Origin of the sequence: Streptomyces aureocirculatus (genome assembly GCF_000720475.1) — a bacterium.
Taxonomy (GTDB): domain Bacteria; phylum Actinomycetota; class Actinomycetes; order Streptomycetales; family Streptomycetaceae; genus Streptomyces; species Streptomyces aureocirculatus.
Genome location: NZ_JOAP01000043.1, coordinates 1 through 52,069, shown reverse-complemented (window position 1 = coordinate 52,069; position 52,069 = coordinate 1). Strand labels below are relative to the sequence as shown.

The window sequence follows — 52,069 nt, the reverse complement described above, 5'->3', positions numbered from 1 at the left end:
TGTCTGCGCATGGGCGAGGTGGAGCGCGCGGAGGACGAGCTGCGCCGCGCCCTGGATCTGTACGTCACCACGCGTGACGCCCGCGGTGAGGCCTGGGCCCTCACCCAGCTCGCCCGGGCCCGCCTGGTCGCGGGCGATCCCGCGCCCGCCGTGGACGGCCTGCGCCAGGCCGTCTCCCGGCACCGCGACAACGAGGACGCCCGCGGGGAGGCCTGGTCCCTGTACTACCTGGGCCAGGCCCTGGAGGAGACCGGCGACCTCGCGCAGGCCGTCCGCGATCTGGAACGGGCCCGCACGATGTTCTCGCGCATGCGCGACGTGTACGGCCTGGCCTGCGCCCGCCACCACTCGGCCCGCGTCACCCGCGACCAGCGCGCCGCCCAGACCGGCTCCCTGCGCAACTCCGGTTTCGCCCGCCAGCTCCTGGTGGACGCGCGCGCCGACTTCCAGCGCATCGGGGTGGCGCACGGCGAGGCGTGGACGTGCCTGGAACTTGCGGTCGTCGACGCGGGGAACGCCCGCACGCAGGCGGCCCTCTCCCTCTGCGACGAGGCCATCGCCCTGTTCGCCTCCTACGGCGACCGCCGCGGCGAGGACTGGGCCCACTTCCTGCGCGCCACCCTCCTGCCCTACGCGTCCCCCGGCGGCTGGGAGATCGGCACAGCGGTCGCCCAGGAGGAACTCGCCCAGCTCTCCCGCGCCGCCCACCCCCTGCGCGACGGCAAGCTCGACGAGTACGTGGAGGCGTATCTGCTGTTGCTCGACCGGGGGGCCGAGCTGGATGCCGGGTGGCAGGGGTGGCGGCTCGGGATGACGCCGAGCAGGCATGCTCGGGAGGTCATGGGGGTGCCGGTGAGCGCCACTCCGTGAGAACGCTGGCCTGTCGTCAACTCAAGCGCGATAGTTGGGGGTTGACGCGCGGGCGGGGGGGTGATGCGGTGATCGGCCGGATGCCGGAAGAGTCCGTGCCGGGTCTCGGTCCACGTCCGGCACGCCCCCGGTACCGCGACGTGCGATGGCTGACCGGGGGCCGCGTCCGGCGCCCGGTCCTGGAGCTGTACGGGGCGCCCGGGGCCGGGACGTACGCGGCGGCGTCGCGCCTCCTCCGGCACGCCGAGATACGCGCGTTCGACGTCCTCCGCGTCCCGGTCCTGCGTTCCGACGTCGCGCCCGAGCTCACGCTGCTGCGGCTCCTCGAGGCGCTCGGCGAGGCGCCGGAGCCGTTGATCGGCACGGTGTCCGCGGCGCCCGACGTCCTGGTGCCCATGCTGACCGCCCTGTGCCGCGAGCAGCTCCGGGCGGGGCGCTGCCATGTCGTCGTGCTCCACGGCGTGCCCGCCGGTGAGCCCGGCGCCACCCTGCTGCGGTTGATCGCGCGGACCCTGCACGGCACGGACACCCGGGTCCTCGCGACGACCGCCTCCCGCCACACCGGCACGGGCCTGCGCCTGATCAGCCGCAGGGTGCACCCGTTCGGTGAGGACGCCGTACGCCCGGTTCCGGCCAGGGACCGCCTCCGTGCCCCGGCCGCCGCACTGCTCGATGTCCTCACGCGGTGGGCGGGCGAGGAGTTCACCGTCCCGGTGGCATCGGCACTGCGCGGGACCGGCTGCCGTACGGCGGTGGGAGAGCTGTACACCGGCGGGCTGCTCCAGCAGACCCGGGCAGGCCGGTACCGGCTGCACCCCGCGGCGGTGGCGGAGGCGCGCCCGGCGGAACGTACGGACGCGGGTGCCGCGCTGGACAGGGAGCTCGCGGCGGCCGTCCTCGAAGGGCGCGCGGACCTGCGGGACGGCCCCGACGCGTACGCGGACCTCGCCGTCCGGCTGCTGTGTGCGCACGAACCGCAGGCCACGGCGCTCCTGCGGGAACTCGAACCCCATCTGGCCGGCAGGCACGGGATGTTCCGGCTGCTGCGGATGAAGCAGTCGCTGTGGCACCTGACGGGCGACTACGAACCGGTACGGCTCCTGGCCGCCGTGTCCACCCGCGAGACGGGGAACCCCACGACGGCGTCCCGGGTCCTGAAGCCGTCCCCGTCCCCCCGGGCCGCCCTCGAAGAGGCCGTCACCCGGCGCCACCTGGGCCGCCTCGCAGCCGCCGCCATCACGCTCGACGGCATCCCCGCCCGCACACCCGACGGCTGGGTCCTGCACACACAGGCCGCGCTCCAGTGCGACATGGGCACGCTCACCGGCGTCGACCGGCTGCTGCGCCGCGCCGTCGAGGCCCACCAGGTCCGGGGCGACCGGCGCGGCGAGGCCTGGGCCGTACACCACTACGGGCGGCTCAGGCTGCTGCGCGGTGACACGGAGGAGGCCCGCAAGCGCCTCGAAGCCGCCCGGCACACGTTCGCCGGCCTCGGCGACCTGCACGGTGTGGCGTGGAGCAGCACCGAGCTGGCCCGGGTCGCGCTGTTCGACGGCGCCCACGAGGAGGCGATCGAGGCACTCACCCGGGCGCGCGACCTGCACCGGCGGAACCATGACGTGCGGGGCGCGACCTGGGCTCTGCTGTACACCGGGTTCGCGGAGGCGGAGGCGCTCGACTTCGAGTCGGCCAGGGAACACGTCGCCCAGGCGTTCATGGAGTTCTGGGGCATCCCCGACCGGCTCGGCGCCGCCTGGGCGCAGCACTGCCTCGGTCTGCTCCCGGGGCTCGCCCGGACCGCGTCGCCCGACGCCGCGTTCTTCCTGCGCCGGGCGCACACGGACTTCGTCGCCACCGGCTGCCCGCACGGCCAGGCGTGGAGCGCCCTGGAACTCGCGGAGCTCGGGCGGCGGCGAGACCCGGCCGGGGACCGCCGCGACCGCCGGTACCTCGACGCCTCGCGGCTGTTCGCGGCCATGGACGACGCGGCCGGTGAGCGGTGGGCCCGGACGTCGTACGACAGGGGCGGGCCGACCGGCCTCGCCTTCGCCCGCCGCAGGTCCCTCGGCCTGAAGGGCGACCTGGAGAGGTTCTATCCTCCTCACGTCCTGCGCGCCTACGTGGAGTGGCCCGACGGCCCCATTCCCCTCGCCGCCCGCTACACCGTCCCGGAACCCGGAGCGCACCCCGACAGCGGCGCCCCGCCGTCGCTGTCCCGCGTCCGCCTCGTCCTGCTCGACGACGAGGCCACCACCAGCGCGGCCGCCCGTATCGCCCTGCGCGTGGACCCCGGCCCCGACCACCCCTGGTCGACCCGCGCCGCCGACCTCCCCTGGCTCACCGCCCGGGCCACTCCCCTCACCGCCGCCGACGTCGAACCCACCCACGCCGTCACCCTCAAACCGTCCCCCCGCGACCCGGACGGCGCCGAGTTCCTGTTCACGCCGCGCCGGGCGGGGCGGCACCGGCTGCTGTTCACCATCGAGCACTCGGCGACGGCCACCGTCCTCCAGCAGGTCGAGACGTACATCGACGTGACCGACGGCGGAGGCGGCTCCCCAACTGCCACGCTGTCGCCGGAAGCGCTGCGGAGGGCCTAGGGGACATGGCCCACGAGCTTCCCACCCGCATCACGCACGACCCCAGTCTCGGCTTCACCCGGCTCCCGCGGCATGTGATCCGCCATCCCGACCTGGTCGTCGGCCTCGACGCCCGGCGTGACGACGAGAACGTACGGGCCCGGATGTACGGGCCCGCCGTCCCCTCGCTCAGCGGTTCCGAGCACACCGTCACGCTCAAGGTGCGCCCGCGCGAGGTCCGCAGGGTCGCCGCGCGGCTGCGGCAGGTGTGGCGGGACGAGTTCGTGGCCCTGACGCCCCTGGACCCGGCGGGGCGCCCGGCCCCCGGCCGCACCCCGCTCCCGTACGCCTCCCTGGTCGACCTCACCGCCGAGCCGGAGGCCGAACTGCGCGCCGCGCTCTCCCGCCTCGCCCTCTACGGGACACAGCTTCTGTACGACGTGCTCCTCGGCGGCGAGGACGAGGAACTCAAGCTCTTCCGCGGCTTCCTGACGGACGCCCTGAGCAGTGACCGGGCCCTGCGCATCCGCTTCCACTCGGACCTGTTCCTGCCCTGGCCGATGCTGTGCCTGCCGGCCGCGGCGGACGAGGGGGGTGCCGGGGGTGCCCGGGGTGCCGGGGGTGCCGGGGGTGCCGGGGGTGCCGAAGGCCCCGGGGGTGTCGAGGGCCCCGGGGGTGCCGAAGGCCCCGGGGGTGTCGAGGGCCCCGGGGGTGTCGAGGGCGACGGGGGTGGTCCCGCCCCGGACCGGGTGTTCGCCCGTTTCCTCGGCTACCGGCACCAGTTGGAGCACACCGGCGGCAACGCCTACGCCCGCGTCGCCGACGACCGCGACCCGCCGCCCCGCAGCGCCCCCGCCGTCAGCCTCAACCACGACACCGGCGTGGACGCGCAGGGCCTGACCCTGGCCGCCGAGGTCGCCGCCGTCCTCGCCGATGGCACCGACTTCGTGGAACGCACCACCCGCGCCGAACTGGAGCACGCCCTGCGTGACAGCCTCCTCGACGAGCAGCTCATGTACTTCTGGTGCCACGGCCACTTCACCGCGTCGGGCGACGAACCCCCGTACCTCGTACTGAAGCTGACCGACCAGCAGGCCATCGACGCCTACACCCTGCGCGCCCACCGCCCGCCCCTGGACGCCTGCGTGCCCTTCCGGCCTTTCGTGCTGCTCAACGCCTGTTACGCGGGGCTCCCCGGCAACGCCGACCTGGCGTATCTGGGCCGGGCCCTGTTCGACGCGGGGGCCAGCGGGATCCTGGGGCCGCAGATCGAGATGCCGCAGCGCTTCGCCGCCGAGTACGCGCTCGCCTTCGTCACCCGCTATCTCGCGGGGCGGGAGACGGCGGGCGGCATCGCCCACTCCCTGGCCCGGCACTTCGCCGACACCTGCCGCAACCCGCTGGGCTTCGCCTACGCCCTGCACAGCGGCATGGACAGCCGCCTGGAGCACACCGCGTGAGCGGGACCGCCGACCGGTTCGCCGCTGGGGGTGCCGCTACGGGGGGTGCCGCCGCCGCTGGGGGCGCCGCCGGGGGCGTCGCCGTCGTCGACCTCGATGAGAGCGGCTGGCCGCTGCGGCCCTCGCGCGAGGGGCCGCGCCCCGTCCCCGCGCCCGGCCTCACCGCGCACCTCGCGGAGCGTCTTACGCCACCGCCGTGGGCGACGGACATCGTCGTATACGTACACGGCTGGCAGACGTCGCAGGAGTCGGCGCTCGGTGCACTGCGCACGCTCCTCGCCCTCGTGGAGCGACAGCGCTCCGAGCGCCCGGAACTGTATCCGGCGCTCGCGCCCTGCGGACGGGGCGCGGCCGCGCGGGTCGCGGATGTTCGGGGCGCGGATGTGCGGGGCGCGTATGGGCGGGACGCAGACGCGCGGGACCCGTACGGGCGAGGCGCAGACGCGCGGGACGCGTACGGGCGGGACGCGCACGTGCCGGGCGCAGACGCGCGGGACGCGCACGGGCGAGGCGCAGACGCGCGGGACGCGTACGTGCCGGGCGCGGAGGCGAGGGACGCGCACGTGCCGGGTGCAGGCATGGCGGGGACCCGGCACGTGCCGGGCGCAGGCATGGCGGGGGCCGGGCGGGGGTTCGTGCCGTGGGCCGTCCTGGTTCGCTGGCCCTCACGCTCGCTGCCCTCCCTGGGCGGGTACCGCCGCATCCGCGACCGTGCGCACGCCATGGGCACCCACGGGCACGCCGCCCGCGTCATCGGGCAGTTGCTCGGTTACCTGGACGAGCAGCGGGGCGACCCGCGCACGCCTCCGGTCCTCGCCAACCGCGGCGGTCAGTATCTGCGTCTCGTCGGGCACTCGTTCGGGTGCCGGTTCCTGTGCGAGGCGGTGCAGTGGGCGGCGGCGCCGCCGGGCGGGACACTGGGGTGGAGCACGCCGGTGCCGCCGGGGCGGCCGTTCACCGTCGACTCGATGCTGCTGCTTCAGATGGCGGCGCCCAGGGACGCCTTCGCGGCCACGTTCACCGCGCTGGCGGGGGCGCCGCTGCGCGGGCCTGTCGTGGCGACGTACTCCCAGCACGACCGCGCCACCGGCTTCTGGCACCTGCGGGCGGAGCGACGTGCGGGCATCGGGTACGCGGGGATCGGCACGGCGCCCGCACCCGTGTCGGGCATCCGGATGCGGGGCACCGGCGAGGCGTACCCGCACGATGCCCTTGACCACCGCTTCGTCAGCGTCGACGCGGGCGAGGTCTTCGTCCGCGGCCGCGGGCCTGCGGGCGCGCACTCCGATCACCTGCGTCTGGAGTCCGCACACCTGCTCCTGTCACTGGCCGAACACGCCCGGTGACGACTTCAGCCCGGCGGGTTCAGCCCGCCCGTTTCAGCCCGTCCGTTTCAGCCCGTCCGGCGTTTGAGGACGAGGCCGTCCAGGCCGATACGGGGGTCCGGGGGCGGAGCCCCCGAGCGGGGTGAGGGGGGGAGCCCCCAGCGGGGCGCGCCCGGACGTAGCTGCCCACGGCGCCCCCGCCAGAAGCCTCAGGCTTCCTTGGACCCCTTGTCGCCCCCGGCGCGGGCCGCCCCCGACGCGGACACGGCAGGCTCGGTGCCCTCAGCGGCGCCCGAGGCGCCCGCCGCGGCCGAGGAGTCCGGCGACTCCGGGGAGCCCGAGGAGTCCCGGGAGTCCGAGGAGTCCGGGGACTCCTTGAAGTCGACCTTCCCCATGTGCCGGTTCATGGACTTCATCAACTCTCGTCCAAAACCGGATAGCCGCTGAACAGGGATGGAACACTTTTCGCGTGATCATCTGGGAGAGGAATGGGAAAAGGCGGCAGCCACGGGCCGCTCGCGAGGAACTTCTCCCAGACCTCCTGGAGGTACTCGACGATACGCAGCTCCATCGCCAGCGTCACGTTGCTGTAGACCCCCTCCACGCCCGGCAGCTCGTGCCCCATGCGGGCCTCCTTCGCCACCCGCGCAATGTCCGCGCCCGGCTCGTCCAGGAGCTCCCGGTGCCAGTGCCGCAGCCGGTACAGGTCTTGGCCGGCCAGTTCCTCCACCGGCAGCAGCTTGGGCCGGGTGAAGCGCTCGTAGCCCTTGCGGGGCTTCCGCTCCTCCGCACCGTCCCGGATCGGGTGCCAGTAGTCCCGTTCGAAACGGACCCCCAGCAGAGGCTTCCCCATCAGGGACAGAAACGTGAACGGCTGATCATGCGAGGCCAGCAGGGCGCACTGCATCTCATGCAGGAAGGGCGGGATCACTACGGTGCGGTAGGACTCGTACTTGGGCCCGGCCAGAGTCGGCTTGCCTTCCACCTTGTACAACTGGTGCTGCACGCGGATGGCGTGCAGGCCGTTCGCGGTGTACCTCTTCACCCCCTCTTCCCGGCGCTTCGGGTCGGGATCGGAGGCCGGCCAGTGCGGCGAGGAGTAGCCGCGCTGCAGCCCGTACATCTCGCCCGGCGGCCGCATGGCCGTGAAAGCGATGGTCCACATATAGACCCACCCCGTGAAGCCCCAGACGTGGTGCGCGTTCACGGCCGCCTTGTGGATGGCGGTGATGGGCAGGTCCATCTTCTCGCGGCGCGTCTTCTTCTTGATGTACTTGCCTCGCCTGCGCTGCTCGATGATCGGCGAGTCCGTGCGCAGCTTGTACTTCAGGACCGCATCGTTCATCAGCATGCGGAACAGACCGAGCAGTTGGCTGGTGTAGTTGTCGGAGTACTTGCCTGCCACCTGCGTCTTCCAGAGGTCGTACTCCAGTGGCGTGATGGCACCGACTGGCCGACTGCCCCAGTACGGCACTATCACCGCGTTGAGCATCGACCGGTAGGTGGTCTCTGAGTTCGGCCGCAGAGAGGCCGCCTTGTACCAGAGCCAGACGTACGTCTCCATGAGCGTCTGAGAGTCGGCCCGCGATATGTGCTTGCCGTGCCGAACGTCGTACTCGCGATCCAGCCCGAAGGTGTACGCCTCTTCCTCGTCCCGGAATGGCACGCCAGGCTCAGGGCCGGAGGCACTGTCGTAGATTTTCGTCTTGGTGGGCACGCCATCGTCGTCGCACTTGTACTGGCCGTTCCACCACTTCACGCGGATCGATTGGCCGCGCGTTTCCACGTAGGGCATGCGCTATCCCCTGAGTGAGCCTGAACGGGGCCCGCGGATGTGCCGGCAGGCACCCCTACCGCCGGCCTCCGCGTGCTGACTGCTTAGGGCAGTTGGCTGACTGGACAGCCGCCGCACTCCCTGCAGTCGATCCCTTGGCCCTGGAGCAGTCGCCGGACACGGGCCTGGATTCCCTTGTCCGTGGCCACCGCTGGGGCCAGGAAACAAACGATCTTTCCTTCGATCTCCAGAACATGCGCCGTGAAGCCCGGCCGATCGTAGGTCATGACCGTTCCCATAGGTCCCCCCTAATCTTTCGGAAGAACCCCCCAGGTGGACCGACAGAGTTGCATGCGGAACGCCTGGGCGCGAAGGGGTCGTTGAGGTTTCATCGGCTTCACTGCGTCACGATTCGGTTACACAGAAAAGGTTGTACGGGGAAGCCTTGCAGATCAGCCTTCTGCAGGAAGGACTCCCTTTCTTCGCAGCTCTTCCATGAACCCCCTGTGGATGTTCTCGATCTGACCTAGCGTTAGCTCCGGCGCATACAAGCCTGCAGACTTTGTCAGCGCACCCGGCGACGCCTCCGCGAACCGCTCCGGGTCCACGAAGTCACGAATCTGACCACCCTCGATGAGCTCGGTGCCGTCTTCGAGGGTGATCGAGTCCGCCCCCTGCAGGACGGCCGCGCACGATCCGGCCCGCATGCCGAACCCGACCTCGATCTTTCCGTATGACGTACCGGTGACCGTCTGCCCTGCCTCGACCTTGCTGTACGTGGTCACGGACAGGCCGCAGCGCGCAGCGGCGACGCGCTTGTCGCGGATGTCGAGCGCTACGCGTCGCTGCGTCACGAGGGCGGCGAGTTTCCGCAGGTGGCGGGAACTGTGATCGCTGGGGGGCGCCATGCGCCCAATGATGGCAGCTACCTCTAGCTACCGCCAGAAACGCCTAGGTGATGACTGGTTCTTGGCGTGTCCTTGACGCTCAAACACCCTGCCTGATCGACAGAACTAGAGATTTCTAGAGATTACTGATGAGTATCTCTGGAAATCCCTAGAGGTGGTCGCTAGCGTCGTCGCATGCACAGACCCCCAGCCACCTACCTGGTGGACGGGACGGCTATCCGCACCCGTCGCATGGACCTCGGCATGAGCCAGGTCGATTGCGCCGCCCGCGTCGGCATCAGCAGGCCGTATCTCAGCCAGCTCGAGACCGGGCACCGCGACAGCGTGCGACCCCCCACGTACAAGCGCCTGCGCACCGTCCTTGACGTGCCCGACGACGATGACCGTCTCCTCGCCGAGGAGGCGGCACGAGAGGAAGCCCATGGCCGCCGACACGGCTCCCCGTAACAGGCGGAAGCCTGCCGAGCCCGTTCTGGAGCACTTCTACACCTTGAAGAAGGCCGCCGAACGCCTCGGCCTGAACGACCCGGACGACCCCGAGGACAAGACGGGCGTGGACTGGCTGCGACGGGGCGTGAACCGCAAGGACGGCACGCCTTTCCCTCATCACCGCATGGCCAACCAACTGATGTTCAGCGACTCCGACCTCGCGGTGATCGCGGAGATGCAGCGGAACAAGGTCGACGGGCGCAGCAAGCCCCGACGCTCGCGCCGCCGTCCGAACAGCACGACGCGCTCCGTAACCACGACCCACTGAACCGCTGCGCCCAGGGGCCGCCCGACTGGCAGGCCCGGCGACCCCTGACACGGCGCCTCACCGACACGAGAGGTCACCGATGACCCAACACGCTACCGTCCCGCCGCCCCTGCAGCGGCTCACCAGACTCCCGCTGCCCCCGCTCGCTGCGGTCTACCGGAAGGCCGCCCGTCTCCTGGCGCAGGCCGGCCACCGCCAGACCGAGATACGCACCGCGTTCTCCTGCCCGCCCGCCCCGGGCGCAATCACGATCATGGACGCGCTGCGCGCCGCCGCGGCTGCGGTCTGCGCCGCCGGAACCCTGACCTGCCAGGAGCAGGCGGTGTCCCGGCTCGGCGACCACGCGGTGTACCGGCTCGCGCTGCGCCTGGAGGTCCGCGGTCAGGGCCCGTTCTGGATCGACATCGCCTCCCTCGAGGAGCACATCACCGCCTGGGGCGACATGCCGCGCCGTACGACCGAGTCGGTCGTCGCGCAGCTCGAGCGCGCCGCCGACGCCAGCGAGAGGTCAGTATGAGCACCCACTCCAGCGACGCCCGGGCGGCCGCCGTCGAGCAACTCGGCGCCCTGCCGCTTCCGGTGGGCCCGACGTTCGAAGGGCATCAGCCCGCAGCGCAGGCACTGGTCGGCCTAACCGAGATGTTCGGCCACCTCCCCATGTCCGACGTGATACTCCGCGCAGCCCCGCGCGAAATCGTCTTGCGCCCCCCGTCCCCGGACGCGTTCGAGCAGTGGCGTGCGGCGCTGCAGATCACACCGGACTCGGTGTCGCTCCGTGCCTTCGGCGGCTGCGCGTGGCTGCAGGCAGACGGGGTGTTCCAGGGCGTGGCCGTGCACATGTCCGTGCACGACCTGCCGCTGACAGAGGAGCAAGCCGAGACACCCCCTGCCCCTCCTGTTCCCGGGGCGGGCCTGTCGCAGGGCCCTGCGGGTGCCGAAGAGGGAGCCGCACTGTGAACGCCCCCGACGAGATGAATGCGCGTGAGCGTGAGTCGTTCGCGGCAGCGCAGGCGGTGGCCGCCGAGCTGATCCAGACCCTGACGGTGCTGCCGCGTGAGGTGTCCGCCCGCCAGGAGCTCGGCCTCGACGACGAAGCGGCCTGCTCGGTGCGGATCTTCTGCGCGGCCGGTGACCGCCGCCCCGTCGACGAGCTCGCCGCCAGGCTGGGACAGCCCGCCCAGCGTGAGCTCACCTGGTCAGGCAGCAGCGTGTACTACGAGGTCCACGGGCAGATCGACGGGATCACCGTGCAGGCCTGCACCCTCCTGCACCCCGACGTCGACGATGCGGTCCTGCGCCTGGGCACCGGGCCCGTCGACACCACCGCAGCGGTCGACGCCGTGGTAGTCGCGGGGGCCGACGCGTGAGCCGGGACCTGCAGCACCTGCTGCACACCCGCCTCAAGCTGGCCACGGAAATGCTGGACCTGCCGCTGACCAACGAGCACCTCGAGCACCTGGCCGTGCAGCTCACCCCCGCCATCATCGCCTTCCTCGCGGAACGGCGAGACGCGGCGGCCGAGACCGCGCCTGTCCCCTATACCCTCGCCGACCACGCGCCGGACGACGGCGCACTGATGGAGGTAAGCCTGGAAGGCGGCTGCATCGCCCGCGTCGGCCTGGACGTCGACCTGGACTCCCCGGCCGCCATCCTCGCGCAGAGGTTGCACAGGCAGCCCGATGTGGTCGGCACCGTGCTCCCGGACGCCACCACCCTCGAGCTGACCGTGCGTCCGCGGACCCTGGACGCCTGGCGCTGGTGGCTGGGCAAGTGCGGCGCCGACCAGAAGCACGTGCAGGACGACGCCGTCCAAGCCTGCGGGCAGTGGTCCGGCGCCACCGTGCACCTGCGCGGCGAGGGCGTGCCCGCGCTGCAGCAGACGCGCGGCGTCGAGATGCTCCAGTACGTCCTGGGGCCCACCACCCCGAGGGCCGAGCGGTGATCGCGCTGGTCAACGAAGACGCCGGGACCGTGGCGGCCCTCCTCGCCGGAGCGATCGCGGGCAGCGCGGTGACGCTGGCGGCCCTCAAGTGGTGCGTCGACCTCGCCTCCAAGCCCGGCCCGCCCCGCGAGGACGGCGAAGCCGTCACCTGGCCGCCAGCGCACCCGGCGCCCTGCCTGCCGGTGCGCCCCGCCCGTACCCAGGAGCCCGGTGCGGACCAGGAGACGCAGCCGCTCACCGTGGCGCGCGTCCCGCACGCCCGACACCGCCGCCCCGCCCCGACCACCGCACCTCGCGCAGGCCGCACGCTGCAGGCGGGTGATCACCAATGAGCGTGTCGAAGACCTCAACGGCGTGGAACGGCGGCCAGTACACCGGCACCCGCCAGACCACGCCCCGGCCTCGCAGGTGGGACCCGGTCGTGGACACCTGCAGCCTCCAGGAGTGCGGCACGCCTGGCAGCGGGCCAAGTCCCCGTCCGGACATGGTCCGTGTGCCGGGTGCAGGCGAGGACGGCGCAGCCGCCTGGTACTGCCCCGGCCGGTGCACGTCGATCGCCCGCGCTCGCACCGACCTGCGCACCGGCGGCCACGACGAGGCGGTGAACCACGGTGAGCTGTGATCAGCCGCGCACCGCGGCCGCCGGGGACGGGAAGAAGGACACCCGGGACAGCAGCCATCTGTCCCGGGCGGCGTCCACTGCCCACACCCCCAGCCCAGCCCCCGCCGCCCCCGCCCGGGGGCAGCGCACCCGAGCCGACCACCAGGCCGTCGCCGACCGGCTGCGTCTGCAGCCGGACGAGTGGGGTGTGGTGGGCATCTACTCCTACCTCCACAGCGCCAACACCATCGCGAGCGGCATCCGCCGCGCGGGACACCGCTTTTGGATGTACGGGCCAGCCCGGTCCTTCCAGACCCGCACCACGCCAACGGATGACGGCTACGTGCGCGTCGAGGCGCGCTTCGTGAGCTCGTCCCCCGAGCCGCCCACGGACAGCGACACCCCCCCTGAAGCAGCCGCACACCACACCAGAACGGGGGCCGGGATCGGTCACGTGGGCCAGGCCCCGGTCCTCGGCGGATGCGGCTCGCGCCATCGCCGCACGACATGAGCAGGCCTACGGGGACGTGTTCCTGCGTCCCCTCACCCCACCCGGGAATGGCGGCCCTGTGCCCAATCAGGAACAGGGTGAACAGGGCCGCAAGGGCGGTGACAACCGTGGCTGAACCGCGTAACCGCAAAGTCCGCGCCCAGCAGGCCGCGCTGCTGAAGGCCGTGCGGGACCTGCCCGGCCCGGGCCCGGTGCGCACCGGCCAGATGCTGCCCGCGCAAGCGGCGGCCGGGTTCGGATGCAGCCGCACCACCATCCGCCAGGACCTGCACGCCCTGGCCCACCGGGGGCTGCTGATCGAACACGGTCCCGACAACAACCGCTCCTACACCCTCAACCACGCCTGGGAGCACGGCCATGCCCACGCCGACCGTACGCGGGCGCCTGCAGCGCCTCCTGCAACTCCTCAACACCGCTCTGACCGGCCCGGCCCGTGACGCCCCCGACGACGGGTGGCTGGAGCAACTCCTCACCGACGGCGAGATCGAGGGCGCCGACCGCGCCTACTGCCCGGTCCACCAGCGCGTGACCGCGCACGCTCAGCACCCCGACGGCACCGAGACCTGCGTGGACTGCCGTATCCGGCTGACGGGCCCGCAATGAAACGGCCGTCGTGCGAGGTCTTGGCCCTGCCCCACGCCTACACCTACGCCCGCCTGTACGTCTCGGGCTGGCGGTGCGCGGCCCACACCCCGTCCGCGATGCGGGGTCTCCCCGAGGCCCCGCCGGGACCGGGCTGGCCCGTCCACCGCCAGCTCCCGCCCGGCCCCACCGCCGAACCACCCGCCCACGCACCCGAACACCTCGAGCCTGGAGAGGACTTGGCCTCATGAGCTCACCCGCCCCGCCCCGCAGACCGTCCCCGGCCGACATGCCCCGCCACCCCGCGCCCCCGGCCGCCAAACCCACCACTGCCACGGCGCGTACGCCCGCACCGGCTCCGGCCCGCTCGCCGCAGCACTCCGGGCTGCAGACGGCGATCGCCCCCGGCAAGCTCCGCGACGACGAGGTCTTCAAGTCGCTGTTCCGGCGCGGGCTGTTCCTGAGCGGCCTGCCTCCGCAGGCCCGGCTGGTGGCCCACACCCTGGCCTGGTACGCCCACCACCGCACCGGTCAGATCACCCCGAATGGGCAGCCCAGCGTCGAGCGGCTCGCCCGCGAGACCGGCCTGGACCCCAACCGTGTCCGGGTGGCGATCGAGGTGCTGTGGCAGCGCGGCTGGCTGCGCCGCCGACCGATCCTCTCCGGCCCGCGCCAGGGCCGCCCCCGCATGGACCTGGTCGTGCCCGCCGTCTACCTCGACCAGGTCCGCGCCCTGCGCAGCAGGCACCGCACCGGCGGCTGACCAGCCCCGTGACCTGCACTCCCACCTCCTCCCGTAAGGATCGTGATGACCGACTTCACCAAGATCGAAAAGAAGGCGCCCGGCCTGGTCGACCTGGCCAAGACCGCCGCACACTCCCTGCACACCCAGGGCCTCGACGGACTGCGGGCCGCGGTCTACCTGGTCCTCGACCGCTCGATGTCGATGGCCAAGTACTACCGCGACGGCTCCGTGCAGCACCTGGCCGACCAGGCGCTCGGACTGTCGGTGAACGTCGACGACGACGGTGTGGTGCCGCTTGTCTTCTTCGACTCCCGCTCCTACCCGGTCGTCGACATCCGCCTGTCCTCCTACACCGGGGTCGTGGCTGCCCAGCACCGGCTGCACGGCGGAGAGCTGACCATGGGCGGCACCCGCTACGGGGGCCCCATGCGCCTGGTCACCGAGCACTACCTGAACTCCGGCACCACCGACCCGGCTCTGGTCATCTTCCAGACCGACGGCCAGCCGCAGGACCAAGCCGCCGCCCGCGCCGAACTCATCAGCGCCTCCCAACTGCCGATCTTCTGGAGCTTCATCGGCTACGGCAATGCCCCGGTGCCGTTCCTAGAGCAGCTCGACGACCTACCCGGCCGCGACGTCGACAACGCCTCCTACCTGCACGTCGGTCCCCACCCGCAGGCACTGCCCGCCCGCGATCTCTACGACGGAATCACCGCCCAGTTCGCGCCCTGGCTGACCGCCGCCCGCGCCGCCGGAATCACCACCTGACCCACCCCGCCCGCGCAGACAGTTCCGGCGCACACCCCACACATGCCGCACCCGCCAGCACCCACTCCGCCCCTCGCCTCGTCTCCCGAAAGAGGAAATTCATGACCGCCCGCCCGCCGTGCGACGCGCACCAGGAGCCGCAGCCCGCGGCCCCGGCAGCGCGTGCGCGCGGCGGGTTGTCCGTTCGGATCCCCCTGCGCCTGGTCGCAGGCGCTCAGTACGCCGACACGGCCCTGAGCGTCTACGTCAAGATCGCAGCGCTGTCCCAGCGGTCCGAAGGCTGCACCGCCCGGGTCGACACCCTGGCCGCCTACCTCGGCATGTCCAAGTCGCAGGTCGAGCGCGGCCTGGCCGACCTCCGCAACCCCGACGCCGTCGACGGCGTGGTGGAGGTGCCGACGACGCGGCGCACCCTGCCCGGCGGCCGCGGGCAGTCCGCCCACCGCACCACCCGCCCCCTCGCCCCGGGCGAGCTGTGGGTACGCATCCCTGTCCGCGCTGCCGAGGCCCTTTCACCGCGACTGCTGCGCCTGTACGCGCTCCTCGCCTACGCCACCGCCCGCCGCTTCCCTGTCACGTGCGCGGAGCTCGGCGAGCAGATGTTCCATCACACCGGGCGGCGCGCCGGTGAGCACCTTGGCGAGCGGCAGGCCCGCCGCCTGGTCGACGAGCTCGAGGCCACCGGCTGGCTGACCGTGCACCGCCGCGAAGGCCAGCACGGCCGCCACGCCTACGAGACTCACCGCCGCCCACTGCACCCCGTCCCGGCCCCGGCCACCGAGGCACCGGCTGCCGAGCAACTGGCGCTGTGGGGGGCGCAGTCACCGGACATCCATGACGGTTCCGGTGCGGATCTTGGTGACGGATCGCTCGCGTCTAAGGAAGACCTGCAGACTGACCGACCGGCGAGCAGGGATGTGGTGGGTATCCGCCGTAGGCGAGGTACCGGTAGTAGGCCGCGCGCTGAGCTCGCCTCGCACGTGCCGCCCGCCTTCGGGCCCGGTCATCGCGTGCTGCGCACGGATCGCACACCCGGCGCGAGCGCCGCCGCCGGGCGCGCCCCTTACACCGGCCCCGCCCTCCAACTCTCCCCCCGCGTCTGGCGGGTGCTGGAGCCCCTACGCCACCACCTCCCCGAACTGCGCCCGTTCGTGCTGCGGAAGATCGCCCGGGAGATCGGTGCGCAGCTCGGCGCGGGCACCGGTGAGGAGCGGGTGCGTGAGCGTCTCGAGCACCGTTACGCCCGCACGGACACCATCCGCGACATCGGCCGGTGGATCCTCGGCGCGGGCCTGCCCCGCCACGGCTGCGGCATCGCCGCCTGCGAGTCCGGGACGGTGTGGGACGCCGGGCAGGACTGCGAACTGTGCGCCGTCAACCGGCAGGTGGCTGCCGCTCGGCGCGCGGCCGCACAAACCGCACCCCCGCCCGCCCCCGCCCCGGTCGGGAAGCCGCCGACGTCGCCCGGGCTGCTGCTCGTGCACGACGGCCCGCCGCCCCCGCCACCCGCGCCGCTGCCCCCGCCCGCCGATGCGGCGCGGCGCGCGGCCGCCACCGCCGACGACATCACCACGGCGCTGGCCCGCCACGGGCCCGCCGACGCCATCCGTATCTGGGGCTACCTCCTGGTCGCCCCCCACCTGACCCCCGCCGCTACCGGTAGTTGAGCCGGAGGACCTCATGCCCCTGAGCGATCACACCACCGACCAGTGCCGCGAGTGCCTGGCCACGATCCGGTGGGCCATCACCGTGCACGGCCGCCGCCAGGCCCTCGACGCCGAACCCGATGCCAAGGGCAACCTCGCGGCGTACGTGGACGGCACCGGGACCCTGCGGGTGCGGGTTCTGACCGCGGAGCGGGACCGCCTCGAGGGCGCGGAGTGGCAGGCCATGCCCCACGCCGCGACCTGCACCCGCCCGCCCGTACGCCGCACTGCCCGGCCCGGGCGGCGTGCGGTCGTCCGCCGCGGTGCCTGGACCCGGTGGCCCCGATGACCGCCCCCGCCCCGGCCGCCGGCCACGGCGAGTCCACGCTCCGGCCGCCGGAGGACTGCCCCGACGGCACGTTCGGCCACTCCCGGATGCCCGCAGGCGAGCACGCCCGCCGCTGGACGCCCGATGCACAGACCGAACACCGCGCGCAACTCCTCGCCGCGCTGGAGGGGTTCTGCGTCGGCGTGGCCCTGCACCGCGCCCGGCCCCGCGACGCGCCGTGACTATCGCCGCGCTCGGCGCGCTGCTGAACGAGATCGACCGTCAGGGCGGGCCCGAGGCCGCCCGGCAAGGCCGCCTCCACCTCGACGACACGGAGCCCCGCATGCACAGCGCCCCCGCCCCGGCAACCGCCACCGTCCCGGGCGAAGACCTGCCCGTCGGCGCCCTCCTGAAGTGGGCCGACGACCATGACGACCCCGACGTGCAGGACCAGGCCGCACGTACCCGCGCGGACCTGGCCGGTCTGCGCCGCCGCTACGCCACCGACCACGACCTCGCCCGAATCACCAGCGAAACCGAGCAGCTCGAGCAGCGCCTGGCCGAACTGCGGGCCCGCCAGCACGAACTCGCACCCCCGCCCCGCACCGAGCGCAAAGCACCCGCCTACCGGGCCGCCGAGGTCCGCACCTGGGCGCGCGAGAACAACCTCGAGTGCGCCACCCAGGGGCGCGTGCCCAAGCCCATCGTCGAGGCCTGGCGCGCAGCCCACGCACCGGCCGGTACACCGTGACCTCCCCCGCCCCGCAGCCCGCCGCCTGCGTCCTGTGCGGCAGGCCCTTACGCACGGCTGCTTCCCGCTCCCGGGGTATCGGCCCGCACTGCCTGCGCAAGCTCACCCGCACACCGCCCGCATCCACCAGCGACGACCAGCTCACCCTCGACGACCTGTGATTACCGACCCGACACCACGAAGGATCACCATGCCCGACCGCGCCCTGCCCCACGACCCGTACATCACCGCCATCTGCGACGCCCTCACCGCCGCCGGACTGGAACCCGACGACTACTGGACCTCGGACGCCGAGGTCGACCGCTACGACACCGGCCCCGACGCGGGCTGCACGACGATGCTCGACGCCCACCTCGTCTGGACCGAGAGCCGCAACCGTCACCGGCACGGCATCCACCTCGTGTGGGAGCACCCGGCTGAGCAGTGGCAGTGGGCGCCGCGCGCAGCCGACGGGGTCCTGGAGCACGACCCGGAGTTCCTGCCCACGCTCGGCCGCTACGCCGATCCGGCCGCGGTCGTCGCCGTGGTCCGCGCTCTGCTGGCAGGCGAGGAGCCGGCGGTGGGTCACGCCCCGTACTGGCATGAGGCCGACGCGGTGAAGCGCGCGTTGGCGGCGTGGGAGGCCGCGCCGCAGTGAGCAGCACGACCACCGACCCGACACCACGAAGGAGCACCTGATGCCCACCCGCCACTTCACCCGCGAGCAGCTCGCCGCCCTCAGCGTCCCACCCGCCTCGCCCAAGGACGTCGAGTACGACCCCGACCTCCTCGCCGACGAGCACGTCACCGTCCTGAAGTACACGCAGCAGCGGCGCGTGATCTTCCGTGCCGACGACGACCGGACGTACGCCGTCGAGTACGAAGCCCCTCTGGACATCTGGGACTTCGAGGTCGGCGACGGCGGCCCGGACGACCACGGATGGCTTGGGCCGACCGTCGAGGCCGTCGAGGTCGAGGAGCAGCCCATCGTCGTACAGCAGTGGCGGCTTATCACCGAGCCGCGGCCAGAAGAAGCCCACGAGAGCCCGGCACTCCACCACCTCGCCGAGATCTACGGCGAGGCCGGCCACCGCGACCGTGACGCCCAGCAGTACGCCGCCGACCTCCTCGCCAAGCACGCCCGCGAGCTCGCAGCACTGCTCCAAGGAGAGCGCGCCGCGGTGTACGACGACGCCGGACAGCGCACGGCAGACGGCGTCGCGCGGGCCGCGAACTATCTGCAGGCGTACGCGCGAGGCCTGGCCCCGGACGCGTGAGCAGCAGGACGGCCGCCCCTGGTTCCGACAGGGGGCGGCCGCCCCCCGGCACATCACACCAGCCCCGGAGACGACCATGAACGACAGCATCGACGCCCTCCTCCGCGAAGCGCACCAGGCGGTCGCGCGCCTCGTGGGCATGTACTTCGACCGCGTACCCCTGAGCGAGTTCGCTGCGGATCCGGTGTCAGTCCGGGAGGCCCTCGCCGAGCACATCCACGAGGGACTGTCCGACGAGTGGGATCGGCTGTACCGCGCGGTGGAGGGTGTCGAGCACTGCAGCGCACCGTCTACGCCCGCCGACCGGGACCTCCGCGACCGCATCGCCCAAGCGCTCTCAGACAGCGAGGGCTGGAAGTGGGCGCCGGGCTTCAAGGAGCAGAGCCCAACGTGGCGCCGTTTCCAGCAGCAGGCCGACGCGGTGCTGGCCGTCCTTCCCTCACCCACCGACCGGGCCGCCGTACGGGATGCCGAGGAGCTGGCAGAACTCGACCGCGAGGGAGCCGAACTCGTCTGCGTGGACCAGTGCGGCAACTGCGACGCCTGCGGGATGGAGTCCTTGAGTACCCCCGCCGAGGGCTGGCGGGAGGCCGCGCGCTTCCTGCGCCGGACGCCACGCGAATCGGACGACTTCCTCGGCGCAGTCCGCAGTGCCCGCCTCATCGAGGACGAGCTCCGCCGCAAGGCCGACGGGTCCGAGGGGGAGCCGCAACCGTGAGCGCTCCCCTGACCCCCGGCCAGATCCGCGTCGTCGCCGGTCTGGCCCGCGGACACTGCGCAGCCCGCATCGCCGCCGACCTCGGCATCTCCACGGCCGCCGTGGACACCCGCATCCGCCGGGCCTCGGCCCGCGCCGGTATCCACCGCCGCCCCCACCCCCAGCTCGTCAACCACGCCTACCGCCGCGGCTACCTCACCCACCTGCCCCCGGAACCCCGCCAGCCCGTGCCCTGCCTCACCGCACGCCTGGCCCAGAGCCTCGACGCCACCACCCGCGGCCTGTCCCTGACCGAGGCAGCCGCCGAGATGGGCGTCACCCGCGCCACCGCCAACACCTACCGCCGCCGCCTGTACCGGCTGCTGGGGGCCCGCACCCGCGCCCACGCCGTCGCGCTCGGCTGGCAGGCAGGCCTCCTCGGCCCGTACGCGAGGGAGCAGGCAGCGTGATCGACACCCTTGCCTTCGTCGTCCTGGTCACCGCCAATACAGGCCTGCCGTTCGCCCACCACACCTACCTACCGTCCCTGGCCCGCCGCACCCACCGGCTCCTGGCCCGCGCCCACGCCACCACGGCCGCACCTGGACGGAGGGCGGTGTGAACGTCCCCATCACCCTCCACTGCAGCACCCGCCCCCGCGAGAACCTCAACAACCCCCAGCGGCAGCTCCTCGGCCTGGTCGCGGGCGGCCACACCAACCGCGCCGCTGCCCGCCGCCTGGGCGTCACCGAAGACGCCGTCAGGAAACGGCTGACCGCCCGGTACCGGGAGCTCGGCGCCCGGGACCGGGCCCACGCCGTCGCCCTGGCCCTGTGTACCGGCCTGCTCGCCCCCACCGACATCACCCACGCGAAAGGCCTCCAGCGATGAGCACCACGGCGGGCGGCCCGTGCCCCACCCCCGGCTGCCAGAGCCACCGCCGCCACGGCCAGTACCTGTGCCTGACCTGCTGGCGCCGCCTCACCGACACCACCCGGCGCGCACTGACCCGCCGCGACGCACAGGTCTACCTGCGCTTGCAGGAGCTGCACCGGCAGCTCACCGCCCGCACCCCGCTCCACAAGATCGAGGTCACCCCATGACAGAGCCCGACGAACTCGCCGCAGCCGCCCGCACGCTGCGCAACGACGCGTCCCTACAGGCAGCCACGACCGCGATGCCCGCCGTCGCCGCTCTCCTGCGCGCCCGGGAGCCCCTCGCCGCCTGGCTGGACCACATCAGGACCACCGCCCTGGAGTTGCACCGCCTCCATGCCGACCCCGGCAGAACTGTGCACGTCCAGCCTCACGCCCTGGACATAGCCCGCGCGATCAACCGGACTCGGCCATGAGCCGCGCCCTCCACGCTGCCTACGGCGCGCTCCTGTCCTGGCTGGGCTACTGCACGTTCCAGACCGTCCGCACCGGCGACCACGCCGCGGCCGCCACATTCGCTGCCGCCGCCGTCTTCACCGTCATCGCCACGCTGCGCGAGGGCCAACTGGAGGACGCCCTGCGCCGCGAAGCCGTGCACGCCGAACGCAACGCACGCACGGCCCGTCCGCCGCTGGACACGACCGAGTGCGCGGCCGCCCTCGCCCTGGCCGGCGCGTGCTGCGAGCGGTGGTGGACCTCCTGCGGCACCAACCACGACCCCACATGCCCGACATCGCCGTCACCAGCGACATGACCAACGCGACCAAGGAGCAGTGACATGCCCCAGCGAGCCACACGGAAAGGCGTGAGCATGCCGCACACCCAGCCCGCTGCCGAGGACCTGGCGCAGGTCCGTGACCAACTGCGCGCGGAGATCCGCGAGGCACGCGAGACGCTGAAGGATTTACGCCGGGAGATCAGGGACGCCCGCACTCTCGTGCCGCTGCTCACCGACGAGTTGTTCACGGCCGAGGTCAAGAAGCACCTCGGCGCCCTCGACACGACGACGCGCGCAGCCATGGACGACGCCGTGGCCCGCGTCAACGCCAAGTTCGACGGCCTGTACGACCTGCTCACCGGCCAGGACCGAACCTCCCGCCGCATGGGACGCACACCCCTGCCCGAGCTCCTCGAGCAGCACGTCGGTATCCCGCGCCGCGAGAACGGCCAGACCTGAGCGGGCCCGCACACGACGCAGGGGCGCGCCCCCACCCTGCCAGGCCGGACGCGCCCCTGCCGGTGGCATCACCGTACGCCCCACTGCACGCATCGGAGCACGCGATGACCACCTGCCCACACTGCACCACCCACGACCTCGAGCACGGCGGGTTCCTCTGCGACCCGTGCATCCGCGCCACCAGCCGCCGCCTGCGCGCCCTGCCCTGGCTGTGGGCAGGCCTGGAGGCCCGGCTGATGCCCGGCTCGAGCACCCCGCACGCGATGGGCCGCACCCCCTCCGCTACCGCCGCCCTGCCTCTGCAGGAGGAGGTCCTGGACCTGCGCGCCGAGGGCGGCATCGTCACCGTCCTGGAGACCTGGCGGCTGCTCGTCCACGACGCCCGCACCCTGCCTCCACCCGCCCCGGCCGTGGGCATCGGACCGCGCGTCACCATCGCCGCCACCGCCCTCGAGCTCCACCTCGACTGGATCGCACGCTGGCACCGCGCCCCCGACCTCGCCCGCGACGTGAACACGCTCGTGGGCCGCTCCCTCGCCGTCATACAGCTCGGCCACGACACCGACCAGGCCCGCTACCTCGGCCGCTGCATAGCGCAGAGCACCGACGGCACCGTGTGCGGTCGGCCGCTGTACGCCCACAGGGAGCGGGTCGTGCAGTGCGAGTGGTGCCTGTGCCGCTACACCCCCGACACCTGGCTGGCGCTGCGCCACCACCAGCCCGGCCGACGCGCCGCGTAGCTGCCCGCGGCCGCGGTGCGCGGGGCCTCAGGGCACCACCCCCGCGGCCCCGCTCGACGAGCCTCCACGGTCAACGCCGTATCAGCACCGTAGGGGTGGCAGCGGCTGAGGATTCCCTGCCTTCAAGGAAAGGCCCGCAACTGCCGTGGGGGCTGCAGGCTTCGGCCTGCGCCTGGTTCAGGTTTCGTCCGCGGCCGCCGGGGCGAACAGGCCCTCGCCACCGAACTCGAAGGGCGCCCGCAGCAGGACTCCCTTGCACACCTCGCCGGGCTGGAAGTCCCTGGTATTTCGGGTCATCAGGACTTCCACACCTGCCACATTGGCGCAGGCCAGATGCACCGCGTCCGCCCCCTTGATCTTGGGGTGCTCGGCGGCGATGTCGTTGGCGACCAACCCGACACGCCGGGTTACCTCAACCAGGATGATGTACGGCTCCTGCAACAGGGTCCTGATGCGCAGACGGTGAGCGCTATCAGTGGTGCCACGGGCCTCAGCCAGCGTCAGCGTGGAGGTGAACAGCCGGACCTGCCCGGCCTTCCCCGCGCGCAGCATGCTTTCCGTCGCACGGGGTTCCCCGGTCCCCTGCGCCCAGTCGACGAAGCAGTTGGCGTCCAAGTACACCGACCTGGGACGGTCAGTTCCCCCCACGCATGGCCTCCAGGTAGTCCACCGAGTCCTGCCCCCCTGTCATGTCCGGCCAGAACCCGGCAGACAGGTCGTCGTCCGATAGCACAGCCTCCGTCGGCAGGAGCTCCACGCTGATCGCCTGCATCTTCATCGCCTGTCCGAGCGCGTTCTCCAGAATGTGGCCGGTGATCTCGACACGGTCGCGGCGCCAGGCGCCACGCAGGTCGGTCTCCAGGGCCGGGCTGAAGTAGACGGGGATGACCTCGTCCCCTACCTCGGTGCGCAGCCGGGCCCGGGGGGTGTGGCGCTTACCCTCTTCCAGGCCGCTCAGCCGTCCGCGGCGCGAGCCCACCGTCTCGAAGCGGCTGCGCGTGGCGGTGTCCAGGTTCATCGCAGCCCGCTGGGTGACCTCCGCCGTGCGCAGCACTGCGCCGTCGCAGCGGACCTCCATCGACATGCCGACGTCCGGGGAGGCACCAAGGCTGCGCGCGATGCGCCGGCCGAGGTTAGCCGCCCGGGCGCTCCACCCCGTGGGGATCCGAGCCGTGGACTCCGCTTCCGCCAGACCGGCGACAGCGGTGCGCAGGGTCCGCTCGACGACTCCGTAGCTCGAGTGCTCAGCGATCCGCAGGGGTTCCAGGGCGCAGTCGACGCTGCCCAGCCCCAACCGGCTGAATGTCCAGCGGGTGCCCTCGCGGCTCGAACGCACCGCCTCGCTGTTCTCCAGCTCTCGCAGCAGGGACAGCACGTTGTGCAGCGTGCGCAGCGACTCCTGCGCGTCCATACCGGCATGCGGCCCGCGGAGCTTCAGCAGCAGCTCGACGTTCACCGTGCACCTCCTCCCCCCACTGCAGGCTGTAAGCGGCCACCGTACTCAGGCTTCACTGCCATGCTGGCGCTTCCCCCCGCCTCTGTCACCCGCAGGGAGACGCTAGCGGGCGCCAGGCTGACCCGGCCAGGGGGCGCTGCGTACCTTCTCCGCTGTCAGTGCCGCGGGAGACGATCGGAGAATGGACTACGCACAGCCTGCCGCGGTCTACCGGCTGTACGACGCCGCGGGCCATCTGCTCTATATCGGACTGACGTGCAACCCCAGAAGCCGGTGGAAGGATCACCGCAAGGAGATGCTGTGGTGGCGGGAAGTCGCGTTCAAGGTGATCACCTGGCATGAGACACGGCATCAGGCCTGCGCGGCAGAAAGCTCCGCGGTCGCCTCGGAACGTCCTCTCTACAACGCCTACGAGACGTTCCCAAGGCCCGGCATCCCGCCGCAACCGTACGGTCACCGGATCGCCTACCAGCACCGCGAGACTCGTCCGGGCTAAAGGAAGTGGCTACGCTCGTACTCGGTAACGGGAAAACCCCTCGACCCATGCGGAGCGGGAACTCCGGGCCGAGGGGTGGACCCTCTCTAACCGCGAGAAAAGAGCAGGTCCGCTATGGAGCGTATCCACCGCCCACCTGACCAGCCCAGCCCCACGGGCCCCGCATCCTCGTGCGCCGCCCGGATCCTGGCCTCCGCAGCCACCGAGCTCGAGCGCGCGGGCACGTCCCGTGTGATCACCCGGGCCCGGCTGCGCTGCGTCATCGACGACGCAGCGGCGGCCGTCCTCTACCGCCTCCCGGCCCGCGCGTTGGCACAGGTTGCCCGGCGGGCGTGGGCGTCGATCCCGTACGGCATCGACGGCAACACCTACGGCGTCCAGGCCCGCGTCCTGCGCGGTACGGCGAGGAGGCTGGGGTGAGCGCCCGTCAGATCCGGGCCCTGTTCCGGCCCCAGGACACCCACGACTACGTGCCCACCCTCGACATCGCCGTGGACCAGGTCCGCCGCGGCCTCAAGGTGTCCGAGCAGGTCGACATCCACGACCACATGGCGCTCGTCCAGCACGCGACCGTCCTCGACGAGCGGGTGCGCCAGCTCCTGGCCGCGCTCGACGCCCAGGGGGTGCTCCCACGATGACCACCCCCACCAGCACGCCCCCCATCACGACCCCGGTCGTCCTGGACCTGCAAGCGACCTCGGAGGAGCTCCTGGAGCGAGCCCGGGACGACTTCAGGATCTTCCACGACGCCTGGGCGCAGCGGGACCTCGAGGACCGTGTCCACGGCCAGGCGGCGATCCGACCGTGACCATCCAACACTCCACCTGGGCGTACGCCCACCCTTGGCATGTGGCGGCCGCGGCCGCCACATGCCTCGCGGGGCTCACCGCCGTCGTGTGGCTGCTCGTGCGCCGTGTCACCGGCGCCGTGTTCGCCGCCGGTGTCGGCGCCCTGGTCTGCACCGTCTACAGCGCCGACACGTCCTGGCGGTTCGCCGAGCACCGCCTCGACATGGCCGACACCAGCGAGCGCGTGATCATGTTCGCGGCCGGAGAGGTCGCCCTGATCGTCTGCGCCGTCATGGCCCGCGCCAACAAGCGCGCCACGGCCACCGAGGACTCGGCCGGTACGCCCGGCGTGCCCGGCGTCCTCGTCTGGGGCATCACCGGCGCCCAGATCATCCCGGCCTTCGCCGAGTCCGGCATGTGGGGCGGCCTGATCCGCGCCACCTTCGGCCCCGTGATGGCCGGCCTGCTGTGGCATCTGGCCATGGGCCTGGAGATCCGCGTCTCCCGCCCCACCGCCCTGTCCACCGGACTGCCCGCCCAGATCGGCCACGAACTCCGCGAACGCCTGCTGTCCTACCTGGGACTGGCGATGCGGAACCGTACCGCGGAGCAGATCAGCCGCGACCGCGCCACCGCCCGCGCCGTACGCCTCGCCTCCCGCCGCCGCCTCGGCCCCTGGGGCCGGTCCGCGCTCGCCGCGTCCGTCGCCCGCTCCGGCGCCGCCCTCGACGGCCACCGCCGCCACGAGCTCCTGCAGCTCCTCGCCGGCCGCCGCTCCGCAGCCGAGCTGCGCACCGTACCCGTCACCTCCCCCTGGCACACCGAGCGCGCACCCGAGGCGTACCCGCGTACCCCGCTGGGCGTCACCGGCGCCGAACTACGCCACATGGACCCGCTCGACGCGGTCGCCCGGGTGCACGCCGCGCACCCCGACCGCACCCCCGCCGAGGTAGCCGCACTGTGCACCGAGTACGGCGTACCCGTCTCCGAGACGCAGGTGCGCGTCGCCCTGCGGGCAGGCAACCCCGCCCGCCCCGCAGAGGTACACCCCGTACCCGCCCTGCCCGCCACACCCGCGCCTCACCCGGCAGGCGCACCCGCACCCGCACCTGTACTCGCTTCCGGCGTACCCGCGCCTGACCTGCACCTCGACATCCGCACCGAGCCCCGGGTACGCCACGAATTCGCCTGTGCCGTACCCGTCGAGTACGCCCGTACCCGGGCCGAGGTACGCCTGTCCGCACCCGCCGGAGACGCACCCCTGGAGCACCCCGCCGACCCCGTGCGGCGGCGCACAGCCGAGGAGCCCGCAGCGCACCCGCACGCCCCTCGCACCCGCACCCCGGAGCAGCCCGCACCCGGTGCACCGGGCGCGGGTGCACCGGGCGCGGGTGCACCGGGCGCGGGTGCAGGCACACCGTCAGGTGCACCGAGTGCACCGGGTGCGGATCCGCTGGACGATCTCCTTGAGCAGGCCCGCGCAGTCGACGCCGCGCACCGCCGCACCCACGGACGCCACGCCGGGCTGCGGACCCTGAAAGCGGAGCTGGGCGTGGGCCAGGTGCGCGCGCAGGCCCTGCGTACTCTCCTCGACGACGCCCGGGCCGTCCGGTGACCGCCCCCGCCTGGGCCGTACTCGCCGCCGGGACTCTCGCTCTGGCCGTCGCCGCCATCCTGACCGCCGCCGCCTGGGGCACCCGCCCCTACCGGCCCATCTACCTCGTACGCGACACCGCACTGCTCGCCGCCGCTGTCCTGATCACCATCGCCTGCCTCCTGGCGGTGCGCCCATGAGTGACACGAGCGTGCTCCGCGATGTCGCCGATGCCTGGCACCTGACCGTCGCCGCAGGCCTCGCCAGCCCCACCACTGCCCTCGCCACCAAGACCGGCGCCCTGCTCCTGGCCGTCGCCGCTCTGGCGCACGGCCACCTCCGCCCGGCCGCCGCCCTCACCGCGGTCACGGCCGCCGGTGCCCTCGCGGCCCGCCTCCTCCACTAGGACTCCCTGTGATCGTCCTCGCCGTACTCGTCGCCGCCGGGTTTGTCCCGGGCCTCATCACCGCCGCGCGCCTCTACCGCCGCCACGGCTGGCCCCGGGCGATCCTCGCCGGAATCGGCGTCACCATCGCCCTCGCCGGACTCCTGCTCATCTCGCTGATCATGCTGGCGCCGCTCGCGATCGTCCTGGCCGTTGGTGCTGCCGTCGCCGCGCTGAGTGCCTACGACCGCGGGCACATCGGCGTGGCCAGCGTGTGGACATGCGTTATGGCCGTCTGCCTGTGGTGCGCCGGGTGGACGACATGACCGACCCCGCCGAGCGGGCGCCGATCGTCCCGACCCGCGTCATACCCGGCCCTGGCTCGGCGGCCCCGCCGCCACCTCTCCCGCCGCCTGCACCGCCACCGCCGCCCCCGCCTGCGTGGCCGCCGATGCCGCCCGCCCATCGGCGGCCCCCAGCTCCGGCGCCTCCGCCTCCGCCGCTGCCGGTCGACGTCCACGTGCACGTCACCATCGGCCGCCCCATCCCCGGCCCCGAGCCCGAGGAGCGGTGGTGGCAGCGAATCCGGATCGGCTACAACGCCGCACTCGCGTTCCTGTCGCTGCCCCTCACCGGCCCGTGGTCCTGGGTCCTCGCCTCCGTCCGGGATGACGAGTCCCTCGCGGGCGCCTGGGTCATGGCCGGGGTCCCGCTCACCGTCCTCGCCGTGCTGGACAACGCCCGCCGCGTCGAAGTCGCAGGCTCGGCCCCCGAGCTGTGGGGCCCCAAGATCCGCGCGGCCCTCGCCCGCCTCCTGCTGTGGGCCGCCGTCCTCGCCACGGTCCTCACGCTGCCCGTCTCCACGATCGTCTACGCCCTGACCGGAGTACGCCCCGTATGAACACCACTTTGGCCGCAGGCCAGTACACGACCACCACGATCTCGACCGCCGGATTCGCCCTGGGCCTGGCTCTGCTCGGCACCGAACTGTGGCGCTGGCACAAGGGCGGCGGCGGAGGCGCGGGCGCAGCCCCCGGCGGCAGCAGCCGGGACCCCAAGGCGCTTCTTCCGCTCGGCTTCGGGATCGCCTGTGGCATCCTCATGATCGCCTGCCCCGCCGGACTCCTGGGCACCGCCGCCGAGTTCCTGCGCTGGGGCGGCAACAGCGTCGGCGACGTCAGCATGAAATGGCTGACCGGCACCCCCAGCCAGACCCTCGGCACCGCCGCCACACCCCGCATCGACGGGTACGGGGCGATCGTCGTCGCCGCCCTCTTCATCGCCCTGATCATCCTGCGCAAGACGTTCGGAAAGATCATCAAGGGCAAGTGGTGGAAGGGCGTGGTGGTCGGCGTGCTCCTGTGCGTGAGCACTGGCACCGCCGCCCTCGTCGCTCAGCAGGTCGTCGACGGCGTCAACGGAGTCGGCGCCTGGGCCATCGGCGGCCTGGCCGAGGGAACCCTGGTATGAGCAAGAGCGATCCCACCACCCGCCAGTGGCTGCGAACCGCCGCCGTGCGCGTCCACACCGGCAGCAGCCGCCTCGTCCTGCACGCCGCCCGCCGAGCCATCGCCCGGGCCCGCGCGCTCTACACGCCCGCCCGCGCCTGGCTCAGCCGCTCCTCCGGCCTGAAGTGGTGCGCCAAGGTCGCCTTGCTGATCGCGGCCGCCGCCATCACCCGGAAGATCGGCACGGTCATTCTCGGCGGCGCGTACCGGCAGATCGCCTCCGGCGCCTGGTGGGGACTGCTGTGGACCGCCGCCATCGTCTGGGTCATCGCCGCCTACCGCGTCGGACACCCCGGCTGGAAGCCGAAGCAGCCAGTCACCCCCGAAGCCGGGGCCAAGGCCGAGGGCCAGGCCGAGGACACCGACGCCCAGGAGAAGACCGAGGCGCCCCCCGCGCAGCCGCACGGCCCCCTGCCCGTCTCCCCGGTCGGACTCGTCGCCGCGGTCCGCGACATCGGCACCCCCAACGCCCAGCTCGTCCCCCTCGCCGCACACCTCGGCACGACCACCGACGCGGTGCGCGCCGCCGCGGCCACGCTCGGGTGGCCGGTGAAGGACGTCCGCATGGAGGGCAGGTCGGCCTCCGCCGGCTTGCGCTGGGACGAGGCCCCGACCCCACCCCCTCTCGCCCCTTCTTCGACTGGCGTCGCCGCAGGTCACGCTGCCGACGACAACGACGACGACAACCCGGAAGAGGGAGGCCGAAAGGGGACGCGTGTACGGCACATCGGACAGGGCGGACGCGTCGTAACCGATCCGGCCGAGACCGTCCGCCATCACAAGATCACCGGCTAAGGAGACCTGAGATGACCATGCCCACCCACGCCCAAACCGCCGATGCCCTCGACGCCACCCTGACCGCCATGCAGCACGATCCCCGGCTCGACGCCGACCAGGCCGCACGCCTCGCCATCCACGGCTCACCGGACTGGACCAGCTACCGCTGACTCCGGGGCGGCCGTTCGCCTGCCAGCAGATCCGGCCGCCCCGGCCCACCCATCCCGCACGCGAGACAGGACGACATCATCGTGCCACTGCGCGACGACATGCCCACCCGAGCACCCGACGACCAAGCCGACCCCGAGCAGGCCACCGACTACCAGGCCAGCCGCGGCGGCTGGTACCCCACCGACCCCAAGCCCGTCCCCGGCACCCCGAAAGGCACACAGTGATCCTCACCGGCACCGCCACCCGCGAAGGCACGGCCCACGACAACGCCGACGCAGCGAAGGTCTACACACTGGCCGACGGCACCATCGGCGCCGCCGTCATCGACGGCATCGGCCACGGCCCACACACCTCTGCCACCGCCCCGCTCCTCGCCGAGACCGCCGCCCGCATCTCCGCCCACCGCGGCCCGCTCCCCGGCATCCTCACCGCCGGACTCCTGATCACCGACCCCGGCCCCGACGGCGAGGAAGCCGACGGCGTCGCCGTCGCCGCCCAAGTCCACCCCGGCGGCGAGTACGTCCTCATCGGCTGGGTCGGCGACTGCCGCGCCTACGGCTGGAACGGGGAACGGCTGCGGCTCTACAGCGACGACCACACGGTCGGCCAGCAACTCCGCGCCAACGGCGTCGCGCTCGACATCGCCCGGGGCCACGACGACTGGGTCCGCACCAGCCTGTCACGCGCGGCAGTCGGCACGGTGTACATGGCCACCATCCCGGACCCCCTCGTCATCCTCACGAGCGACGGCGTCCACGACCAGGTCGCCTACGACCGCATGGAGACCCTCGCGCGCGAACACGGCGACGACCCTCAGACCCTCGCAGACGCGCTCGTCGCCGCCGCCACGGCCGACGAGGAGGGCTACCGGGACGATGCCACCGCCATCGTCCTGCGCATCACCTGACGCCCCCTACTGCACTTCACGCCAGGTAGCGCCTGACACCGGCCCCGCTGCGCACCTGTCGCGGCGGGGCCCGTCTCACTGCGCCAGTACATGACAATTGCATTAGGCATATACCTGAGCAGACACTGGGAGACCGGCAACCTGCCGCTTACGACTCGCTCGCCCACAGGCGCACGCGACCCAGCGAAAGGCCGCACCATGCCCACCTGGCAACTGCACACTGCGGACGCCCTCACGCTGCTCCCCACCCTCACCACACCCGTTGATGCGGTCATTTGCGATCCGCCCTACAACTCCGGCGGTCGCACCATGACCTCCCGCACCAGTCGCAGTGCCCGCCAGAAGTACATGACCAGCGGTGGCCGCCACCACGGTTTCGACCTCGGTGACTTCACCGGCGATAACCGCGACCAGCGTTCCTACATCGCCTGGCTCGCCCTGATTCTCGCGGAGTGCCACCGGCTCACCAGACCCGGCGGCGCCGCCCTCGTCTTCACCGACTGGCGCCAGCTACCCGCCACCACCGACGCCCTCCAAGCGGCCGGCTACACCTGGCGCGGCGTCGCCGTATGGCAGAAAGCTGTGGCCCGCCCCCAGCCTGGATACCTCCGGCAGTCATGCGAGTTCATCGCCTGGGGTAGCCGCGGCGCTATGGACCCCGGCAATGACCCCGTCTACCTGCCTGGCCACTTCACCGGCAGCCAGCCACGCGGCAACAACCGTCGACACCTCACGCAGAAGCCGCTCGACGTCATGCAGCAGCTCGTCCGTATCGTTCCGCCCGGCGGGACTGTCCTCGACCCATTCGCCGGATCGGGTACAACGGGCGCCGCCGCGCTCCTTGAGGGACGCGGGTTCATCGGCATCGAAGAGTCTGCGCAGTACGCCGAGATCGCCCGCGCACGGCTTTCAGAAGCAGCAGTGGCCTGACACTCGAGGTAGCGCCCGGCACCGGCCCCGTCGCGGCGGGGCCTTCGCCATTCCCTCCCCACCACACCCGCCACCCCGCTACGCTCCGGGGCCAAACCGATCTCAAGGGGGGACCATGGCCAGCTACAGCGACGTACAGAAGGCCGTACGCGTGGAGAAGTTCCGCATCTGGTTCGCATGGCTGTGCGGCGGCTGGGTCGCCGTCGGCATCATGGTCACCACCAAGGACGTGGAGATCTGGGGAACGGTCGCACAGATCGTGTTCATCGGACTCGGGATCGCGGCCACGGTCGCGGCAGTGCGGATGACGAACGCGTTGAACCGCCGGGCCGAGCGGGAGCGGCGCGCGGTGCTCGGCGACGACTACCCGGGCTGATCTCTCGCGCCCGCCGCCGCCCCGTGGTACGGGCAGACGGCCACCGCGATACTTGAGGGCCACCGCAACTACGGAAAGTGAGCCGGGGCGCTCCCCTCCAGAACCTCACCTCGGAGTGCATGCAGGCTCTACGATGAGTAGCCAAGCTCGGGAGGCTGATCGTGGAGATGCCGCACACCGACCCAAAGGCGATCAAGCCCAGGCCGGACTACCCGCCCAAGACGCCGCCACCGCCGAAGAAGCCGCCGTCCCCGCCCCCGCCGGACCCTCCCCGCAGCGAGGCCAGCGAGCTCCTCGCCGGTCTGCCGGTCCCACAGCGCAACCACGGCCGCAGGGGTACGCCGGTGATGCGGAATCGCCACGGCTCCGCCTGGACACTGGAATCAGCGCCTTGGGTACCGAAGAAGGCGGCCGCACATGTTGCCGAGCGGCTCACGGCGTGGGGCTTCATGGCACCCAAGCCGCTGACCGACGTGGTGGTCCTCCTGACACAGACGGTCGTCGGCGACGGCGGACGCCGCATCAGCGTGCACCTGTCCGAACAGGACGACATCGCACTGATCTTGGCCATCAGCCACCAAGCCCCCGCCGCCCACGACAAGCCCGCCGACGTGCTCCCCGCTCTGCAGAGCCTAGGTGCAGCGAGTTGCGGTACCGAAGCTGGCACGGAGGGCCGCCAGGTGTGGGCACTGCTGCACCTCACAGCCTGAGCACCCTCCCTCCGCTCCTCAACGCATCATGGGCCCATGGAGTACCCGTCCCTCCCACCAGGCCTGCTGACCACCAGCCAGGCCGCCCAGGCCTGTGGTGTCGCCCCCGCCACCATCCGCGACTGGCGGCGCCGAGGCCTCCTCCATCCGGCTGGCGGAAGCCCGCGACGCCCCTACTACCGCCTCGCCGACGTCACCGCCGCCCAGGCCGCCGCCAAGCCCACACGCCCCGGCCAACGCCACAGCAAGCCATAGCCGCTTGACGTGCGCGAATCCCTGCGCCACGATCTTTTCGCACACCCATGCCCAAAAACGGGCACACACACCACCCTCACACGCGGCATGATGTCCCCCTCCAACTCAGCATCCCCGGGGGGGACCATGGACCACCGCACCACCTCCGCGCTACTCCTCGCGGCCGCCCTCGCCCTCACCGCCTGCTCATCCGACGACAAGGCCGACGGCGACCCGAAGCCCAAGCCGAGCGTTTCTGAGAAGACAGACCCGCTCGCCTCGGCCGGTATCCCGCCGAAGCCCACGGGCGCCGAGCGGGAAAAGCTCCTCCGGGCCCTCAGGACGGTCGCACCGGACGTCGTGCGCTACGAGGACAAGGCCGTCGACGCCGCACGCAACCAGTGCACAGCGATCAACAGCAAGGCTCAGCGCTTGAACTGGGCCGCGTCTCAGCGCTTCACGTACAAGGACGTGACGACGACGGAAGACCAGGGCGCTAAGATCAACGACGCGCTCAAGGCGACGAACTTCTGCAAGGTCTGATCCGTACGACAAGCCCGGCTGCAACCTACTGCGGCCGGGCTTTCGCATGCCGCACAGGAGGGAGGCCCCCGTGCCCACCTCCCCATCCACCCGGTGCACCGACCCCGAGTGCTACGAGTTGGCGACCAAGGGATCACGCTGCGACGACCACCAGCCCATCCCCTGGCGGGGACGGGACAACAAGGCCGAGCGCTACGGCATCAGCTCAGGCGAGTGGCGCTCCCTCAAGGCCAAGATCACCCGACGCGACAACGGATGCTGCTACCTCTGCGGCGCCGAGACCCCTGACCCCGAGCAGTACGACGAGAACGACCGCACCACCTGGCCACACGAGCTCGACCACGTCATCCCCATCAGCGAAGGCGGAGCACGCCGTTCCCTCGACAACCTCGGCCTCGCCTGCACCACCTGCCACGACACCAAGAGCAAGGCCGAGGCCCGCAGGGCCAACGCACGGCGCCGAAAGGCACGCTGACCGCTCCCAAGGCTTCAGGAGGGCTCCGTGACCATCCCCACCACAGCACAACGCCTGATCGACTTCCGTGAGGAGCTGGCCGCGGACCCGAGCTTCGGCGAGGAGCTCCTCAACGAGATCCTTCGGGACGCGGCGCGCGCCACGATCGAGGCCAGCGGCCTGATGACGCACCCGGATCTGGCCAACTTGGAGACCGCGACCGCCTTCCCGAGGACCTCCCGGGGGGTAGGGGAGTCGAAATCACCAGGGTGATCGTCTGGGGGCCCGCCGCGGTCAACTGGGAACACGCCGTCTCAGAAAAAATTTCGGGCGGTGGCCACCGGGCCGGTCACGCTTTGTGAACGAGGGAGGTGAAGCTGCGCTCTCGCTCCTGCTCCGACGCCTTCGCGTCCACCATCGCTCCGATCGAGCTCGCCGCCGACACCCCGTCCGTCGGTGCGGTCGGCTCCGCCTCGGACCGCGCTGACCTGCAGGAGGTGACGCGATATGGGCCGTACCGCCCAGCCCGCCAAGCTGAAGCTCATCGGCGGCCGCGGCAACGGCACCGACTCCGGCGGCCGCAAGGTGAACCCGGGGCCAGCCTTTCGCCGCATCGCCCCGAACCCACCGACGTGGCTGAGCCGCGAGGCCGCCGCCGAGTGGCGCCGCGTCACTCCCGGCCTGCAGCGCCTGGACCTCCTCAAGGAGGAGGACCGCGCCGTCCTCGCCGCGTACTGCGAGACCTGGTCCCAGTTCGTCGAGGCCACCCGCACGGTCACCCGGGAGGGCATCACCGACGAGGTCACCACCATCAGCGCTTCTGGGAGCGAGACGACGCGCACCGTTCCGCACCCGGCGGTGGCGATCGCCCGGTCCGCCGGCCGCGAGCTCCGGGCGTACGCCGCGCAGTTCGGCCTGTCGCCCAGCAGTGAGCAGGCCCTCGCGAGAGGGACTGATGATGGCGAGGACGACAACCCCTTCGCGTAGCTCACGCAAGTCCGGCAAGCCGACGGCCGCGCCGCGCACCGACAGTGTGGACCTGCCGGACCAGGAGACGCTGGAGCGGCTGAAGCTGTCCCCGGAGGTCGCCTGGTACCTGGTGTCGCGGGGGATCCCGCTGCCGGATTCCCCGCCGCTGTACCAGACTCCGTCGCCCGGCGAGGCTTTGGGCGCGGTCTTCGATGCGGCGCGCGTCGACAAGGTCATCAACGCGTTCTCCAAGCTGCGGCATACCAAGGGGCAGTGGGCCGGGCAGCCGCTGCGACCGGACCCGTGGCAGGTCGCGTACGTCCTGGCTCCGGTGTTCGGCTGGGTCGTCTGGGACGACGATGCTGACGGTTACGTGCGGGTGGTGTCCGAGCTGTACGTGGACGTGCCGCGTAAGAACGGCAAGTCCACGTTGTGCGGCGGTATCGCGATCTACATGACGTGCGCCGACGGTGAGCCCGGCGCCGAGGTCCTGGCCGCGGCCACCACGAAGGAACAGGCGCGGTTCGTCTTCGACCCGATCAAGCGGCTCGCCGACTCGGCGCCCGCGCTGAAGGGGCACGTCAAGCCGCTCAAGGACAAGATCCTCCACAACCGCAGCGGTTCGTACTTCCAGGTCATCTCCAATGTGGCCGACGCCCAGCACGGCGCGAACCTGCACTGTTACGTGTGCGATGAGCTGCACATCCACAAGACGCCGGACATGCTCGAGACCCTTGAGTCCGGCACCGGATCGCGCCGCCAGCCGCTCGGCGTGGTCATCACCACCGCCGACACCGGCAAGCGTGAGACCCCGTATGACAACAAGCGCCGGCGCATCGAGCAGTTGGCCCGCCGGGTCCTGCACGACTCCTCTGTGTACGGCGTGATCTTCGCGGCGCCCAACGACGCCGACCCGCACGAAGAGACCACCTGGCGCGCGGCCAACCCCGGTTACGGCGTCTCCCCGACGCGGGCGTACCTGGCGAAGGCCTCGCGCAAGGCCGCGTCCTCGCCGGCGGACCTGGCCTCGTTCCTGCGGCTGCACCTGGGCATCCGTACGCGGCAGGACGTGAAGTACCTGCCGATCGCCGCGTGGAACAACAACGCGGGCATGGTCGATGAGAGCGCGCTGCGCGACCGGCCGACCTGGGGCGGTCTGGACCTCGCCGCCACGTCCGACCTGTGTGCGCTGTGCTGGCTCTTCCCCGATGACACCGACGGGACGGTCGATGCGCTGTGGCGGTTCTGGACACCGGAGGACAACCTCGCGGCCCTCGACAAGCGCTCTGCCAAGGCCGCGTCCCGGTGGGTCAAGGAAGGGTGGCTGACCGCCACCCCAGGTAACGTCGCGGACTACGACTGGATCAAGGAACAGATCCGGAAGGACCGTGACGTCTTCCGTGTGAAGTCGATCGGCTACGACCCGTGGAACGCCTCCCAACTGACCAATGACCTGGTCAGCGAACGCGCCCCCATGGTCAAGGTCAGGCAGGGCTTCCAGACCATGAGCCCGGTCCTCAAAGAGACGCAGCGGCTCATCCTGCAGGGCACCCCGGAGAAGCCGGTCCTGCGGCACGGCGGCAATCCGGTCGCGCTGTGGTGCGTGGACAACCTGGCCGTGGTCATGGACCCGGCGGGCAACGTCAAGCCCGACAAAGCTAACTCCGGCGACAAGATCGACGGCGTGAGCTCGCTGCTCACGGCCATGTCCGAGGTCATCGCCAGGCCCCCGCGCCGGAAGTCCCGGTACGCGGACGAAGACGAAATCATGGTCGTGTAGCGGCCGGAAGCGGGAGGCTGCTGTGTTCGCGTGGCGCCGTACAGCCGTACGGAGACGAGTCGTCGTCAACCTCGCCGACAAGGCGTTCCGGGGGATTCTCTGGGCGCAGCGGGGCCCGCTCCTGGTGCTTCGGGACGCAGAGCTCCTCGAGGCTGGCCGGGAGCCTCAGCCGGTGGACGGCGAGGTCGTCGTCGAGCGGGCCAAGGTGGAGTTCACCCAGGTCCTGCCGGGCGGTGGTGGCTGATGGCGTTCGTGGTCTCCTCCGGTGAGCTCGCGACCACCGGGGCCGGGGTCACCCACGCGTACGCGGCGATGTCGCTGCGCGCCGCTCCGTGGGAGTACGAGACGATCTGGCGCACCCAGCCGCAGGTCCGCACCGTCATCAGCTTCCTGGCACGGAACATCGCCCAGCTCGGCGTGCACGTCTACCGCCGGGTCTCCGACACCGACCGTGAGCGGCTCACCCAGCACCCGCTCGCGCAACTGCTCAACAGCCCGCTGCTGGGCATGACGACGTACCGGTTCATCGAGCGCCTGGTCGCCGACGTCGCGCTGTACGACAACTGGTACGGGATCAAGCTGAAGCTCAACGGCCGGCTGCGGATCCTGCCGGTGCCGCCCACCCTGATCCGCCCGTACGGCGGGAACTGGATCCGGCCCAAGCACTACGAAACGGCAGGCGGGCGGGACTTCCAGCCGGACGAAGTGATCCACATCCACGGCTACTCGCCCACCGACCTGACGTACGGCGAGTCCCCCATCGAGGCGCTGCGGGATCTGATCCTGGAGTCGTCAGAAGCGGCCAAGCAGCGGGCGGCGATGTGGAAGGGCGGCGCCCGTATGACCGGCGTCCTCGTCCGGCCCTCGGATGCACCCGATTGGAACGACAGAGAGAAGAAGCGCTTCCGCGAGATGTGGCGTGCTTTCTCCTCCGGTGGGGGCTCAGAGGGCGGTACGCCGATCCTCGAGGACGGCATGGACTACAAGGCCGTCGGCTTCGACCCGAAGCAGGCCCAGTACGTCGAGGCCCGGAAGCTGAGCCGGGAGGAAGTCAGCGCGGTGTACTTCATCCCGCCTCCGCTGATCGGGATCCTTGATCACGCCACCTACAGCAACATCAAGGAGCAGCACTCCCACCTCTACCAGGACACGCTCGGCCCCTGGATGGTGATGATCCAGCAGGAGATCGCGGCGCAGATCCTGCCCGATCTGCCGGACAACAAGGACGTGTACTGCGAGTTCAACATCGCGGAGAAGATGCGCGGCGACTTCGAGAGCCAGGCGGCCGCAGCGTCGACCGCTACGGGCGGGCCGTGGATGACGCGCAACGAGCAGCGGGCCCGGTTCAACCTGCCGCGCGTCGAGGGCGGGGACGAGCTGATCGTGCCGATGAACGTCACCGAGGGCGGCCTCGCCTCGCCTCGGGACACAGCCCCCGAGCCTGGGGAGACTTCCCCAAAAGCGCGCGGTCTGCCGCGTAGCAAAGCCTCCGGCAGGCCTTCCAGCATCGGCTCCTTCACGTCCGAGCGGGACGCCCTGGAGATGTCGCTCACGCTGTTCACCAAGCGGCAGAGTGACGCGCTCCTGGCCGCGGCCGGCGCGAAGGCCGACGGCGACGCGGAGGGAATGCCGGACCTGATCGCCCTGTGGGCGGCCGGGTCCGAGGACCGGCTCGCGCAGTTGCAGGCGCTGCTGGCCCACCACGGCTACCGGCTGGCGCAGGTGGGAGCGTGGGAGGTCCTGGACGTTCACAACCCCGAGGCCGAGAACTGGTCGGCCGAGGTGATGCTCGCCTGGATCCTCGCCGCCGCCGAGACGCACGCGGCGCAGCACGAGGAGGCCGGGCGGGAGGCCGTCGCCGAGGTGCAGCAGGAGGGCGGCGACGGCTGGCGGGAGGCCCTGCAGTCGGCTGCGGTTGCGTGGGGCACCGCGGCCGCTGCACGGGCGGTGACCGCCTCCACCGAACTGCGCTCCTTCGGCGGGCACGACGCGGCGGGGGCGTCCGGGCTGACGCGGAAGATCTGGCGCACCGGCGGCACCAACCCGCGTGCCTCGCACAAGGCGCAGGACGGCGAGGCCGTGGCGCTGGATGACGTGTTCTCCAACGGGCTGCGCTGGCCTGGCGATGGCCAGGGCGAGACGAAAGAGCTCGTCAACTGCAACTGCACTCTCGACTACGCGAAGGAGGACTGACGCCGTGCGCACCATGGAAATGACCGCCAAGATCAAGGCGGCGGGCGTCGCCGACGGCCTGGCCGAGGGACAGTTCACCGCCCTCGTCTCGGTGTTCAACAACGAGGACAGCTACGGCGACGTCGTCCGCCCCGGTGCCTTCACCCAGACCCTGCAGGAGTGGGCGGCCAAGGGCGACAGCGTGCCCGTCATCTGGGCGCATCAGTGGTCGGACCCGTTCGCCCACATCGGGCACGTCGTCAAGGCGGTCGAGACCCTGCAGGGTCTGGAGGTCACCGGGCAGATCGATGACCTGGACGCCAACCCCTCCGCAGCCCAGGTCTACCGACTCCTCAAAGGCCGCCGCGTCACCCAGTTCTCCTTCGCCTACGACGTCGGCGAGGGCGGCTGGATCAGCGACGACGAGCACCCCTGGGGCGGCTACTACGAGCTGCGACGCCTGGACCTGCACGAGGTCGGCCCCTGCCTGCTCGGCGTGAACCGCGAGACCGAGCTCCTGGCGGCGAAGGCCGCGACACTCGCCGCCGGAACGAAGGCCGGCCGCGTGCTGTCCCAGAAGAACTTCGACACCCTCACCGCAGCGTACGAGTCGATCGGTGAGGTCCTGGCGGCCGCCGCCCCCGAGCCCGACAAGGCCCGCGGCCGGGCCGCCCCCAAGAAGAACGAGACCCCGGAGGGGCACGGCCAGCCCGGCTCTGCGGCGGCCAGCGGCGACACGCCGCCCGCCCAGCCCTCAGAGCCCGAGCCCGCCCAGGACACCGCCGAGGAGATCACCCCCAGCAGCACTGAGGACGAGACCACCCCGGACCTCCGCGAAGCACCCGAACCCGAGGGTGCCGCCGAGACCGGCGCCGTTTCCGCCCGTCTGCGGACCGACCTCGAGCTCCTGGAGCTCGAGGCAGCGCTCACGGAATAGGAGACACGGCCCCATGGCCAAGACCATCAAGGAACTGTCCGAGGAAGCCAGGAGCTGGCTCCTCAAGGCCCGCGAGATCACCGTCAAGGCCGAGGAGGACGGCGACCGCAACTTCACCGAGGAGGAGGCCGCCCAGCTCCGCGAGTACATGGGCAAGGCCACCCAGCTCAAGGCCGAGATCGAGAAGCTGAAGGGCAACGACGAGCTGCGCCGCACGCTCGCCGAGCTCGGCGACGACATCGCCCTGAACGCCAAGACCGACGAGAACGGCCACCGCCAGACGGCGAGCGGTTTCCACCTGCCCGACAAGGGCAAGTCCCTGGGCGCGCAGTTCACCGAGTCGCCGGAGTTCAAGGGCCTCCTCGCCCAGGCGCCCTCTGGCGGGTTCGCGAAGAACCAGCGTGTGCAGTCGGAGATGTTCGGCGTCAAGAGCCTGGTCACTGGGGGCTCGGACACCTCCGGCGGTGCGTTCGTCCAGAACGACTGGCGCGGCCTGCAGGTGGGCCTGGACGTGTTCCAGCGGCCGCTGCGGCTGCGGGACGTCGTCACCCCCGGCAACACCACCTCCGACACGGTGGAGTACGTGCGCGTCACCTCCGTGACGAACAACGCCGCGCCGGTCCCGGAGGCGACGTCCTCGGCGGCCCCGACCGCACCGGGCGGCGCGGGTGCGCTGGTGAACAACGCGGGCGGCGGCTACAAGCCCGAGTCCGGCGTCGCCCTCGCGAAGATCACCACGGCTGTCAAGACGATCGCGCACTGGATGCCCGCCACCAAGCGGGCCCTGTCCGACGCGGCGCAGGTCCGCACCCTGATCGACGCTTTCCTGCTCTACGGCCTCGAGGAAGAGCTCGAGGACCAGATGATCCAGGGCGACGGCACCGGGGAGAACTTCGAGGGCCTCGGCAACGTGAGCGGCGTCCAGGCGCAGGCCTGGGACACCGACCTCCTCACCACCCTGCGCAAGGCCAAGACCAAGGTCCGCACCGTCGGGCGCAGCATGGCCAACGCCTACCTCCTCAACCCGCTCGACCTCGAGGCGCTGGACCTCCTGCAGGACAACGAGGCCCGGTTCTACTTCGGCGGGCCGACCGGCGCCGGTACCGCCTCGCCGCTGTGGAACCTCCCGGTCATCGAGACCGAGGCCGTCCCGGCCGGCACCGCCTACGTCGGGGACTTCCGCAAGGCCGTGCTCTGGGACCGCGAGCAGGCGACCATCCAGGTCACCGACTCCCACCTGGACTTCTTCGTCCGCAACCTCGTCGCGATCCTCGCCGAAATGAGGGCGGCTTTCGGCGTGCTGCAGCCGTCGGCGTTCGTCGAGGTCGACCTGACCGCCTGATCGGAGGCAGCACACCATGGCATATCTCAACCCCGGAGGCGGCAAGGCCCGCGAGGGCACCCAGGCAGCCGCTCAAACCGACATGGCCGCCGTCACCACGACGGCCACCGCGGGCGCGACGCCGACGAAGGCGGAGTTCGACAAGGTCGTCACCGACCTGACCGCCGCCAGGGCCACGATCAACGGGCTGCTCGCGAAGCTGCGCGCAGCCGGTCTGATCGCGTCCTGATGGCTCTGTTCACCCACCGCAACGCCGGAGGGCGATGCCCGTGCGGGGCTGAGAACGCCGCGTGCGGGCCGTCCTCCGACGTCGTGCCGGTGGACCAACGCATCGAGGAGGTGGCCGCGGTGAGCGGTCCGCTCAAGAAGTACAAGGTCCGGCGCGGGGACTTCACCACCGTGATGAAGCTGTCCGACGAGGACGCCGAGAGACTCGGGGTCGGCCCCGCCGACGTCGTGGGGGCCGCCTCGACGATCCAACCCGTCACCGCCCCCGACGAAGGACAGGCCCATGCCCCCGACGGCCGCCGTGAGGGCACGGCGGAGGGGGCTCCGGCCGACGAGGCAGCCGCAGCCACGGCCGGGGAGAGCGAGCGCGAGGCACCGGCCAAGCGGCGTGCCGGGTCGGCGAACAAGGCCCGCACCAGTGCCTCGACCAAGGCCGCCGACGGTGGCAACTGACGATTTCCTCGCGGACCCGGCCGAGCTCGCCGTGCTGCTCGGCCGGAATGAGGACGACCCCAAGCTGCTCGCCGCGCTCCGCGCCGCCACGCGGCGCTTTCGCGGGCAGGTCGGCCACCACGTCCACCTCGTCACTGCGGAGACCGTGGTGCTGGACGGCAACGGCCGCTCCTCACTGCTGCTGCCCGTGTGGCCCACCACGGCCGTGCAGGAGGTGGTCTTGGACGGCCAGGAGCTTACCGACGGCTCGGATTACTCCTGGTCGGAGGCGGGGATCTTGCGGCGCCTGGGCTGCCTGCTGTGGCCTGACCGGCTGCGCTGTGTGCAGGCCACCTACAGCCATGGCTGGCCGCACGACGCGATCCCCGGCGACATCCAGGAGGTCGTCCTGGAGCGGGCACAGGCAGCCTTCACGATCCCGGTGGGTGTGCAGTCCAAGACCGTCGGCGGGCAGTCGGTGACGTTCGGGGCGCAAGCTGCCTCCGGTGCGACCGAGGCCTGGATGCTGGCGGTTGCTCGCTACAAGGTCCGCGCCTCCACCGACCTGTGACGAAGGGAGGACGATGTTCTTCTTCGACTCCCTCGTCCGCGTCCGCGCAGGCGCGCACACCAGCCGCGGCGGCGACACCGTCCCCGACTGGTCGCCCGGCGCGGTGTCCCGGCTGACGGTGGGAAACCTGAACATCCAGCCCGCCAGCCAGTCGGAGAGCACCGACGCCACGCGCACGGCCGTCGTCACCGGCTGGCGGGTGCAGTCCGCCGAAGGCACCCGCCCGGACATCACCGCCGCCGACCGCCTGGAGTGGCGCGGCATGACCCTCGATGTCGACGGCGAGGTCGCCCAGTGGCCCGACCCGCTCACCGGCGCGGTGCACCACGTCGAATTCACCATGGTCCGTGCCACCGGATAGGAGGCTGTCGTGCTCGAGGACTTCCGCCTGGACCACGCAGGCATCCGCGAGATCCTCAAGGGCCCACAGATGCGCGAGGTCATCGACGGCCTGACCGAGACCATCGCGGACAACGTGCGTGCCAGCGTCCCCTCCGACGTGAGGGTCACGGTGCGCGGCTACACCACCGACCGCGGCGCGGCCACGGTCGCCGTGGAGGATGTGCGCGCGATGGCGTGGCAGGCCCGGGACGGCATCCTCACCCGCGCCGCGGCCGCGGCCGGGCTCGAGGTGAAGGCCTGGCAGCGATGAAGACCCTCACCGTTTTCGACGACGCGCAGGCCGCCGGGGCCGGTGTGCTGCGCACCGCGCTCGCCGCCCGCGGCGAGCCGTACGCGGCCGGGGCGACGGTGGGCACGCGGGTGCCCGCCGACAGGTCGCCGGAACTGGACCGGCTGCCGTACGTGATGGTCCGCAAGGACTCCGACAGCCCGCACCACTCGATGGCGAACGCGCGCGTGACCTTGCGGGTGACGGTATGGCACACAGGAGCGGATGCCGCGCACGACCTGGCGATGCTCTGCCAGGCCCTGCTCATCGTCCACGCCGGTCCCGTCATCCGCGGTGTACGGCCCGGCACGGGTCCGCTGGCCGCGGTCGATGACGTGTCCGGCACTGAGCTGTCGACGTTCACCGTGCTGGCCAACATCAAGCCCCGCCTGCCCTGACCGGCGTGGGCCCTTCTGCTGAACCGCGGCTCCCTGCTGATCTGCTACATGAGAGGAGGGCGCCGTGGCCGGCGACCCGACCAAAGCCAATCTGTGGACCGACGCCGATGTGTACGTGTCCTGGAACCTGAACGCCACCCTGCCCGCGAACGCCGAGACCGCGTTCAGCCCGGACTGGAAGCTCATCGGCCTCCTGGACGGCGACGAAGGATTCCCCGAGTCGAGGGACGAGGACACCGAGGACAAGTTCGCCTGGGGCGGCATGATCGTCCGTACGGCTCGCCAGCACTTCAAGCTGACGAAGTCCTTCACGTGCCTGGAAGACAACGAGTGGACCCGCAAGCTGGTGTGGCCCGGCTCGACCGCCACCCAGATCAAGGTCCCCCGCCCTGAGCAGGTGCTGGTCGCTTTCGAGACCCGCGAGGGCGAAAAGGTCCGCCGCCTGATCACCTCCCAGTACGCGGAGTGCTCGCTGGACGGTGACCACGGCGAGAACGAAACCGACCTCGAGTCGGCGACGATCGCCGCGACGATCTTCCCGACCTCCCAGGGCTGGCTGTTCGACCGGCAGGACACTCCGGTGCTGTCGTCGATCTCCGTCACCCCGGCCACACTGTCGGTCGCCGACGGCGAGATCAGTGCGCTGGTGGCCACGGCGACGTTCTCCGACGCCAGCACCCAGGACGTCACCGCCACGGCGTCGTGGGTCTCCTCGGATCCGACCAAGGCCACCGTGTCCGCGGGGTTCGTGACCGGCATCGCCGCCGGAGCGTCCACTGTGACCGCCACCTACCAGGGCCAGTCCGACACCTGCGCCGTCACCGTCACCGCATGAGCGCCCGGGGCGCGGGAGTTCGTCGCGGTTCGGCCCGCGCCCCGGTGCACCACCCACCCGCCGAACCGCGGCACGAGGGAGAGGACGCGTGCCTCTGCAGCAGTTCACCGACGCCGAGCTCCACGCCAAGGCCGTACAGCTCGGCCTCATCACCGCCGAGCAGGATCTGCCGCGAGCACAGCGCTCGCGGGTGGCGGCCGCGCTCCTCGAGGAGCGGCGCACCACCAAGACGGCCGACCAAGAGCCGGAGCCGGTCCTGGCCGGGGAGATCGTCGTACAGCCCGGTGGCCAGATCCTGGTCGACGGGGTGCCGTTCCCTTGGCTGATCGCCAAGCAGCCCATGGAGATCGGCCTCAACCCCGGAGGGATCTCCACAGTCCGCCTGACTCTGATGGCCGCATCTGTCCAGGTCCTCAAGCCCCAACAGCCCAAGAACGAGAGTGAGTAGCACCATGACCGCCCGAACCGCGACAAAGCCCGCACCGGCCAAGACGGCCAGGCAGGATGATCAGCCGTTCGACTTCAACCTGGATGCCGTCAAAGCCGAGGTTGACCTGACTCCGTGGCGGGTCCACTGGAACGATCGGCGCTGGGAGTTCGCCCATCTGCAGGACCTGGACGTCTTCGAGCTGATGGCGGCAGCCGAGCGCGGCGAAGTCGGCGCCATGCTCGGCGTGTTCGAGGCCGCCTTGGGCGAGCAGTTCCCGGAATTCCGCAAGATCCGCCTGCCGCAGTACAAGCTGCAGGCCCTCTTCGACGCCTACCGGAAGTTCTGCGGTATGGCCGAGGGGGAATCACAGGCCTCGTCCAGCTCCTGAGCGAGCACGGCGAGGCAGTCCAGGCCGATCTGCGCGAGCACTACGGCATCCGTCTGTCCGACCTGTTCGCCCGCGATCCGTGGGGGCGGCCGCTGCTGACGTGGCGCGAGCTCGGCGGCTACATCCGCCAGCTCCCCCCGCAGGCCCGCACCCGTCTCGCCATGGGCGAGACCGATGGTGTGTGGGGGCTGCAGGAGCACCTGACCGGGCTCGTCATCGACGAGCTGCGGGTGGCCAACTGGCAGAGATCGAATGAGGGCGTGAAGCCCTCCAAGCAGACCAAGCCGCCTAGGCCGATGGCCCGGCCGGGGGTCGGGCGGGTACGGGACAAGAACAGTCCCGAGCGGGTCGCCAAGCGCAAGGCCGCCCAACTGCGGGCCGCCGAGCGGCGGCGCGCCATCAACCGAGGCGAGATCACGTGATCAACAACTGAACACAGGGGGTGCCCTATGGCGTCGGTCGGCTACGCCACACTTCAGGTCATCCCCTCGGTGCGGGGCATCGGCGATGAGCTGCGCCGCCAGCTCGTCGGCCCCGCGGGGGACGCGGCCGATGCGGCCGGGCAGGAGTCCGGCTCCCGTTTCGGTGACCGGTGGAAGGCAGGCCTGGCCGTCGCCGGGGCGGCGGCCGGGGCGGTCCTGGTTGCGGCCACGGTCAGCGCGGTGGAGAAGGAGAAGGCCGGTGACCGTCTGGCCGCGCAGCTCGGCCTGTCCGGCAAGGGCGCCAAGAGGGCCGGGGACGTCGCCGGGAAGCTGTACTCGGGGGCGGTCGTCGACTCCTTCGAGGATGGCGCGGCCGCGGTACGCGCGGTCATGGGCTCGGGCCTGGTGGACGAGAAGGCCACCGGCAGGGCGATTGAGTCCATCACCACCAAGGTCGCAGACCTTGCGGGAACGTTCGACCAGGACCTGACGGGCACCGCGAACGCGGCCGCCCAGATGATCCGTACCGGTCTGGCCAAGGACGGCGACCAGGCCCTGGACCTGCTCACCAAGGGCTTCCAGTCCTCCGCCGACAAAGCCGGGGACTTCCTCGACACGATCAACGAGTACGGCGTCCAGTTCCGCAAGGCGGGCCTGGACGGCAGCACAGCGGTCGGCCTGCTGAACCAGGCCATCAAGGCCGGCGCGAGGGACGCGGACATCGCCGCCGATGCCGTCAAGGAGTTCTCCATCCGGGCGGTCGACGGATCGGACAGTTCCAAGGCGGGCTTCAAGGCCCTGGGGCTGTCCGCCAGCGACATGGCGGACCGCTTCGCCAAGGGCGGCAAGAGCGCCAACGGTGTCCTCGACCAGACGCTGGACCGGCTCCGGGGCGTCAAGGACCCGGTCAAGCAGTCCCAGATAGCCGTCCAGTTGTTCGGTACCCAGGCCGAAGATCTGGGTGAAGCCTTGTACGCGATGGACCCCTCCTCGGCCGCGAAGGACCTGGGCAAGTTCGGGGGTGCGGCCAAGAAGGTCGGGGACACCATCCGCGGCAACACCTCCACCGAGCTGAAGATCCTGCAGCGGCAGGTGATGGGTGCGTTCGGCAGTGTCGTCACGGCCGTCGTGCTGCCCGCGCTGCGCGGCCTGATCACCGCCATCCAGTGGACCGGGGACGCGGCGGCCGCGACGGGCCGCTGGTTCTCACAGTGGGGCATCTGGCTGCTGCCGGTGGGCATCCTGATCACCGGAATCACCATCGCCCTGAACGCGCAGGCCATCGCCACTGGCACCGTCATCGGCGTCATGGGCGTCTACGCGCTGGCCGTCCGCGGCGTCGCCGCCGTGACGCGGGCCTGGGCAGCCGCGCAGGCAGTTTTCAACGCGGTCATGGCACTCAACCCGTTCGTGCTCGCGGCAATCGCTGTGGTGGCCCTGGGCGCCGCCCTGGTGGTGGCCTGGAAGCGCTCCGAGACCTTCCGCACCGTAGTTCAGGCGATGTGGGCGGGCATCCAGATGGCCGCCATGACGGTGTGGACCACCGTCCTCAAACCCGTCCTGGACGGGTTCATGGCCGGACTGCGGGCCGTCGGCGCGGCCGCGCTGTGGCTGTGGAACTCCGCGATCTCTCCGGTGTTCTCGTTCATCTCCACGGCCGCGCGGATCCTGCTGACCGTCCTCACCATCGTCGTGTTCGGCCCGATCTACCTGGCGATCCGACTGTTCGGCGCCACGTTCATGTGGCTGTACAACGTGGCGGTCGGCCCATCCGCGAAGCTGATCGGCGCCGTCCTGAGAGGGATGGGCGCGGGCATCATGGCCGTGGTCGGCCTGGTCGTCGGCGGCCTGCGCCGCGCCGGGGCTGCGGCCCTGTGGCTCTACAACGCCGCGGTGGCCCCCGTAGTGCGCCTGGTCGTGGCGGGCCTGCGCGTGATGTGGGCAGGCGTGAAGGTGGTCCTGGCCGCATTCGTGGGCGGGCTGCGCAGCGCGGGCGGCGCGGCCAAGAGCCTGTGGACGTCGTATGTGGCTCCGGCCATGACCGGCATCAAGTCGGTGATCTCCACCGTCATCAACACTGGCGTGCGGCCGGTCCTGGGCGTCCTGCGGAGCGCGATCGGCAAGACCGGCGAGGCCTTCGACGCGGCCCGCCGCGCGATCAAGACGGCGTGGGACAAGGTCAAGGGCATCGCCCGGGGCCCCGTCGAGTTCATCGTCAACACCGTCTACAACCGTGGCATCGTCGGCGTCTGGAACAAAGTCGCCAGCGCTTTCGGAGCGCCGACGCTGAACAAGCATTCCTTCGCCACCGGCGGCCCGGTTTTCGGCGCGGGCACCGAGACCTCCGACGACGTCCCCGCGTGGCTGTCGAAGAACGAGCACGTGTGGACCGCTCGGGAGGTACGCGGCGCGGGCGGGCACAGCGGTGTCGCGGCTCTGCGCAAGTGGGCGGCCGCGGGCGGGCACGGGCGCCTGCCCGGTTTCAAGGGGGGCGGTGCGTTCGGCTGGGTCAGCGACGCCGCATCCGCCGTCAAGGGCGTCGGGTCCGACGCCTGGGACAAGATCAAGTCGGGGGCGGGGTGGCTCCGGGACACCGTCGCCGGGTCGCTACGGTCCGGGATCAAGAAGGTCATCGACCCGCTCATCAACCGCATCCCCGGACTGGACAACGGGTGGGGCAAGGCCGTCAAGGGCGTGCCCACGAAGATCCTCGACACCGCGCTCGGCTACAGCGAGAAGGCCGACGGGCAGATCCAGAAGCAGTTCATCCCGGTCGGCGGCAGCGGCGTCAAGCGGTGGAGCAAGCTGGTCCTCAAGGCCTTGGCCATGGTGGGCCAGCCCGCCTCGCTGCTCGGGGTCACCCTGCGCCGGATGAACCAGGAGTCGGGCGGCAACGCTCGCGCGATCAACGAGTGGGACATCAACGCCAAGCGCGGCATGGCCAGCCGCGGCCTTATGCAGGTCATCCCGCCCACCTTCAACGCCTACGCGGGCCGCTTGCGCAAGCGCGGTATCTGGGACCCGCTGGCCAACATCTACGCCTCCATGAGGTACGCGCTGTCGGTGTACGGGTCGCTGTCCCGGGCCTACAACCGGCCGGGTGGCTACGCGAACGGCGGCTCGCCGCGGCCCGGTGAGATCGCGTGGGTGGGCGAACAGGGCCCGGAGCTCATTCGGTTCGGGGCGGGCGGTGCGACCGTGTGGGATCACCGCACGTCCATGTCCATGGCTGGGGGTCTGGCGGGGCTGCGTGGGTTCGCCAAGGGCACCCGGCGCACGGGCGTCTACCGGACGGCCGGGCAGGAGAAGGCGCGCAAGGAGCTGCCGGGTGATCTGTCCGGCGTCACCAAGGCCCTCACCGCGTCGGCGGCGGACATCAAGCGGGCGTTCGACGCGCTGACCAAGGACCTGCGTGCGGCGGGCGGCGCCGGCCGGGCCCTGGCCACTTCCTCGACGAAGGCCTCGGCGAAGCTGCAGTCGCTGGCCAAGCAGCGCGACAGCGTGGAGAAGCGGCTGGAGGAAGCCAGGTCCGCGGCGGCCGATCAGAAGAAGAGCGCCGCGGACTACTTCGGCCTGGGCTCCGTGGGCGAAGTAGCCACCTTCTCCGACCTGCTCGGGAGCCTGAAGAAGCGGCAGGCGGACGCGAGGGCGTTCCAGAAGCAGATCTCGACGCTGTCGAAGAAGGGGGTGTCGCGGAGCATCATCAGCCAGTTGGTGGCCGCCGGCCCCGACGGGCCGCTGGCCGACTTGATCGGTGGTGCGTCGAAGAACCAGCTTTCACAGCTCAACAAGATCGCCGCCTCCGGCGGCAAGCTCTCGACGAGCTACGGCAACACCATGGCCGACGCCATGTTCGACGCCGGGTCGCAGGCCGGGAAGGGATTCCTGACCGGGCTGAAGGCGCAGGAGAAGGAACTGCAGAAGGCGATGGACCGCCTCGGCTCTGCTCTGGTGAAATCCATCCGCCGCCGCCTGAAGATCAAGAGCCCGTCGAAGGTCACGCAGTATCTCGGCGAGATGACCGGCGCCGGGGTCGGTGTCGGCCTGGACAACACCGCGGCCGCCGTCGCCGCCTCGGCGGCCCGTCTCGCCGACGCCGCGACTCCGGCCATGCCGACTGTCTCCCCAGCCTCCCTCGCCACCACGCGCGGGCAGGCCGGAGTGCTGGGTGCGGGCGGACGGCTGTGGCTGGTCCTCGAGGACGGCCGCGAACTGGCCGCCTACGTCGACGACCGAGCGGACGGCCGGGTCGGCGCCGGATTCGCCCGCGCGCGCCGCGCCCAGCACGCCGGCAGCAAGTAGAGAGAAGGGAGGACCACCTCGTGCCGATGATCGTGGACCCGGACGCGCCGCTGGTCGAGCCGCCGGAGACCGTCACCAGCCCTGACGGCTGGCTGCGAGCGGCCGTGGACACCGCGTGGGCGGGGGTGGCCCTGGCCGTCGACTACACCGCCAGCACCCCGTTGGACGACGTCGCCGCCGTCCGCCGGGTCCTGATTACCCGCCAGGACCCGGGCGCGGCCGCAGTACGGGTGCGCGGCGCGGACCTGGCCTGGGCGGTCGGCGGGGTGAGCCAGGGATACGACCACGAGGCGCCGCTGGGTGTCGGCGTCACCTACACCGCGCACCCGCAGTACGCCGACGGCACCTGGGGTCCTGCCTCCTCCCTCGGTATCACCTTGCCCGCCCCGGGCCCGCCCGCCGACGTGTGGATCAAGTCGTTGGACGTTCCGGGGGCGTCGGCGCGGGTGACGGTCACCGCCTGGCCGCAACTGTCCTGGGAGGCCCGCATCGAGCAGGCCGCCATCGCGGGCAGCCGCTACCCGGCCGCCGCCCAGGACGTGTACGCGGCAGCCGCCTCCGAGATCACCCTGGACGCGGAGGGCACCGCGATCGAGGCCGTGCGGGAGCTGCTGACCACCCCGGGGGTGCTGCTCGTCCAGACCCGGCCCGCCTACCACCGGCCCGACATGTACGTCCTGATGTCCGGCCCCGCCGAATCCCTGGACGGGGAGCCGGACGAATCGCGGACGTTCACCGCCTCGCTGGTCCAGGTGGAGCGGCCCGACACCGCGGGGCAGCGCATGCGGATGCCGGGCTGGTCCTACGACGCGCTCGCCGCCCAGTTCGCCACCTACGACGCAGTGACGGCGAGCTACAGCACCTATCAGGCGCTCGCGCTGCGCGGGGTGCTGTGATGCTGCCCGTCACCGACGCGGTCCTGGCCGCGCTGCCGCAGGCGATAGGGCGGCCGTACCGGGCGGAGTGGTCCAACGACGGCGGCCGCACCTGGACGGCCTGCGGCCTCGAGGCGGGGTCGGCGCAGATCACCGCCAGCCGCACCGCGGAGACCCGCTACACCGCCAGCGCCACCCTCACCGGCGCCCCGGCGGGGGCCGCAGGCATCAACCCCATCTCTACCAACGTCCGCTTGTTCCAGGGCATCCAGGTACCGCGCAGCAACGTCGTGTGGTTCCCTGCCGGCCGGTACACGGTGGGCAGGCCGCGCGCCACCGAGACCGGCGGCATCGAGGTCGAACTGGCGGGCCTGGAGGATGAGATCCGGGATGCCGGTCTGCCGACCGCCCGCACCATCGGGCCCGGCACCGCCCGCCCCCTCATCGAGGAGCTCGTCGCCGAGGCCCTGCCCGGGGTGCCGGTGTCCTGGCGGGCCGGGGTGGACGGCGGCCGCCTGGTGCCGCAGGTCCTGGCCGAGTCCAGCCGCTGGTCGGTGCTCTCCTCCGGCACCGACTCCTCCGGCACCGCCACCGGCATCGTCGAGGCCCTGGCCGCCGAGATCTACGCCGATGCCCGCGGCATCATCACCGTCGCGCCCGTGCCAACCCTCGCCGACCCGGTGGTGTGGCGGCTCGGCCGCGGCATTGGCGGCGTCCTCATCGAGCCGAAAGCCGAACAGTCGGACGAGGGCCTGGCCAACGTGTGGGCGGTCGTTGGCGACGGCGGAAGCGGTGAGGCCACCATCGGGCCCGCCTACGCGTTCGACGACGACCCCGGCTCGCTGACCTACGCCGGACCGGACCCGATCAAAGATCCGCTGGCGCCGCAGCGCCTGGGGCTGTGGCACGTGCGGCTGCGGGTGCAGCGCCACTCCAGCGCGGTGATCACCAGCCTGGCGCAGGCCTACGACGTCGCCCGCGCCAAACTCGCCGACTCCCTGGGCGTGCAGTACGCCCTGTCGCTGACCGCCGCCTGCAACCCCGCCCTCGAGCCGGGCGACGTCATCGAGGTCGAAGTCACCCCCGGCCGGTGGGAGCGCCACCTCGTCGACGCCCTCTCCTACACCCTCGGCGCGCCTTCGATGTCGCTGACCACCCGCACCACCGCGAGGAGGCTGTAGTGGACGAAGCCGAACTGTGGGGTGCCGAACTCGCCCGCGCCGCCAGCCCGTCGATGCCGCGGCAGGTCACCGCAACGGTCATCGACGTCACCGCCGAGGGGCGCGTCAACCTCGACATGCTCGGCACGCTGGTGCCCGACGTGCCGTGCACCGACTCCTACCGCCGCCGCACCGCAGGCGACCAGGTGGCCGTCCGCCTAGGCGCGCGGCCGGTCGTGCTGTGGCGGCTCGGCGACGACCCCGCCGACGCCGACGACGCCAGCATCACCGAGCTGGCCGTCCAGGCCGCGCAGGACCTGATCGCGGTGTCCGCCTACACCTGGGGCACCGGCGCGCCCGGCGGCACCGGGTGGCAGACCGTCACCCAGCTCTACACACGCAAGGACTCCAACGGGATCGGGCAGCTTTACGCGCAGATCGGCGGCGCCGACCCCTCCCCGCCCACCACCCCCACCC

General features: G+C 71.7%; 78 protein-coding genes and 1 pseudogene (1 of these 79 cut by a window edge). 74 read left to right on the top strand and 5 right to left on the bottom strand.

Annotated features, from left to right (window positions below):
* The 4 genes from IG78_RS0131875 to IG78_RS51765 all read left to right on the top strand — a co-directional run.
* Positions 1-870, top strand: the 3' end of a protein-coding gene (locus tag IG78_RS0131875; RefSeq protein WP_030569750.1) for a tetratricopeptide repeat protein. It extends 2,445 nt beyond the left edge of the window; 870 of the gene's 3,315 nt are visible here — the last part of the coding sequence; the start codon falls outside the window, past its left edge; its stop codon occupies positions 868-870.
* A 140-nt stretch (positions 871-1,010) separates the two neighbouring features.
* A complete protein-coding gene (locus tag IG78_RS0131870) occupies positions 1,011-3,470 on the top strand; it encodes a tetratricopeptide repeat protein (RefSeq protein WP_157855930.1) in 2,460 nt (819 codons plus the stop codon).
* A 5-nt stretch (positions 3,471-3,475) separates the two neighbouring features.
* Positions 3,476-4,909 carry a CHAT domain-containing protein gene (locus IG78_RS49600; protein WP_037686978.1) on the top strand — a complete coding sequence of 478 codons (1,434 nt, stop codon included), beginning with the start codon at positions 3,476-3,478 and terminating at the stop codon, positions 4,907-4,909.
* The gene (locus IG78_RS51765; protein WP_225882312.1) at positions 4,906-6,255 is read left to right on the top strand and encodes a pentapeptide repeat-containing protein; all 1,350 of its coding nucleotides are present in this window, start codon (positions 4,906-4,908) and stop codon (positions 6,253-6,255) included. The genes IG78_RS49600 and IG78_RS51765 overlap by 4 nt, the downstream gene beginning before the upstream one ends.
* A gap of 188 nt (positions 6,256-6,443) precedes the next feature.
* Here IG78_RS51765 and IG78_RS0131855 read toward each other — a convergent pair whose 3' ends face one another.
* The 3 genes from IG78_RS0131855 to IG78_RS0131845 form a co-directional block, all read right to left on the bottom strand.
* On the bottom strand, positions 6,444-6,650 hold the full coding sequence (locus IG78_RS0131855; protein WP_030569740.1) for a hypothetical protein: 207 nt from the start codon (positions 6,648-6,650) through the stop codon (positions 6,444-6,446).
* Positions 6,650-8,029 carry a hypothetical protein gene (locus IG78_RS0131850; protein ID WP_051853093.1) on the bottom strand — a complete coding sequence of 460 codons (1,380 nt, stop codon included), beginning with the start codon at positions 8,027-8,029 and terminating at the stop codon, positions 6,650-6,652. Before IG78_RS0131850 ends, IG78_RS0131855 begins: the two co-directional genes overlap by 1 nt.
* A gap of 431 nt (positions 8,030-8,460) precedes the next feature.
* The gene (locus IG78_RS0131845) at positions 8,461-8,916 is read right to left on the bottom strand and encodes a hypothetical protein (RefSeq protein WP_030569737.1); all 456 of its coding nucleotides are present in this window, start codon (positions 8,914-8,916) and stop codon (positions 8,461-8,463) included.
* A 174-nt stretch (positions 8,917-9,090) separates the two neighbouring features.
* Here IG78_RS0131845 and IG78_RS0131840 point away from each other — a divergent pair, with 174 nt between their 5' ends.
* From IG78_RS0131840 to IG78_RS0131700, 29 genes are all read left to right on the top strand, one after another.
* Positions 9,091-9,363, top strand: coding sequence for a helix-turn-helix domain-containing protein (locus tag IG78_RS0131840; protein ID WP_030569730.1), 273 nt, complete (start codon positions 9,091-9,093; stop codon positions 9,361-9,363).
* Positions 9,338-9,673: a hypothetical protein gene (locus IG78_RS0131835; RefSeq protein ID WP_030569728.1), complete on the top strand. Its 336-nt coding sequence runs from the start codon at positions 9,338-9,340 to the stop codon at positions 9,671-9,673. The genes IG78_RS0131840 and IG78_RS0131835 overlap by 26 nt, the downstream gene beginning before the upstream one ends.
* Positions 9,674-9,752: 79 nt before the next feature.
* The gene (locus tag IG78_RS0131830) at positions 9,753-10,190 is read left to right on the top strand and encodes a DUF6197 family protein (RefSeq protein WP_030569726.1); all 438 of its coding nucleotides are present in this window, start codon (positions 9,753-9,755) and stop codon (positions 10,188-10,190) included.
* Positions 10,187-10,630, top strand: coding sequence for a hypothetical protein (locus IG78_RS0131825; protein WP_030569724.1), 444 nt, complete (start codon positions 10,187-10,189; stop codon positions 10,628-10,630). Before IG78_RS0131830 ends, IG78_RS0131825 begins: the two co-directional genes overlap by 4 nt.
* Complete coding sequence (locus IG78_RS0131820; RefSeq protein ID WP_030569722.1) at positions 10,627-11,040, top strand: hypothetical protein; 414 nt, start codon at positions 10,627-10,629, stop codon at positions 11,038-11,040. Before IG78_RS0131825 ends, IG78_RS0131820 begins: the two co-directional genes overlap by 4 nt.
* The gene (locus IG78_RS0131815; protein WP_030569720.1) at positions 11,037-11,615 is read left to right on the top strand and encodes a hypothetical protein; all 579 of its coding nucleotides are present in this window, start codon (positions 11,037-11,039) and stop codon (positions 11,613-11,615) included. The genes IG78_RS0131820 and IG78_RS0131815 overlap by 4 nt, the downstream gene beginning before the upstream one ends.
* A complete protein-coding gene (locus tag IG78_RS0131810) occupies positions 11,612-11,947 on the top strand; it encodes a hypothetical protein (protein WP_030569718.1) in 336 nt (111 codons plus the stop codon). The genes IG78_RS0131815 and IG78_RS0131810 overlap by 4 nt, the downstream gene beginning before the upstream one ends.
* A gap of 2 nt (positions 11,948-11,949) precedes the next feature.
* On the top strand, positions 11,950-12,237 hold the full coding sequence (locus tag IG78_RS0131805; protein ID WP_030569716.1) for a hypothetical protein: 288 nt from the start codon (positions 11,950-11,952) through the stop codon (positions 12,235-12,237).
* The gene (locus tag IG78_RS44395; protein WP_030569714.1) at positions 12,227-12,727 is read left to right on the top strand and encodes a hypothetical protein; all 501 of its coding nucleotides are present in this window, start codon (positions 12,227-12,229) and stop codon (positions 12,725-12,727) included. The genes IG78_RS0131805 and IG78_RS44395 overlap by 11 nt, the downstream gene beginning before the upstream one ends.
* Positions 12,697-13,164: a DeoR family transcriptional regulator gene (locus IG78_RS52780; RefSeq protein WP_107055034.1), complete on the top strand. Its 468-nt coding sequence runs from the start codon at positions 12,697-12,699 to the stop codon at positions 13,162-13,164. Before IG78_RS44395 ends, IG78_RS52780 begins: the two co-directional genes overlap by 31 nt.
* Entirely contained in the window at positions 13,085-13,330 is a 246-nt protein-coding gene (locus IG78_RS0131795) for a hypothetical protein (RefSeq protein ID WP_030569712.1), read from the top strand. The genes IG78_RS52780 and IG78_RS0131795 overlap by 80 nt, the downstream gene beginning before the upstream one ends.
* A gap of 226 nt (positions 13,331-13,556) precedes the next feature.
* Complete coding sequence (locus IG78_RS0131785) at positions 13,557-14,072, top strand: helix-turn-helix domain-containing protein (RefSeq protein WP_030569710.1); 516 nt, start codon at positions 13,557-13,559, stop codon at positions 14,070-14,072.
* A gap of 45 nt (positions 14,073-14,117) precedes the next feature.
* Positions 14,118-14,822 (top strand): VWA domain-containing protein, encoded by a 705-nt coding sequence (locus IG78_RS0131780; protein WP_030569708.1) that lies wholly within the window; start codon positions 14,118-14,120, stop codon positions 14,820-14,822.
* 101 nt (positions 14,823-14,923) lie between these two features.
* A complete protein-coding gene (locus IG78_RS0131775; protein WP_051853091.1) occupies positions 14,924-16,489 on the top strand; it encodes a helix-turn-helix domain-containing protein in 1,566 nt (521 codons plus the stop codon).
* 13 nt (positions 16,490-16,502) lie between these two features.
* Positions 16,503-16,817 carry a hypothetical protein gene (locus tag IG78_RS0131770; RefSeq protein ID WP_051853090.1) on the top strand — a complete coding sequence of 105 codons (315 nt, stop codon included), beginning with the start codon at positions 16,503-16,505 and terminating at the stop codon, positions 16,815-16,817.
* Positions 16,814-17,038, top strand: coding sequence for a hypothetical protein (locus tag IG78_RS0131765; RefSeq protein WP_157855928.1), 225 nt, complete (start codon positions 16,814-16,816; stop codon positions 17,036-17,038). The genes IG78_RS0131770 and IG78_RS0131765 overlap by 4 nt, the downstream gene beginning before the upstream one ends.
* Positions 17,035-17,547, top strand: coding sequence for an Lsr2 family DNA-binding protein (locus IG78_RS0131760; protein WP_030569696.1), 513 nt, complete (start codon positions 17,035-17,037; stop codon positions 17,545-17,547). The genes IG78_RS0131765 and IG78_RS0131760 overlap by 4 nt, the downstream gene beginning before the upstream one ends.
* The gene (locus IG78_RS49595; RefSeq protein ID WP_157855927.1) at positions 17,544-17,708 is read left to right on the top strand and encodes a DUF6011 domain-containing protein; all 165 of its coding nucleotides are present in this window, start codon (positions 17,544-17,546) and stop codon (positions 17,706-17,708) included. Before IG78_RS0131760 ends, IG78_RS49595 begins: the two co-directional genes overlap by 4 nt.
* Positions 17,709-17,737: 29 nt before the next feature.
* Positions 17,738-18,184 carry a hypothetical protein gene (locus tag IG78_RS0131755; protein WP_030569693.1) on the top strand — a complete coding sequence of 149 codons (447 nt, stop codon included), beginning with the start codon at positions 17,738-17,740 and terminating at the stop codon, positions 18,182-18,184.
* A 40-nt stretch (positions 18,185-18,224) separates the two neighbouring features.
* Positions 18,225-18,803, top strand: a complete 579-nt coding sequence (locus IG78_RS0131750; protein ID WP_030569690.1) for a hypothetical protein — start codon at positions 18,225-18,227, stop codon at positions 18,801-18,803.
* Between the two features lie 76 nt (positions 18,804-18,879).
* Entirely contained in the window at positions 18,880-19,521 is a 642-nt protein-coding gene (locus tag IG78_RS49590; RefSeq protein WP_030569686.1) for a hypothetical protein, read from the top strand.
* Complete coding sequence (locus IG78_RS49585; RefSeq protein ID WP_051853089.1) at positions 19,518-19,970, top strand: helix-turn-helix domain-containing protein; 453 nt, start codon at positions 19,518-19,520, stop codon at positions 19,968-19,970. The genes IG78_RS49590 and IG78_RS49585 overlap by 4 nt, the downstream gene beginning before the upstream one ends.
* Positions 19,967-20,122 carry a hypothetical protein gene (locus tag IG78_RS49580; RefSeq protein ID WP_157855926.1) on the top strand — a complete coding sequence of 52 codons (156 nt, stop codon included), beginning with the start codon at positions 19,967-19,969 and terminating at the stop codon, positions 20,120-20,122. The genes IG78_RS49585 and IG78_RS49580 overlap by 4 nt, the downstream gene beginning before the upstream one ends.
* Positions 20,119-20,391, top strand: a complete 273-nt coding sequence (locus tag IG78_RS0131730; protein ID WP_030569680.1) for a response regulator transcription factor — start codon at positions 20,119-20,121, stop codon at positions 20,389-20,391. The genes IG78_RS49580 and IG78_RS0131730 overlap by 4 nt, the downstream gene beginning before the upstream one ends.
* Positions 20,388-20,603 (top strand): hypothetical protein, encoded by a 216-nt coding sequence (locus IG78_RS0131725; RefSeq protein ID WP_030569678.1) that lies wholly within the window; start codon positions 20,388-20,390, stop codon positions 20,601-20,603. The genes IG78_RS0131730 and IG78_RS0131725 overlap by 4 nt, the downstream gene beginning before the upstream one ends.
* Positions 20,600-20,851 carry a hypothetical protein gene (locus IG78_RS0131720; protein WP_030569676.1) on the top strand — a complete coding sequence of 84 codons (252 nt, stop codon included), beginning with the start codon at positions 20,600-20,602 and terminating at the stop codon, positions 20,849-20,851. Before IG78_RS0131725 ends, IG78_RS0131720 begins: the two co-directional genes overlap by 4 nt.
* Positions 20,848-21,189, top strand: a complete 342-nt coding sequence (locus IG78_RS42930) for a hypothetical protein (RefSeq protein WP_037686971.1) — start codon at positions 20,848-20,850, stop codon at positions 21,187-21,189. The genes IG78_RS0131720 and IG78_RS42930 overlap by 4 nt, the downstream gene beginning before the upstream one ends.
* Positions 21,190-21,213: 24 nt before the next feature.
* The gene (locus tag IG78_RS0131705; protein ID WP_157855925.1) at positions 21,214-21,612 is read left to right on the top strand and encodes a hypothetical protein; all 399 of its coding nucleotides are present in this window, start codon (positions 21,214-21,216) and stop codon (positions 21,610-21,612) included.
* A gap of 104 nt (positions 21,613-21,716) precedes the next feature.
* Positions 21,717-22,352 carry a hypothetical protein gene (locus IG78_RS0131700; protein ID WP_030569667.1) on the top strand — a complete coding sequence of 212 codons (636 nt, stop codon included), beginning with the start codon at positions 21,717-21,719 and terminating at the stop codon, positions 22,350-22,352.
* A gap of 177 nt (positions 22,353-22,529) precedes the next feature.
* On the opposite strand, the gene IG78_RS0131695 is transcribed toward IG78_RS0131700, so the two are convergent.
* Together IG78_RS0131695 and IG78_RS0131690 are read right to left on the bottom strand one after the other, a co-directional pair.
* Complete coding sequence (locus IG78_RS0131695) at positions 22,530-23,000, bottom strand: type II toxin-antitoxin system VapC family toxin (protein ID WP_031129597.1); 471 nt, start codon at positions 22,998-23,000, stop codon at positions 22,530-22,532.
* Positions 22,987-23,808: a hypothetical protein gene (locus tag IG78_RS0131690; protein WP_030569661.1), complete on the bottom strand. Its 822-nt coding sequence runs from the start codon at positions 23,806-23,808 to the stop codon at positions 22,987-22,989. Before IG78_RS0131690 ends, IG78_RS0131695 begins: the two co-directional genes overlap by 14 nt.
* 181 nt (positions 23,809-23,989) lie before the next feature.
* On the opposite strand from IG78_RS0131690, the gene IG78_RS0131685 reads away from it, so the two are divergent.
* From IG78_RS0131685 to IG78_RS0131480, 41 genes and pseudogenes are all read left to right on the top strand, one after another.
* The gene (locus IG78_RS0131685; protein ID WP_051853088.1) at positions 23,990-24,304 is read left to right on the top strand and encodes a GIY-YIG nuclease family protein; all 315 of its coding nucleotides are present in this window, start codon (positions 23,990-23,992) and stop codon (positions 24,302-24,304) included.
* A gap of 114 nt (positions 24,305-24,418) precedes the next feature.
* Complete coding sequence (locus tag IG78_RS0131680) at positions 24,419-24,724, top strand: hypothetical protein (RefSeq protein WP_030569655.1); 306 nt, start codon at positions 24,419-24,421, stop codon at positions 24,722-24,724.
* A complete protein-coding gene (locus IG78_RS0131675; RefSeq protein WP_030569652.1) occupies positions 24,721-24,942 on the top strand; it encodes a hypothetical protein in 222 nt (73 codons plus the stop codon). Before IG78_RS0131680 ends, IG78_RS0131675 begins: the two co-directional genes overlap by 4 nt.
* Complete coding sequence (locus IG78_RS49575) at positions 24,939-25,112, top strand: hypothetical protein (RefSeq protein ID WP_157855924.1); 174 nt, start codon at positions 24,939-24,941, stop codon at positions 25,110-25,112. Before IG78_RS0131675 ends, IG78_RS49575 begins: the two co-directional genes overlap by 4 nt.
* Positions 25,109-26,707 (top strand): hypothetical protein, encoded by a 1,599-nt coding sequence (locus IG78_RS48470; protein ID WP_051853087.1) that lies wholly within the window; start codon positions 25,109-25,111, stop codon positions 26,705-26,707. The genes IG78_RS49575 and IG78_RS48470 overlap by 4 nt, the downstream gene beginning before the upstream one ends.
* Positions 26,704-26,886 carry a hypothetical protein gene (locus IG78_RS0131660; protein WP_030569647.1) on the top strand — a complete coding sequence of 61 codons (183 nt, stop codon included), beginning with the start codon at positions 26,704-26,706 and terminating at the stop codon, positions 26,884-26,886. Before IG78_RS48470 ends, IG78_RS0131660 begins: the two co-directional genes overlap by 4 nt.
* Positions 26,883-27,092 carry a hypothetical protein gene (locus tag IG78_RS0131655; protein WP_157855923.1) on the top strand — a complete coding sequence of 70 codons (210 nt, stop codon included), beginning with the start codon at positions 26,883-26,885 and terminating at the stop codon, positions 27,090-27,092. The genes IG78_RS0131660 and IG78_RS0131655 overlap by 4 nt, the downstream gene beginning before the upstream one ends.
* Positions 27,093-27,100: 8 nt before the next feature.
* Complete coding sequence (locus IG78_RS0131650) at positions 27,101-27,397, top strand: hypothetical protein (protein ID WP_051853086.1); 297 nt, start codon at positions 27,101-27,103, stop codon at positions 27,395-27,397.
* Positions 27,398-27,591: 194 nt separating this feature from the next.
* The gene (locus tag IG78_RS49570) at positions 27,592-27,972 is read left to right on the top strand and encodes a hypothetical protein (RefSeq protein WP_030569639.1); all 381 of its coding nucleotides are present in this window, start codon (positions 27,592-27,594) and stop codon (positions 27,970-27,972) included.
* Positions 27,969-28,541: a hypothetical protein gene (locus IG78_RS0131640; RefSeq protein WP_030569636.1), complete on the top strand. Its 573-nt coding sequence runs from the start codon at positions 27,969-27,971 to the stop codon at positions 28,539-28,541. The genes IG78_RS49570 and IG78_RS0131640 overlap by 4 nt, the downstream gene beginning before the upstream one ends.
* Positions 28,538-29,374 carry a hypothetical protein gene (locus tag IG78_RS0131635; RefSeq protein ID WP_030569634.1) on the top strand — a complete coding sequence of 279 codons (837 nt, stop codon included), beginning with the start codon at positions 28,538-28,540 and terminating at the stop codon, positions 29,372-29,374. The genes IG78_RS0131640 and IG78_RS0131635 overlap by 4 nt, the downstream gene beginning before the upstream one ends.
* 11 nt (positions 29,375-29,385) lie before the next feature.
* Positions 29,386-29,526, top strand: coding sequence for a hypothetical protein (locus tag IG78_RS49565; protein ID WP_157855922.1), 141 nt, complete (start codon positions 29,386-29,388; stop codon positions 29,524-29,526).
* Positions 29,527-29,607: 81 nt separating this feature from the next.
* Entirely contained in the window at positions 29,608-29,751 is a 144-nt protein-coding gene (locus tag IG78_RS49560) for a hypothetical protein (protein WP_157855921.1), read from the top strand.
* The gene (locus tag IG78_RS0131620; RefSeq protein WP_030569632.1) at positions 29,748-30,434 is read left to right on the top strand and encodes a SpoIIE family protein phosphatase; all 687 of its coding nucleotides are present in this window, start codon (positions 29,748-29,750) and stop codon (positions 30,432-30,434) included. Before IG78_RS49560 ends, IG78_RS0131620 begins: the two co-directional genes overlap by 4 nt.
* A gap of 198 nt (positions 30,435-30,632) precedes the next feature.
* Positions 30,633-31,364, top strand: a complete 732-nt coding sequence (locus tag IG78_RS0131615) for a DNA-methyltransferase (protein WP_030569629.1) — start codon at positions 30,633-30,635, stop codon at positions 31,362-31,364.
* A gap of 115 nt (positions 31,365-31,479) precedes the next feature.
* Positions 31,480-31,740, top strand: coding sequence for a hypothetical protein (locus tag IG78_RS0131610; protein ID WP_030569627.1), 261 nt, complete (start codon positions 31,480-31,482; stop codon positions 31,738-31,740).
* 167 nt (positions 31,741-31,907) lie between these two features.
* Positions 31,908-32,450, top strand: coding sequence for a hypothetical protein (locus tag IG78_RS44990; RefSeq protein WP_030569624.1), 543 nt, complete (start codon positions 31,908-31,910; stop codon positions 32,448-32,450).
* A gap of 36 nt (positions 32,451-32,486) precedes the next feature.
* Positions 32,487-32,705 carry a MerR family transcriptional regulator gene (locus IG78_RS46540; protein ID WP_037686968.1) on the top strand — a complete coding sequence of 73 codons (219 nt, stop codon included), beginning with the start codon at positions 32,487-32,489 and terminating at the stop codon, positions 32,703-32,705.
* Between the two features lie 126 nt (positions 32,706-32,831).
* Positions 32,832-33,227, top strand: coding sequence for a hypothetical protein (locus IG78_RS0131595; protein WP_030569618.1), 396 nt, complete (start codon positions 32,832-32,834; stop codon positions 33,225-33,227).
* 70 nt (positions 33,228-33,297) lie between these two features.
* A complete protein-coding gene (locus IG78_RS0131590; RefSeq protein WP_030569616.1) occupies positions 33,298-33,702 on the top strand; it encodes an HNH endonuclease in 405 nt (134 codons plus the stop codon).
* 27 nt (positions 33,703-33,729) lie between these two features.
* The gene (locus IG78_RS0131585) at positions 33,730-33,954 is read left to right on the top strand and encodes a hypothetical protein (RefSeq protein ID WP_030569613.1); all 225 of its coding nucleotides are present in this window, start codon (positions 33,730-33,732) and stop codon (positions 33,952-33,954) included.
* Positions 33,955-34,188: 234 nt separating this feature from the next.
* Positions 34,189-34,668 carry a phage terminase small subunit P27 family gene (locus IG78_RS0131575; RefSeq protein WP_030569611.1) on the top strand — a complete coding sequence of 160 codons (480 nt, stop codon included), beginning with the start codon at positions 34,189-34,191 and terminating at the stop codon, positions 34,666-34,668.
* Positions 34,640-36,430: a terminase large subunit gene (locus tag IG78_RS0131570; protein ID WP_225882310.1), complete on the top strand. Its 1,791-nt coding sequence runs from the start codon at positions 34,640-34,642 to the stop codon at positions 36,428-36,430. Before IG78_RS0131575 ends, IG78_RS0131570 begins: the two co-directional genes overlap by 29 nt.
* Positions 36,431-36,452: 22 nt before the next feature.
* Positions 36,453-36,674: a hypothetical protein gene (locus IG78_RS0131565; RefSeq protein WP_030569605.1), complete on the top strand. Its 222-nt coding sequence runs from the start codon at positions 36,453-36,455 to the stop codon at positions 36,672-36,674.
* The gene (locus tag IG78_RS0131560; protein ID WP_037686967.1) at positions 36,674-38,623 is read left to right on the top strand and encodes a phage portal protein; all 1,950 of its coding nucleotides are present in this window, start codon (positions 36,674-36,676) and stop codon (positions 38,621-38,623) included. Before IG78_RS0131565 ends, IG78_RS0131560 begins: the two co-directional genes overlap by 1 nt.
* 13 nt (positions 38,624-38,636) lie before the next feature.
* Positions 38,637-39,539, top strand: coding sequence for an HK97 family phage prohead protease (locus IG78_RS0131555; protein WP_051853095.1), 903 nt, complete (start codon positions 38,637-38,639; stop codon positions 39,537-39,539).
* A gap of 13 nt (positions 39,540-39,552) precedes the next feature.
* Positions 39,553-40,881 (top strand): phage major capsid protein, encoded by a 1,329-nt coding sequence (locus IG78_RS0131550; RefSeq protein ID WP_030569597.1) that lies wholly within the window; start codon positions 39,553-39,555, stop codon positions 40,879-40,881.
* A gap of 16 nt (positions 40,882-40,897) precedes the next feature.
* Positions 40,898-41,110, top strand: a complete 213-nt coding sequence (locus IG78_RS0131545) for a hypothetical protein (RefSeq protein WP_030569594.1) — start codon at positions 40,898-40,900, stop codon at positions 41,108-41,110.
* The gene (locus IG78_RS0131540; protein WP_030569592.1) at positions 41,110-41,562 is read left to right on the top strand and encodes a hypothetical protein; all 453 of its coding nucleotides are present in this window, start codon (positions 41,110-41,112) and stop codon (positions 41,560-41,562) included. The genes IG78_RS0131545 and IG78_RS0131540 overlap by 1 nt, the downstream gene beginning before the upstream one ends.
* Positions 41,552-42,112 carry a hypothetical protein gene (locus tag IG78_RS0131535; RefSeq protein WP_030569589.1) on the top strand — a complete coding sequence of 187 codons (561 nt, stop codon included), beginning with the start codon at positions 41,552-41,554 and terminating at the stop codon, positions 42,110-42,112. The genes IG78_RS0131540 and IG78_RS0131535 overlap by 11 nt, the downstream gene beginning before the upstream one ends.
* A 13-nt stretch (positions 42,113-42,125) precedes the next feature.
* A complete protein-coding gene (locus IG78_RS0131530; RefSeq protein WP_030569585.1) occupies positions 42,126-42,473 on the top strand; it encodes a hypothetical protein in 348 nt (115 codons plus the stop codon).
* 9 nt (positions 42,474-42,482) lie between these two features.
* Entirely contained in the window at positions 42,483-42,764 is a 282-nt protein-coding gene (locus tag IG78_RS0131525) for a hypothetical protein (protein WP_030569582.1), read from the top strand.
* Positions 42,761-43,180: a hypothetical protein gene (locus tag IG78_RS0131520; RefSeq protein ID WP_037686965.1), complete on the top strand. Its 420-nt coding sequence runs from the start codon at positions 42,761-42,763 to the stop codon at positions 43,178-43,180. Before IG78_RS0131525 ends, IG78_RS0131520 begins: the two co-directional genes overlap by 4 nt.
* Positions 43,181-43,244: 64 nt before the next feature.
* Positions 43,245-44,015, top strand: a complete 771-nt coding sequence (locus IG78_RS0131515; protein ID WP_030569575.1) for an Ig-like domain-containing protein — start codon at positions 43,245-43,247, stop codon at positions 44,013-44,015.
* A gap of 88 nt (positions 44,016-44,103) precedes the next feature.
* Positions 44,104-44,463 (top strand): hypothetical protein, encoded by a 360-nt coding sequence (locus tag IG78_RS0131510; RefSeq protein ID WP_030569572.1) that lies wholly within the window; start codon positions 44,104-44,106, stop codon positions 44,461-44,463.
* A gap of 4 nt (positions 44,464-44,467) precedes the next feature.
* Entirely contained in the window at positions 44,468-44,833 is a 366-nt protein-coding gene (locus tag IG78_RS0131505) for a hypothetical protein (RefSeq protein ID WP_030569570.1), read from the top strand.
* Positions 44,834-44,994: 161 nt separating this feature from the next.
* Positions 44,995-45,255: a hypothetical protein gene (locus IG78_RS0131500; protein ID WP_078965772.1), complete on the top strand. Its 261-nt coding sequence runs from the start codon at positions 44,995-44,997 to the stop codon at positions 45,253-45,255.
* A gap of 27 nt (positions 45,256-45,282) precedes the next feature.
* Positions 45,283-49,557: a phage tail tape measure protein gene (locus tag IG78_RS42920; protein ID WP_051853085.1), complete on the top strand. Its 4,275-nt coding sequence runs from the start codon at positions 45,283-45,285 to the stop codon at positions 49,555-49,557.
* A 26-nt stretch (positions 49,558-49,583) separates the two neighbouring features.
* The gene (locus IG78_RS0131490) at positions 49,584-50,453 is read left to right on the top strand and encodes a hypothetical protein (RefSeq protein ID WP_225882313.1); all 870 of its coding nucleotides are present in this window, start codon (positions 49,584-49,586) and stop codon (positions 50,451-50,453) included.
* Positions 50,453-51,613, top strand: a complete 1,161-nt coding sequence (locus IG78_RS49555; protein WP_030569562.1) for an acyl-CoA dehydrogenase family protein — start codon at positions 50,453-50,455, stop codon at positions 51,611-51,613. Before IG78_RS0131490 ends, IG78_RS49555 begins: the two co-directional genes overlap by 1 nt.
* Positions 51,613-52,069, top strand: a pseudogene (locus IG78_RS0131480) (hypothetical protein); the annotation flags it as partial. The gene IG78_RS49555 and the pseudogene IG78_RS0131480, both read left to right, overlap by 1 nt.

What these genes read in the sequence shown, in the direction of transcription:
- IG78_RS49600 (WP_037686978.1), top strand. Translation starts at nt 3,476, where the DNA reads ATGGCCCACGAGCTTCCCACCCGCATCACGCACGACCCCAGTCTCGGC.
- IG78_RS0131855 (WP_030569740.1), bottom strand. Translation starts at nt 6,650, where the DNA reads ATGAAGTCCATGAACCGGCACATGGGGAAGGTCGACTTCAAGGAGTCC.
- IG78_RS0131850 (WP_051853093.1), bottom strand. Translation starts at nt 8,029, where the DNA reads ATGCCCTACGTGGAAACGCGCGGCCAATCGATCCGCGTGAAGTGGTGG.
- IG78_RS0131845 (WP_030569737.1), bottom strand. Translation starts at nt 8,916, where the DNA reads ATGGCGCCCCCCAGCGATCACAGTTCCCGCCACCTGCGGAAACTCGCC.
- IG78_RS0131840 (WP_030569730.1), top strand. Translation starts at nt 9,091, where the DNA reads ATGCACAGACCCCCAGCCACCTACCTGGTGGACGGGACGGCTATCCGC.
- IG78_RS0131835 (WP_030569728.1), top strand. Translation starts at nt 9,338, where the DNA reads ATGGCCGCCGACACGGCTCCCCGTAACAGGCGGAAGCCTGCCGAGCCC.
- IG78_RS0131830 (WP_030569726.1), top strand. Translation starts at nt 9,753, where the DNA reads ATGACCCAACACGCTACCGTCCCGCCGCCCCTGCAGCGGCTCACCAGA.
- IG78_RS0131825 (WP_030569724.1), top strand. Translation starts at nt 10,187, where the DNA reads ATGAGCACCCACTCCAGCGACGCCCGGGCGGCCGCCGTCGAGCAACTC.
- IG78_RS52780 (WP_107055034.1), top strand. Translation starts at nt 12,697, where the DNA reads ATGCGGCTCGCGCCATCGCCGCACGACATGAGCAGGCCTACGGGGACG.
- IG78_RS0131795 (WP_030569712.1), top strand. Translation starts at nt 13,085, where the DNA reads ATGCCCACGCCGACCGTACGCGGGCGCCTGCAGCGCCTCCTGCAACTC.
- IG78_RS0131785 (WP_030569710.1), top strand. Translation starts at nt 13,557, where the DNA reads ATGAGCTCACCCGCCCCGCCCCGCAGACCGTCCCCGGCCGACATGCCC.
- IG78_RS0131780 (WP_030569708.1), top strand. Translation starts at nt 14,118, where the DNA reads ATGACCGACTTCACCAAGATCGAAAAGAAGGCGCCCGGCCTGGTCGAC.
- IG78_RS0131775 (WP_051853091.1), top strand. Translation starts at nt 14,924, where the DNA reads ATGACCGCCCGCCCGCCGTGCGACGCGCACCAGGAGCCGCAGCCCGCG.
- IG78_RS0131770 (WP_051853090.1), top strand. Translation starts at nt 16,503, where the DNA reads ATGCCCCTGAGCGATCACACCACCGACCAGTGCCGCGAGTGCCTGGCC.
- IG78_RS0131765 (WP_157855928.1), top strand. Translation starts at nt 16,814, where the DNA reads ATGACCGCCCCCGCCCCGGCCGCCGGCCACGGCGAGTCCACGCTCCGG.
- IG78_RS0131755 (WP_030569693.1), top strand. Translation starts at nt 17,738, where the DNA reads ATGCCCGACCGCGCCCTGCCCCACGACCCGTACATCACCGCCATCTGC.
- IG78_RS0131750 (WP_030569690.1), top strand. Translation starts at nt 18,225, where the DNA reads ATGCCCACCCGCCACTTCACCCGCGAGCAGCTCGCCGCCCTCAGCGTC.
- IG78_RS49590 (WP_030569686.1), top strand. Translation starts at nt 18,880, where the DNA reads ATGAACGACAGCATCGACGCCCTCCTCCGCGAAGCGCACCAGGCGGTC.
- IG78_RS0131725 (WP_030569678.1), top strand. Translation starts at nt 20,388, where the DNA reads ATGAGCACCACGGCGGGCGGCCCGTGCCCCACCCCCGGCTGCCAGAGC.
- IG78_RS0131720 (WP_030569676.1), top strand. Translation starts at nt 20,600, where the DNA reads ATGACAGAGCCCGACGAACTCGCCGCAGCCGCCCGCACGCTGCGCAAC.
- IG78_RS42930 (WP_037686971.1), top strand. Translation starts at nt 20,848, where the DNA reads ATGAGCCGCGCCCTCCACGCTGCCTACGGCGCGCTCCTGTCCTGGCTG.
- IG78_RS0131705 (WP_157855925.1), top strand. Translation starts at nt 21,214, where the DNA reads ATGCCCCAGCGAGCCACACGGAAAGGCGTGAGCATGCCGCACACCCAG.
- IG78_RS0131700 (WP_030569667.1), top strand. Translation starts at nt 21,717, where the DNA reads ATGACCACCTGCCCACACTGCACCACCCACGACCTCGAGCACGGCGGG.
- IG78_RS0131685 (WP_051853088.1), top strand. Translation starts at nt 23,990, where the DNA reads ATGGACTACGCACAGCCTGCCGCGGTCTACCGGCTGTACGACGCCGCG.
- IG78_RS0131680 (WP_030569655.1), top strand. Translation starts at nt 24,419, where the DNA reads ATGGAGCGTATCCACCGCCCACCTGACCAGCCCAGCCCCACGGGCCCC.
- IG78_RS49575 (WP_157855924.1), top strand. Translation starts at nt 24,939, where the DNA reads ATGACCACCCCCACCAGCACGCCCCCCATCACGACCCCGGTCGTCCTG.
- IG78_RS0131655 (WP_157855923.1), top strand. Translation starts at nt 26,883, where the DNA reads ATGAGTGACACGAGCGTGCTCCGCGATGTCGCCGATGCCTGGCACCTG.
- IG78_RS0131640 (WP_030569636.1), top strand. Translation starts at nt 27,969, where the DNA reads ATGAACACCACTTTGGCCGCAGGCCAGTACACGACCACCACGATCTCG.
- IG78_RS0131635 (WP_030569634.1), top strand. Translation starts at nt 28,538, where the DNA reads ATGAGCAAGAGCGATCCCACCACCCGCCAGTGGCTGCGAACCGCCGCC.
- IG78_RS49565 (WP_157855922.1), top strand. Translation starts at nt 29,386, where the DNA reads ATGACCATGCCCACCCACGCCCAAACCGCCGATGCCCTCGACGCCACC.
- IG78_RS0131615 (WP_030569629.1), top strand. Translation starts at nt 30,633, where the DNA reads ATGCCCACCTGGCAACTGCACACTGCGGACGCCCTCACGCTGCTCCCC.
- IG78_RS0131610 (WP_030569627.1), top strand. Translation starts at nt 31,480, where the DNA reads ATGGCCAGCTACAGCGACGTACAGAAGGCCGTACGCGTGGAGAAGTTC.
- IG78_RS44990 (WP_030569624.1), top strand. Translation starts at nt 31,908, where the DNA reads ATGCCGCACACCGACCCAAAGGCGATCAAGCCCAGGCCGGACTACCCG.
- IG78_RS46540 (WP_037686968.1), top strand. Translation starts at nt 32,487, where the DNA reads ATGGAGTACCCGTCCCTCCCACCAGGCCTGCTGACCACCAGCCAGGCC.
- IG78_RS0131595 (WP_030569618.1), top strand. Translation starts at nt 32,832, where the DNA reads ATGGACCACCGCACCACCTCCGCGCTACTCCTCGCGGCCGCCCTCGCC.
- IG78_RS0131575 (WP_030569611.1), top strand. Translation starts at nt 34,189, where the DNA reads ATGGGCCGTACCGCCCAGCCCGCCAAGCTGAAGCTCATCGGCGGCCGC.
- IG78_RS0131570 (WP_225882310.1), top strand. Translation starts at nt 34,640, where the DNA reads ATGGCGAGGACGACAACCCCTTCGCGTAGCTCACGCAAGTCCGGCAAG.
- IG78_RS0131560 (WP_037686967.1), top strand. Translation starts at nt 36,674, where the DNA reads ATGGCGTTCGTGGTCTCCTCCGGTGAGCTCGCGACCACCGGGGCCGGG.
- IG78_RS0131555 (WP_051853095.1), top strand. Translation starts at nt 38,637, where the DNA reads ATGGAAATGACCGCCAAGATCAAGGCGGCGGGCGTCGCCGACGGCCTG.
- IG78_RS0131550 (WP_030569597.1), top strand. Translation starts at nt 39,553, where the DNA reads ATGGCCAAGACCATCAAGGAACTGTCCGAGGAAGCCAGGAGCTGGCTC.
- IG78_RS0131545 (WP_030569594.1), top strand. Translation starts at nt 40,898, where the DNA reads ATGGCATATCTCAACCCCGGAGGCGGCAAGGCCCGCGAGGGCACCCAG.
- IG78_RS0131540 (WP_030569592.1), top strand. Translation starts at nt 41,110, where the DNA reads ATGGCTCTGTTCACCCACCGCAACGCCGGAGGGCGATGCCCGTGCGGG.
- IG78_RS0131530 (WP_030569585.1), top strand. Translation starts at nt 42,126, where the DNA reads ATGTTCTTCTTCGACTCCCTCGTCCGCGTCCGCGCAGGCGCGCACACC.
- IG78_RS0131520 (WP_037686965.1), top strand. Translation starts at nt 42,761, where the DNA reads ATGAAGACCCTCACCGTTTTCGACGACGCGCAGGCCGCCGGGGCCGGT.
- IG78_RS0131505 (WP_030569570.1), top strand. Translation starts at nt 44,468, where the DNA reads ATGACCGCCCGAACCGCGACAAAGCCCGCACCGGCCAAGACGGCCAGG.
- IG78_RS0131500 (WP_078965772.1), top strand. Translation starts at nt 44,995, where the DNA reads ATGGGCGAGACCGATGGTGTGTGGGGGCTGCAGGAGCACCTGACCGGG.
- IG78_RS42920 (WP_051853085.1), top strand. Translation starts at nt 45,283, where the DNA reads ATGGCGTCGGTCGGCTACGCCACACTTCAGGTCATCCCCTCGGTGCGG.
- IG78_RS0131490 (WP_225882313.1), top strand. Translation starts at nt 49,584, where the DNA reads ATGATCGTGGACCCGGACGCGCCGCTGGTCGAGCCGCCGGAGACCGTC.
- IG78_RS49555 (WP_030569562.1), top strand. Translation starts at nt 50,453, where the DNA reads ATGCTGCCCGTCACCGACGCGGTCCTGGCCGCGCTGCCGCAGGCGATA.